This is a genomic window from Rouxiella aceris (genome assembly GCF_012933545.1).
Classification (GTDB): domain Bacteria; phylum Pseudomonadota; class Gammaproteobacteria; order Enterobacterales; family Enterobacteriaceae; genus Rouxiella; species Rouxiella aceris.
The window spans coordinates 57,672-115,110 of sequence record NZ_JAADJU010000003.1 but is presented as its reverse complement, the minus strand read 5'-3'; the positions used below and the strand labels follow the sequence as shown (position 1 = coordinate 115,110).

General features: G+C 52.7%; 56 protein-coding genes and 1 pseudogene (1 of these 57 running past the window's edge). 27 read left to right on the top strand and 30 right to left on the bottom strand.

Annotation, left to right across the window (positions count from 1 at the left end; genetic code table 11):
• Together GW590_RS06550 and GW590_RS06545 are read right to left on the bottom strand one after the other, a co-directional pair.
• Positions 1 to 863 carry the 5' portion of an urea ABC transporter substrate-binding protein gene (locus GW590_RS06550; protein WP_169402228.1) on the bottom strand. It extends 379 nt beyond the left edge of the window, so only the first 863 of its 1,242 coding nucleotides appear in the window; the start codon lies at positions 861 to 863; its stop codon lies beyond the left edge, outside the window.
• A 796-nt stretch (positions 864 to 1,659) separates the two neighbouring features.
• Entirely contained in the window at positions 1,660 to 3,447 is a 1,788-nt protein-coding gene (locus GW590_RS06545) for a methyl-accepting chemotaxis protein (protein ID WP_169402227.1), read from the bottom strand.
• Between the two features lie 376 nt (positions 3,448 to 3,823).
• On the opposite strand from GW590_RS06545, the gene GW590_RS06540 reads away from it, so the two are divergent.
• The 8 genes and pseudogenes from GW590_RS06540 to GW590_RS06505 form a co-directional block, all read left to right on the top strand.
• A complete protein-coding gene (locus tag GW590_RS06540; protein WP_169402226.1) occupies positions 3,824 to 4,852 on the top strand; it encodes a substrate-binding domain-containing protein in 1,029 nt (342 codons plus the stop codon).
• 10 nt (positions 4,853 to 4,862) lie between these two features.
• Positions 4,863 to 6,359: a sugar ABC transporter ATP-binding protein gene (locus GW590_RS06535; protein ID WP_169402225.1), complete on the top strand. Its 1,497-nt coding sequence runs from the start codon at positions 4,863 to 4,865 to the stop codon at positions 6,357 to 6,359.
• On the top strand, positions 6,316 to 7,368 hold the full coding sequence (locus GW590_RS06530; RefSeq protein ID WP_235955872.1) for an ABC transporter permease: 1,053 nt from the start codon (positions 6,316 to 6,318) through the stop codon (positions 7,366 to 7,368). The genes GW590_RS06535 and GW590_RS06530 overlap by 44 nt, the downstream gene beginning before the upstream one ends.
• Positions 7,369 to 7,384: 16 nt before the next feature.
• A complete protein-coding gene (locus GW590_RS06525) occupies positions 7,385 to 8,374 on the top strand; it encodes a sugar-binding transcriptional regulator (RefSeq protein ID WP_169402223.1) in 990 nt (329 codons plus the stop codon).
• Entirely contained in the window at positions 8,313 to 10,136 is a 1,824-nt protein-coding gene (locus GW590_RS06520; protein ID WP_169402222.1) for a glycerol-3-phosphate dehydrogenase/oxidase, read from the top strand. The genes GW590_RS06525 and GW590_RS06520 overlap by 62 nt, the downstream gene beginning before the upstream one ends.
• Positions 10,120 to 10,959 carry a class I fructose-bisphosphate aldolase gene (locus tag GW590_RS06515; RefSeq protein ID WP_169402221.1) on the top strand — a complete coding sequence of 280 codons (840 nt, stop codon included), beginning with the start codon at positions 10,120 to 10,122 and terminating at the stop codon, positions 10,957 to 10,959. The genes GW590_RS06520 and GW590_RS06515 overlap by 17 nt, the downstream gene beginning before the upstream one ends.
• Positions 10,960 to 10,994: 35 nt before the next feature.
• Complete coding sequence (locus GW590_RS06510) at positions 10,995 to 12,491, top strand: FGGY-family carbohydrate kinase (protein WP_169402220.1); 1,497 nt, start codon at positions 10,995 to 10,997, stop codon at positions 12,489 to 12,491.
• A gap of 469 nt (positions 12,492 to 12,960) precedes the next feature.
• Positions 12,961 to 15,027 (top strand): annotated as a pseudogene (locus GW590_RS06505) (putative bifunctional diguanylate cyclase/phosphodiesterase); the annotation flags it as partial.
• A 53-nt stretch (positions 15,028 to 15,080) separates the two neighbouring features.
• Here GW590_RS06505 and GW590_RS06500 read toward each other — a convergent pair.
• On the bottom strand, positions 15,081 to 15,863 hold the full coding sequence (locus GW590_RS06500; RefSeq protein ID WP_169402218.1) for a DUF3750 domain-containing protein: 783 nt from the start codon (positions 15,861 to 15,863) through the stop codon (positions 15,081 to 15,083).
• Between the two features lie 317 nt (positions 15,864 to 16,180).
• Between GW590_RS06500 and GW590_RS06495 the strand changes: the two genes are divergently transcribed.
• Both GW590_RS06495 and GW590_RS06490 read left to right on the top strand, forming a co-directional pair.
• On the top strand, positions 16,181 to 16,663 hold the full coding sequence (locus GW590_RS06495; protein WP_169402217.1) for a cucumopine synthase-related protein: 483 nt from the start codon (positions 16,181 to 16,183) through the stop codon (positions 16,661 to 16,663).
• 52 nt (positions 16,664 to 16,715) lie between these two features.
• Positions 16,716 to 17,141: a hypothetical protein gene (locus GW590_RS06490; RefSeq protein WP_169402216.1), complete on the top strand. Its 426-nt coding sequence runs from the start codon at positions 16,716 to 16,718 to the stop codon at positions 17,139 to 17,141.
• A gap of 28 nt (positions 17,142 to 17,169) precedes the next feature.
• On the opposite strand, the gene GW590_RS06485 is transcribed toward GW590_RS06490, so the two are convergent.
• Entirely contained in the window at positions 17,170 to 18,150 is a 981-nt protein-coding gene (locus tag GW590_RS06485) for an alpha/beta fold hydrolase (protein ID WP_169402215.1), read from the bottom strand.
• Positions 18,151 to 18,332: 182 nt separating this feature from the next.
• Here GW590_RS06485 and GW590_RS06480 point away from each other — a divergent pair, with 182 nt between their 5' ends.
• Positions 18,333 to 18,971, top strand: coding sequence for a TetR/AcrR family transcriptional regulator (locus tag GW590_RS06480; RefSeq protein WP_169402214.1), 639 nt, complete (start codon positions 18,333 to 18,335; stop codon positions 18,969 to 18,971).
• Positions 18,972 to 19,017: 46 nt separating this feature from the next.
• Here the strand turns inward: GW590_RS06480 and glnT are convergent, their stop codons facing one another.
• The 9 genes from glnT to GW590_RS06435 all read right to left on the bottom strand — a co-directional run bounded on the left by glnT (position 19,018) and on the right by GW590_RS06435 (position 29,026).
• Entirely contained in the window at positions 19,018 to 20,388 is a 1,371-nt protein-coding gene (glnT, locus tag GW590_RS06475; protein WP_169402213.1) for a type III glutamate--ammonia ligase, read from the bottom strand.
• A gap of 38 nt (positions 20,389 to 20,426) precedes the next feature.
• Complete coding sequence (locus tag GW590_RS06470; RefSeq protein ID WP_169402212.1) at positions 20,427 to 21,413, bottom strand: aldo/keto reductase; 987 nt, start codon at positions 21,411 to 21,413, stop codon at positions 20,427 to 20,429.
• 77 nt (positions 21,414 to 21,490) lie between these two features.
• On the bottom strand, positions 21,491 to 22,657 hold the full coding sequence (locus GW590_RS06465) for an aromatic ring-hydroxylating oxygenase subunit alpha (RefSeq protein ID WP_169402211.1): 1,167 nt from the start codon (positions 22,655 to 22,657) through the stop codon (positions 21,491 to 21,493).
• Positions 22,658 to 22,717: 60 nt separating this feature from the next.
• A complete protein-coding gene (locus GW590_RS06460) occupies positions 22,718 to 23,767 on the bottom strand; it encodes an LLM class flavin-dependent oxidoreductase (protein ID WP_169402210.1) in 1,050 nt (349 codons plus the stop codon).
• A 26-nt stretch (positions 23,768 to 23,793) separates the two neighbouring features.
• Entirely contained in the window at positions 23,794 to 24,711 is a 918-nt protein-coding gene (locus tag GW590_RS06455) for an amino acid ABC transporter permease (protein WP_235955871.1), read from the bottom strand.
• A gap of 170 nt (positions 24,712 to 24,881) precedes the next feature.
• On the bottom strand, positions 24,882 to 25,655 hold the full coding sequence (locus GW590_RS06450) for an amino acid ABC transporter ATP-binding protein (RefSeq protein ID WP_235955870.1): 774 nt from the start codon (positions 25,653 to 25,655) through the stop codon (positions 24,882 to 24,884).
• A 17-nt stretch (positions 25,656 to 25,672) separates the two neighbouring features.
• Positions 25,673 to 26,434: an SDR family NAD(P)-dependent oxidoreductase gene (locus tag GW590_RS06445; protein ID WP_169402209.1), complete on the bottom strand. Its 762-nt coding sequence runs from the start codon at positions 26,432 to 26,434 to the stop codon at positions 25,673 to 25,675.
• Positions 26,431 to 28,110: an FAD-dependent oxidoreductase gene (locus GW590_RS06440; RefSeq protein ID WP_169402208.1), complete on the bottom strand. Its 1,680-nt coding sequence runs from the start codon at positions 28,108 to 28,110 to the stop codon at positions 26,431 to 26,433. Before GW590_RS06440 ends, GW590_RS06445 begins: the two co-directional genes overlap by 4 nt.
• A 13-nt stretch (positions 28,111 to 28,123) precedes the next feature.
• Entirely contained in the window at positions 28,124 to 29,026 is a 903-nt protein-coding gene (locus GW590_RS06435; RefSeq protein WP_169402207.1) for an ABC transporter substrate-binding protein, read from the bottom strand.
• A gap of 575 nt (positions 29,027 to 29,601) precedes the next feature.
• On the opposite strand from GW590_RS06435, the gene GW590_RS06430 reads away from it, so the two are divergent.
• The 8 genes from GW590_RS06430 (at position 29,602) to GW590_RS06395 (ending at position 38,512) form a co-directional block, all read left to right on the top strand.
• Entirely contained in the window at positions 29,602 to 30,330 is a 729-nt protein-coding gene (locus GW590_RS06430) for a FadR/GntR family transcriptional regulator (protein WP_169402206.1), read from the top strand.
• The gene (locus GW590_RS06425) at positions 30,330 to 31,361 is read left to right on the top strand and encodes an ABC transporter ATP-binding protein (protein WP_169402205.1); all 1,032 of its coding nucleotides are present in this window, start codon (positions 30,330 to 30,332) and stop codon (positions 31,359 to 31,361) included. Before GW590_RS06430 ends, GW590_RS06425 begins: the two co-directional genes overlap by 1 nt.
• Entirely contained in the window at positions 31,358 to 32,476 is a 1,119-nt protein-coding gene (locus GW590_RS06420) for an ABC transporter ATP-binding protein (RefSeq protein WP_169402204.1), read from the top strand. The genes GW590_RS06425 and GW590_RS06420 overlap by 4 nt, the downstream gene beginning before the upstream one ends.
• A complete protein-coding gene (locus GW590_RS06415) occupies positions 32,473 to 33,990 on the top strand; it encodes an ABC transporter substrate-binding protein (RefSeq protein ID WP_169402203.1) in 1,518 nt (505 codons plus the stop codon). The genes GW590_RS06420 and GW590_RS06415 overlap by 4 nt, the downstream gene beginning before the upstream one ends.
• 26 nt (positions 33,991 to 34,016) lie before the next feature.
• Positions 34,017 to 34,961: an ABC transporter permease gene (locus tag GW590_RS06410; protein ID WP_169402202.1), complete on the top strand. Its 945-nt coding sequence runs from the start codon at positions 34,017 to 34,019 to the stop codon at positions 34,959 to 34,961.
• Between the two features lies 1 nt (position 34,962).
• Positions 34,963 to 35,841 carry an ABC transporter permease gene (locus GW590_RS06405; protein ID WP_169402201.1) on the top strand — a complete coding sequence of 293 codons (879 nt, stop codon included), beginning with the start codon at positions 34,963 to 34,965 and terminating at the stop codon, positions 35,839 to 35,841.
• Between the two features lie 35 nt (positions 35,842 to 35,876).
• A complete protein-coding gene (locus GW590_RS06400; protein ID WP_169402200.1) occupies positions 35,877 to 37,478 on the top strand; it encodes a gamma-glutamyltransferase family protein in 1,602 nt (533 codons plus the stop codon).
• A 122-nt stretch (positions 37,479 to 37,600) separates the two neighbouring features.
• Entirely contained in the window at positions 37,601 to 38,512 is a 912-nt protein-coding gene (locus GW590_RS06395; protein WP_169402199.1) for a dihydrodipicolinate synthase family protein, read from the top strand.
• Positions 38,513 to 38,529: 17 nt separating this feature from the next.
• On the opposite strand, the gene GW590_RS06390 is transcribed toward GW590_RS06395, so the two are convergent.
• The 17 genes from GW590_RS06390 to GW590_RS06310 all read right to left on the bottom strand — a co-directional run bounded on the left by GW590_RS06390 (position 38,530) and on the right by GW590_RS06310 (position 52,281).
• Positions 38,530 to 39,477 (bottom strand): lytic transglycosylase domain-containing protein, encoded by a 948-nt coding sequence (locus GW590_RS06390; protein ID WP_169402198.1) that lies wholly within the window; start codon positions 39,475 to 39,477, stop codon positions 38,530 to 38,532.
• Positions 39,452 to 40,510, bottom strand: a complete 1,059-nt coding sequence (locus GW590_RS06385; protein ID WP_169402197.1) for an EscU/YscU/HrcU family type III secretion system export apparatus switch protein — start codon at positions 40,508 to 40,510, stop codon at positions 39,452 to 39,454. Before GW590_RS06385 ends, GW590_RS06390 begins: the two co-directional genes overlap by 26 nt.
• The gene (gene sctT, locus GW590_RS06380; RefSeq protein WP_169402196.1) at positions 40,507 to 41,280 is read right to left on the bottom strand and encodes a type III secretion system export apparatus subunit SctT; all 774 of its coding nucleotides are present in this window, start codon (positions 41,278 to 41,280) and stop codon (positions 40,507 to 40,509) included. The genes GW590_RS06385 and sctT overlap by 4 nt, the downstream gene beginning before the upstream one ends.
• A gap of 1 nt (position 41,281) precedes the next feature.
• Positions 41,282 to 41,551, bottom strand: a complete 270-nt coding sequence (gene sctS / locus GW590_RS06375) for a type III secretion system export apparatus subunit SctS (RefSeq protein ID WP_169402195.1) — start codon at positions 41,549 to 41,551, stop codon at positions 41,282 to 41,284.
• Between the two features lie 14 nt (positions 41,552 to 41,565).
• On the bottom strand, positions 41,566 to 42,159 hold the full coding sequence (gene sctR, locus GW590_RS06370; protein ID WP_408014916.1) for a type III secretion system export apparatus subunit SctR: 594 nt from the start codon (positions 42,157 to 42,159) through the stop codon (positions 41,566 to 41,568).
• A 236-nt stretch (positions 42,160 to 42,395) separates the two neighbouring features.
• A complete protein-coding gene (locus tag GW590_RS06365) occupies positions 42,396 to 43,691 on the bottom strand; it encodes a hypothetical protein (protein WP_169402193.1) in 1,296 nt (431 codons plus the stop codon).
• A 113-nt stretch (positions 43,692 to 43,804) separates the two neighbouring features.
• Positions 43,805 to 44,224, bottom strand: a complete 420-nt coding sequence (sseE, locus tag GW590_RS06360; protein ID WP_169402192.1) for a type III secretion system effector protein SseE — start codon at positions 44,222 to 44,224, stop codon at positions 43,805 to 43,807.
• A 55-nt stretch (positions 44,225 to 44,279) separates the two neighbouring features.
• On the bottom strand, positions 44,280 to 44,867 hold the full coding sequence (locus tag GW590_RS06355) for a hypothetical protein (protein WP_169402191.1): 588 nt from the start codon (positions 44,865 to 44,867) through the stop codon (positions 44,280 to 44,282).
• Positions 44,868 to 44,940: 73 nt separating this feature from the next.
• Entirely contained in the window at positions 44,941 to 46,023 is a 1,083-nt protein-coding gene (locus GW590_RS06350; RefSeq protein WP_169402190.1) for a hypothetical protein, read from the bottom strand.
• 24 nt (positions 46,024 to 46,047) lie between these two features.
• Positions 46,048 to 47,481, bottom strand: coding sequence for a type III secretion system translocon subunit SctE (sctE, locus tag GW590_RS06345; RefSeq protein ID WP_169402189.1), 1,434 nt, complete (start codon positions 47,479 to 47,481; stop codon positions 46,048 to 46,050).
• Positions 47,481 to 47,963, bottom strand: a complete 483-nt coding sequence (locus GW590_RS06340; RefSeq protein WP_169402188.1) for a tetratricopeptide repeat protein — start codon at positions 47,961 to 47,963, stop codon at positions 47,481 to 47,483. The genes sctE and GW590_RS06340 overlap by 1 nt, the downstream gene beginning before the upstream one ends.
• Positions 47,964 to 48,042: 79 nt before the next feature.
• Entirely contained in the window at positions 48,043 to 48,417 is a 375-nt protein-coding gene (locus GW590_RS06335; protein ID WP_169402187.1) for a hypothetical protein, read from the bottom strand.
• A 71-nt stretch (positions 48,418 to 48,488) separates the two neighbouring features.
• Positions 48,489 to 49,364 (bottom strand): secretion protein EspA, encoded by an 876-nt coding sequence (locus GW590_RS06330; RefSeq protein WP_169402186.1) that lies wholly within the window; start codon positions 49,362 to 49,364, stop codon positions 48,489 to 48,491.
• A 99-nt stretch (positions 49,365 to 49,463) separates the two neighbouring features.
• Complete coding sequence (locus GW590_RS06325) at positions 49,464 to 50,267, bottom strand: secretion protein EspA (protein WP_169402185.1); 804 nt, start codon at positions 50,265 to 50,267, stop codon at positions 49,464 to 49,466.
• Between the two features lie 75 nt (positions 50,268 to 50,342).
• Entirely contained in the window at positions 50,343 to 50,984 is a 642-nt protein-coding gene (locus GW590_RS06320; RefSeq protein WP_169402184.1) for a secretion protein EspA, read from the bottom strand.
• 75 nt (positions 50,985 to 51,059) lie between these two features.
• On the bottom strand, positions 51,060 to 51,632 hold the full coding sequence (locus GW590_RS06315; RefSeq protein WP_169402183.1) for a hypothetical protein: 573 nt from the start codon (positions 51,630 to 51,632) through the stop codon (positions 51,060 to 51,062).
• Positions 51,633 to 51,708: 76 nt separating this feature from the next.
• Positions 51,709 to 52,281, bottom strand: coding sequence for a secretion protein EspA (locus tag GW590_RS06310; protein WP_169402182.1), 573 nt, complete (start codon positions 52,279 to 52,281; stop codon positions 51,709 to 51,711).
• Between the two features lie 425 nt (positions 52,282 to 52,706).
• Here GW590_RS06310 and GW590_RS06305 point away from each other — a divergent pair, with 425 nt between their 5' ends.
• Genes GW590_RS06305 through sctW form a run of 8 tightly spaced genes read left to right on the top strand, consistent with a single transcriptional unit; the run spans position 52,707 to position 57,234 of the window.
• Positions 52,707 to 53,282 (top strand): helix-turn-helix domain-containing protein, encoded by a 576-nt coding sequence (locus tag GW590_RS06305; protein ID WP_169402181.1) that lies wholly within the window; start codon positions 52,707 to 52,709, stop codon positions 53,280 to 53,282.
• A gap of 11 nt (positions 53,283 to 53,293) precedes the next feature.
• Positions 53,294 to 53,509: a type III secretion system needle filament subunit SctF gene (gene sctF, locus GW590_RS06300; protein WP_169402180.1), complete on the top strand. Its 216-nt coding sequence runs from the start codon at positions 53,294 to 53,296 to the stop codon at positions 53,507 to 53,509.
• Positions 53,506 to 53,766: an EscG/YscG/SsaH family type III secretion system needle protein co-chaperone gene (locus GW590_RS06295; protein WP_169402179.1), complete on the top strand. Its 261-nt coding sequence runs from the start codon at positions 53,506 to 53,508 to the stop codon at positions 53,764 to 53,766. Before sctF ends, GW590_RS06295 begins: the two co-directional genes overlap by 4 nt.
• Positions 53,767 to 53,816: 50 nt before the next feature.
• Positions 53,817 to 54,173: a type III secretion system inner rod subunit SctI gene (gene sctI, locus GW590_RS06290; protein ID WP_169402178.1), complete on the top strand. Its 357-nt coding sequence runs from the start codon at positions 53,817 to 53,819 to the stop codon at positions 54,171 to 54,173.
• Positions 54,170 to 54,886, top strand: coding sequence for a type III secretion system inner membrane ring lipoprotein SctJ (sctJ, locus tag GW590_RS06285; RefSeq protein WP_169402177.1), 717 nt, complete (start codon positions 54,170 to 54,172; stop codon positions 54,884 to 54,886). The genes sctI and sctJ overlap by 4 nt, the downstream gene beginning before the upstream one ends.
• Positions 54,883 to 55,470 (top strand): type III secretion system domain-containing protein, encoded by a 588-nt coding sequence (locus tag GW590_RS06280; protein WP_169402176.1) that lies wholly within the window; start codon positions 54,883 to 54,885, stop codon positions 55,468 to 55,470. Before sctJ ends, GW590_RS06280 begins: the two co-directional genes overlap by 4 nt.
• Positions 55,467 to 56,141 (top strand): hypothetical protein, encoded by a 675-nt coding sequence (locus GW590_RS06275; protein ID WP_169402175.1) that lies wholly within the window; start codon positions 55,467 to 55,469, stop codon positions 56,139 to 56,141. The genes GW590_RS06280 and GW590_RS06275 overlap by 4 nt, the downstream gene beginning before the upstream one ends.
• On the top strand, positions 56,122 to 57,234 hold the full coding sequence (gene sctW / locus GW590_RS06270; protein ID WP_169402174.1) for a type III secretion system gatekeeper subunit SctW: 1,113 nt from the start codon (positions 56,122 to 56,124) through the stop codon (positions 57,232 to 57,234). Before GW590_RS06275 ends, sctW begins: the two co-directional genes overlap by 20 nt.
• The last annotated feature ends 205 nt before the right edge of the window (positions 57,235 to 57,439 follow it).

Below are 57,439 nucleotides of genomic sequence, written 5' to 3'. Positions count from 1 at the left end.
GGGATCTCCTGCATATAGTTGGCACACACCAAAATGCCATTGCTCTCTTCCGGTGACAGAATAATATGTTCATTGCCGCTGCCAAATACCGTTGAGGCGATGGGGATTTTTCCGGTCATACCCGACGCATGCCACTGACGGTAGAAAGAGAGGTGCGCCCCGCCCACCAGCGCGGACCAGACGATATCGGGTTTCGCAGCCTGAACTTTGGAAATGGCGGCACCGAAATCGGTAACGTCCAGCGGGAAGAATTGAATATCCATCACCTCGCCCCCGTTATCCTGCACATATTTTTTCACCCAGGCCGAGACGATTTGCCCATAGTTATAATCTGCCGCCAGGATATAAACTTTTTTACCCCATTTTTTCATTGCATAGGGCACCATTTTTTCCACCGTTTGTGCCGGAGTCGAACCTGATGAGAAATAATTACGGTCACAAACGCCGCCTTCATATTGCGTAGGATAAAAATAGAGGGTACGAAAACGATCGAGCACCGGACGAATAACCTCACGGGATGCGGAAGTGATCCCGCCGTGCACCACCGCGACTTTATCTTTGAGCGCTGCCTGTTGTGCATATTGCGCGTACAATTGCATATTTGATTGCGCATCGTAATTAATCATTTGTACCGGGCGACCTAATAAGCCGCCCGCCGCATTGATTTCATCAGCGGCAAGATTGATGGCATCCGACATCGGTTTGCCATAAATATCCAGGCCACCGGATAGGTCGAGAATAGACGCCACCTTGATAGGTTCTTTACTGTCGGCCGAAAACCCCAGCCGAGGTATGCCGCCTGCTGCCAGGCCGAGTGCAGATAACAGAGAGTTATTAATAAATGAACGACGACTAATAGCCATAGTAACCTCAAGGATGTGTGGTTAAACATAATGGGAAAGAGGCTTCCGGGAAACCGGTGTGTCACAGCTGAATGGATACGCTTCAGACTTCATTGTCTGAGTTTCCGATTGGGTATTTGCCACGTCGTTGGGGCAATAAAAATAGTAAAGCAATAACCAGGCCAATTTTTGCGGATAACCATTAGCGATGATAAACACCGCTGCTGCGTGCTAAAAAAAACCTCGACTGACAAGTCGGCAATAAACACGCATTACTCACAGCCCATATATTTAACCGCCCTGCACTTTTTCATGGCAATAAAGCACCGCAACAGTGCATCGCAGTATAATTCTTTTTGTTACGCCTAATTACCTGCTGTCTCATTCAACACAGTGATTGTCCTTTTCAACACAGAATAGCTTTAGTTTATTTGCTATAAGCAAAATGGATTTTATATATTATGCCATGGCGTATTATTCAATATAATAATATAAGGCCGTGGCAATAATTTAATGCAATTCAATTTAGCCGTTAATATCCCCCTTACAGGCTGCATTAATATAATATGGCTCCCAGTGCACAGGTGATTATCCATGGGTAAATCTGCCAAAAAAAATCCACGCCGGAGCGTGGATTTGAGTTTGATGACAAAGTCGTGTTGATGATCGAGATACCCGGGCATAGCACACCTAGGGGCGCTCCGGCGGGCAAGCCCGCTACGACCCCAACGGTGCACTCTCCCTAATAACGGACTTTGTCAGCAGTAAAAAATCCACGCGGGCGTGGATTTTTTACTTAACTCAGACCAAGCGCAGATCAGGTTCTGAAATGGCCAACCGACACTGCCAGCCCGGTCGCCTGTTCCTGCAACGCCGTAGCAGCACTGGTTGACTCCTGGACCATAGCAGCGTTCTGCTGCACCATACCGTCAAGCTGGGTAATGGCGATATGGATCTCATTGATACTCAGCATCTGCTCTTCGGCAGCATGGGTGATTTCCAGCATTACACTGCTGACGTTGGCAACATTGCTGACAATCTCACTCATGCTATCACTGGCCAGTCGTACCTGGGCAGAACCTGAGGCCACGCTGGTGACGGTAGAGTCGATCAACACTTTGATCTCTTTCGCTGCCTGGGCACTGCGCTGCGCCAGACTGCGCACTTCGCTGGCGACCACCGCAAACCCACGGCCTTGTTCTCCGGCACGCGCAGCTTCAACGGCGGCGTTAAGCGCCAGGATATTGGTCTGGAAGGCAATGCCGTCGATAACGCTGGTAATATCACCAATCTTCGAGGAAGCCGTTTCAATGCTGTCCATGGTGTTGATCACCTTGGTCACCACTTCATCACCGCGAGTCGCTGCGTCAGAAGCGGTTCTCGCCGTAACACTGGCCTGCTTGGCAGAACTGGCGGATTGCGAAACCGTGGCGGTGATCTGCTCCAGAGAAGCTGCCGTCTGTTGCAAGTTGGCAGCGGCAGATTCTGTACGTCCTGCCAGATCATTGTTACCGGCGGCAATCTCATCGGCGGCAACTTTTACCGATTCGCTGGTGCTGCGGATCTCGACCATCACTCGGCTAAGCTTATCGACAAAGACATTGAAAGCATGCGCAATCTCGGTGACTTCATCATGGCCGTCAGACGGCAAGCGCTGACTGAGATCCCCTTCGCCGGAGCTGATGGCATTCAAAGTATCGCGAACCACCGAAAGGCGCTTAAAGGATTTACTGATGATTAAACCGATGATCCCGGCAGAAACCAGCACAATCACAATCAGGGTAATCAGTGACGAGGTCAGCAAAGAGCGCATCCCTGCCGTTGATTCTTTCTGATCCTGGATAACCAGTGTAAACCAGTTGGTGCCCTTGACCGGCATAGCGCGCAGCCGTTTTTCTGCACCGTTAAGCTGAATATCGACCACATCTTTGGCCGCCAATAACGCCGGCAGATCCAACTCATGAGCCATTGAGGCAAAAGGTTTTAAGGTCAGCGCCGCATCGGGATGCGCAATAATGGTCCCGGTGCTGTCTACCAACATACCGAAACTGGCTGGCGTCGGATGGATAGTATTGACGTTGTTGATCACGCTGGTCATTGACACGTCACCCGCAACAATGCCTTTCAGAGTGCCTTGTTCCATAATCGGCACGGCAAAAGTCACCACCAGCTTGCCGGTACCGGCGTCAATATAAGGCGGGGTAACCACGGCATGCCCGGCGCTTTCTGCCTGCTTATACCACGGACGACCGGTGGGGTTATAATCGGCAGGAACCCCGGTCGGATCGGAGAATTTCGCGGTTTTATTGGCATAACCGACATAAACGTTGGTGAAATCGCCTGCAGTGGCGATCAGCTTCATTACCGGGATAGGATCATCGGTCAGCGCCACAGCCTGCAACGACGCAATCATCTCGGTTTTTTGGCTGACCCAATCGCTGATCCCCTGCGAATGGCTGGCCGTTAGTGCATTCAGCGTGCTGTCCGTCGCTTGGCTATTATAATTATTGGCAACTGTATAACTCAGAAAAGTATTGATAGCTAATGCACACATAACAATTGCGATGCAAGCCACCATAATGCGCGAACGAATAGTCTTGAACATGAGCGTTTCCAAACAAGGATCCAGTACCTTTAATTAACGGCAGTAGCTAATAAAACTTGAGATCCGTCACAAAAAAAACGATAAAAAAACCCAGATATCTCAAGGGTTGCGGCGTAAGTGTCTGTTTACTGTCACCCGCAAAATCTCATAATTTGAGAAGACAATCACACTATTGGGTCAACCACTGCTCCTGATCACATTTAGATAACATTGTTTGAACATTTTTTTGCCCTTTCTCGATCTTTTCTCCTATACCTGTCACTGAAATATATTTCTTCTCTATGAAATTATTTTCACCCTTACTCGCGGCTCGTTTTTCCGTAGGTCTGCTGTCACGGCTGAGCCCTGTATTTCACCTGTTATACGGGGAATAAAAATGAAAAAAAGTTACGCGCTCTTCGCCTGCTTACTGGCTAGCCTAAGCCTGATGCCACTGGCGAAAGCGGCGCCCGAAACGCCACAGTTTCGCTGTAAACCCGGCGAAACCTACTATATGAATGTGATGGTTACCGGCGTCGAATACTGGTTTCCGGTGTATGAAATGTTCAAGCAGGCAGCCCATCAACTGGGATGTAAAACCGTCTATGGCGGTACTCCAGCCTATGATGTCAACCAGCAGCTGACCAGCTTTGAGCAGATGCTGGCGCAAAAACCTGCCGGTATTTTTCTGCACCCGATGAATCCCGATCCTTTTATTGAGCCAATTAATCGCGCCGCGGAAATGGGCATTCCGGTGGTGACTTTTGCCGCCGACTCGCCTAACAGCAAGCGCGTGGCCTACATCACCTCCGATAATTTTCGCGAGGGCAAAGCTGCCGCCGATGAAATGGGTAAAGCCATCGCCGGTAAAGGGGAATATGCCGTTCTGGAAAATCCGGGCCAGGATAATCATGACCGTCGGGTCAGCGCCTTTATCAATGAAATGAAAACCGCCTTCCCGCAGACCCAGTTGGTCGCCCGCGCCGCCACCAATCAGGATCCCTCAAAGGCCTACAACGCGGTGTTATCCATTTTGCAGGCACATCCAAATCTGGCGGTGCTGTTTATGCCGGAAGCCAGCTCGGCGATTGGCGCGGCGCAGGCGGTGGCAGAAAACGGTGGCAAAGTGAAAGTGATGACCGTCGACGTCAATGCCAAAGTGCTGGATATGATCAAGAGCGGTGAGGTCTATGCGGCAATCGATCCCAATCAGGGCGTGCAGGGTTATATGGGCTTTATGACCCTGTTTTTGGCTGCCCACCCCGAACTGATTGACCCGATGAATGACGCCAAACGCAGCGGCAGTAATCCCTTTGCCTTCCCGCTACTGGATAATGGCTACGCGGTGGTGACCAAAGATAATGCCGATGATTTCCGCTGGGACAGTTACCTGAAACGCCGCGGCAGCAAAGGCATCAATGAGTAAGGGGCACAGCATGACCACCTCCGCGATTTTGACCTTGCGCGCCATCAGTAAAGCTTTTGGCGCGGTAAAAGCCCTACAACAGGTCGATTTTCAACTGCGCGCCGGGGAGATCCACGCTCTGGCCGGGGAAAACGGCGCTGGCAAATCGACATTAATGAATATTATTGACGGCATTCTGCGCCCGGACAGCGGTGAGATATTGCTGGACGGTCAGCCGGTGATTCTGCACTCACCGGCCGATGCACAGCGTCTGGGGATCGGGCTGGTACACCAGGAGATCGCCCTCTGCCCGGATATCTCGATCTACGAAAATATCTGCATGGCGCAATCGAGTCAGGGACATGGGCTGATGGACCATCGAGGGCTGCGCAATAAGGCGCAGGCAGTAATGGACCAACTGGCCGCGATCCCGGTAACCCGTAAAGTCGCCACCCTGTCGCTGTCGCAGCAGCAGTTGGTAGAAATCGCCAAAGCCCTGACTCTCGACTGCCGCATTTTGATCCTCGATGAACCCACAGCCGCGCTGACCGAACCCGAGGCGCAGCGGTTGTTTGTAATTATTCGCCAGCTACAGGCGCGGGGTATGGCCATTGTTTATATCAGCCATCGAATGGCGGAAATTTTCTCGCTCTGTCAACACATTACCATTATGCGCGATGGTAAAACCGTCTCCAGTTCACCACTGAGTGAGTTAACGCCGGACCAGGTGATCACCCGTCTGGTTGGCCGAGAGTTGACGCAAATGTATCCGCCAAAACGACCGCCCCCCAGCGCACCCGCGCGGCTGGAGGTCAGCGGCCTGTGCGCCGCACGGCATTTTCAGGATATCAGCTTTAGCCTCTATCCCGGCGAGATCCTCGGTTTTGGCGGCCTGATGGGCGCAGGACGCAGCGAAATCGCTCAGGCGATATGTGGTTTGCTGCCCTGGCAACGCGGCGAAGTACGGATCAACGGCAAGAAAACCCTATTGACCCGCTACGCCGACAGCATTGCTCAAGGCATGGTCTATCTGTCGGAAGATCGCAAAGACGCCGGGCTGTTTCTGGATATGCCTATCGACTGGAATATCTCCGCACTCGACCTCAAACCGCTCTCCAGCCGCTGGGGGCTATTGAGCCACCGGCGTGAGCGACAGCAGGCGGAGCGGCTCGCCGCGCAGGTCAGGCTGAAAAAAGGTCAGTTTGGCGATGCGGTTTCTTCGCTGTCGGGCGGCAATCAGCAGAAAGTGGCATTGGCAAAAATCTTGTCGGTCAATCCGGCGATCGTCTTTTTCGATGAACCCACTCGCGGCGTGGACGTTAGCGCCAAGGCAGAAATCTATCAGATCCTCCACCAGCTGGCGCAAAGCGGCGTTGGCGTGGTGGTGATCTCGTCGGAATTACCGGAACTGATCGGCTTGTGCGATCGCGTTATCGTGATCCACGAAGGACGGATCGGCGGCGAAGTGTGCGCTGATGCGATGAATGAAGAGAATATCATGCGGCTGGCAGCCGGTGTTGCCGCCTGAAAGCGGAGGGATTATGACCATTAATACCACCTTGAATACCGCAACACCTGCAAAACCCCGGCTTTACTGGCTGGGCGGACTGCATAAGCAGCGCGAAGTGGGGCTGACGACCATTATCGTGCTGATTTTTATCGTGATGAGCTTTACTTCGCCCTACTTTCTGACCTGGGCAAATATGAAAGCCATGCTGCTGTCGTTCTCCATTGAAGGCATTGTGGTGGTCGGCATGACCATATTGCTGATTGTCGGCGGCATCGATCTGTCGGTGGGGGCAGTAGTTTGCCTGTCAATGGTGGTCGCCGGACAGCTGTTTCTTAGTGGCGTCGATCCCTGGCTGGCCAGTCTGGCGGGTATTGCTGCGGCAGCATTGGTGGGGTTTTTAATGGGGCTGACCGTCACCAAAATCGGGTTAAGTCACTTTATCGCCTCGCTGGCGGCAATGGTGATTGTGCGCGGTCTGTGCATGATCATTACCCAGGGCACCCCGTTGTCACTGTTTACCCTGCCGTTAAGTTTCAAATTTATCGGCCAGGGTACGCTGTACAGCATCCCCTTTGTGATCGTGCTATTTTTTATTCTGGTGGTGTTGTTTGATTTTCTGCTGCGTAAAGCCACCGCCTTTCGCAAAGTGTTTTACACCGGCAGCAACGAGCGCGCCGCCGCCTATTCCGGTATTAAAGTCAATAAGATCAAATTACTTGTGACGGTGCTCACATCCACCCTGGCCGGGGTTGCCGGTATTATCTATATGGCGCGTCTTGGCTCGGCCACCCCGACCTTTGGCGTCGGCATGGAGCTGAATGTGATTGCCGCTGCGGTAATTGGCGGCGCCAGTTTAAAAGGCGGCACGGGCTCGATCCTCGGCGCGGTGCTGGGGGTGGCGCTGCTGTCGATTGTTACCAGTTCACTGATCCTGATTAACGTTTCCGTCTATTGGCAGGATCTGATTAAGGGCCTGATTTTGCTGGCCGCCGTTTCTCTGGACCACCTTATGACCAAGTATCGTTAAAGCGGAGCCATTACTGATGGAATATGACAACGCGCTACAGCCGTTTAGTTCTGCTCGCCAGATCTATCGGGTGCTGGTGATGTATTACCAGGATGGAAAAAAACAGTCGGAAATCGCCACCGAAACCCGGTTATCGGTAGCCACCATTAACCGCATGATCCGTCAGGGACGCGACAGCGGGATGGTGGAAATCACCATAAAGTCCCCCTGGATGAGCGCCCATCAACTGGAGCAACGGTTGATACAGCTTGGTGGCCTCGAGCAGGTGGTGGTGGCACCCAATGCCGCCCGTCACGAAGAGGCCAGCCTGCAAGGAGTCGGTGCCGCCGCCGCCGAGTTTTTACTCAGCCAGCTTAAAGACGGTGATGTGATTGCCATTACCGGCGGCAAAGGGGTCAGCGCCATGGTCGAGGCGCTGACGGTAAACCGCAAATACGATGTGCAGGTCGTCCCCGCCCTCGGTTGCGTTCAGGGCAAACACTATACCGATGTCAATCACGTCGCGTCGGAAATGGCGGCCCGCCTCGGTGGCCATGCCTGGCAGATCCATGCCCCCTTATTTGCCGATACCGCCGAACAGCGCGATATGTTGATGGCCATCAGCGCGGTGGATCAGGTGCTGCAAAAAGCCCGTGAAGCGACGCTGGCCGTGGTCGGCCTTGGCTCTATCCATAGCGACAGCTCCAGCTACTATGATTTAAATCTGTTGGCTCGTCATGCCTCGGCGCAGATTGAAACCAGTGGCGCACGCAGTGAATTGTTGGCCTGGTTACTCAACGCCCAGGGGCAACCGGCACAATTTGCCGATAACAATTTGCTGGTCGGCCTGACGCTACAGGAACTGCAACGCATCCCCCGCTCCTTTGCGGTGGTGGCCGGCAGCAATAAAGTCGATCCTATTTACTGCGCCCTGCAGGGACATTATCTGAAAGGTCTGGTCACCGATGAAGCGACCGCCTCTGGCGTGGTGGAATTGGCGGCAGGCACAGGAGGTGATCGTGGTTAATCTGACCGAACCCGGCGCTACGCCGCGAGCAACAAAGATCGCCAAAATGCAGCAACTGAGTGCCACACCAGTGCTAATTGTCGGTGGCGGTATCAATGGCATCAGCACCTTCCGCGAACTGGCACTACAAGGTATCCCGGTGATTATGATTGAACAGGGTGACTGGTGTCAGGCTGCCAGCGGGGCCCTCTCGCGGATGATCCATGGTGGTTTGCGCTACCTGGAAACCGGCGAGTTTTCATTGGTGAAAGAGTCGGTGGAAGAGCGTGATCGCTTGCTGGCCAATGCTCCCCATTACGTGGCACCGCTGCGCACCACGGTGCCTATCGACAGTTGGAGCGGCGGTTTGATTAACGCCGGTAAACGTTTTTTCCGCCTGAGTGAACGCCCTTCGCGGCGCGGTGCATTAATCATCAAAACCGGGCTGGCCATGTACGATCTCTATACCCGACAATATGGCACCATGCCCCATCATCAGCTACACAGTCAGCGGGCAACCCAGGCGCGCTGGCCCGATTTTGCCGACTGGGTAAAATGCAGTGCCAGCTATTATGACGCCTGGATCAGTGCCCCTGAGCGACTGGGCGTGGAACTGATTAACGACGCTGAACAAGCCAATAGCCAGGCGCTGGCCCTCAACTATCTGCAACTGCTGTCCTGCGATGGCGAAAACGTCACCCTGCTCGATACCCTCAGCGGTCAGCGCGTTACTCTGCGCCCACATGTGGTGGTCAATGCCACTGGAGCCTGGATAGATCAGCTTAACCAGCGGCTGGCAGTAGACAAACCCGCTAAAAAACTGATCGGGGGCACCAAAGGTTCGCATCTGATCGTCAGGCATCCACAGTTGCTGGCAGCGCTAAATGGCGAGATGGTCTATTACGAAAATCAGGAAGGCCGCGTGTGCATTATGTTCCCCTGGTTTGGTCATGTGCTGGTCGGCTCCACCGACATTCGCGTTGATAATCCGGACGATGTGGTCTGTGACGCCGAAGAGCAGCGCTATATTCTTGAGTCGTTGCGCTTTGTCTTTCCGGGATTTGACGTCAAAGATGACGACGTGCTCTATACCTTTAGCGGTGTACGTCCGCTGCCCGCCAGCGATAGCACTCTCAATGGCCGCATCTCGCGCAACCACTCGCTGGTCCTGCTGCCACCGCAGGCAGGACGGGATTTCACCACCCTGTGTCTGGTGGGCGGCAAGTGGACCACCTTTCGCAAATTTGGCGAACAGGCCGCCGACAAGGTTCTCAATCTGTTGGGAGAAAGTCGTAAAGTCCGCACTGACCAGTTGGCCATCGGCGGCGGCAAAAACTACCCTGCGGCCGATCGGCGGGCCGCCTGGCTGGCTGACCTTGGCCAGCGTTATCCGCTGCCGCCTGCCCGCCTAGAACAATTGCTACAGCGCTATGGCACCCTCGCCGCAGAGATAGCCGCCTTTATCTGCCAGTCTGCCGATGCGCCACTTAGCGGGCTCGCCGATTACAGTTGCAATGAATTGCGCTATCTCATTCATCATGAACAGGTGCAAACCCTGGAGGATCTGCTGCTGCGCAGAACCTTACTGGCGATCAGCGGCCAGCTAACCCATCAACGAGTCAGCGAAATCAATATCCTGCTGGCCAGCGAACTGGGCTGGAGCGCAGATCAACGCGAGCAACACCTTGCTACCACCCTTGCCCACCTGGCCAGCCTGCACGGACTGACCGGGCTTTATCCGAGAGAACCCCGCGAAGGAGTCAGTTATGTCAGCAACGCCTAAAGTCAGACTTAATCGATTGTTTAATCATGGCAAGTGCCTGGATGTTGCCATCGATCATGGCATCGCTAACGAGCCAGATTTTCTGATTGGCCTGGAAGATATCGGCAGTGTGATGAACAGCCTGATCGCCGCGCAGCCGGACGCCATTCAGGTCAACTATGGTCAAGCGGATCTGCTGCAACAATATTCGGCCAAAAAACCGGCGCTGGTGATGCGCACCGATGTTGGCAATGCCTATAACGCTGCCCGCCACCGTGAAATGTGGGCGGTACTGCACAACCCGGAACAGCCGATCCTCGCGGCCCTGCAAATGGACGCCGCCGCAGTGGTCGTCAATCTCTATATGATCCCCGATGAACCGGCTATTTTCCGCCAGTGTGTGGAGAATATCGGTCGTCTGCGCCACGCCTGTGAACAGTACGGTATGCCGTTAATGATTGAGCCGCTGGTGATGGCCCCGGCTGGTCAGGGCGCGGCTTATGGCTCGCTGGGGGATGTCAGCAAAATTGTGCCGCTGGTGCGCCTGGCCCGTGAACTGGGGGCCGATATTATCAAAGCCGACCCTACCGATAATATTGAAGATTTTCACCGCGTGGTGGAAGCCGCCCGCTGTCCGACGCTGGTGCGCGGTGGCGGCAAAGGTGAACTGGCCACGGTGCTGGACAAAACTGCGGCGCTGATGGCGCAGGGTGCCTCAGGCATGGTATATGGCCGGAATGTCTATCAACACAGCAATCCTTCTCAGGTGGTTAAAGCCTTGATGGCCATTATTCATCAGGGTGCCAGCGGTAGTGAAGCGCTGGCGATTTACCAGCAATATTAATCGGCAACCACGGCAGGATCTGCGCAGGAGGCTTGATGAGCCAATGTCTGTTAGGAATTGACGCCGGAAATACCATGATCAAGGCGGTGCTGTTTGATTTGCAAGGTACGGTAGTCTCGGTAGCGGAATGCGCAGGCCAGACCCGGCAGCCGCAACCAGGGTTTGCCGAACGCCCAATTAAAGATATTTATCAGGGGGTTACCCAGGCCGTACGTCGATGTCTGGATCAGGTGGCAGACCAGGGGATACAGGTGATTGCCATAGGGGCTGCGGGTCATGGCAACGGCCTGTACGCGTTGGATAAACAGCAACAGCCGTTGCTCGGCATCCAGTCCATTGATCAGCGTGGTAGCCAATGCGTGGACCAGTTGCGACAAGCGGGCCGCGATGCGCCGATTTACCAACGGTCACTGCAACAGCCCTGGGCGGCAGCCACCCCGGTATTGCTGCGCTGGCTTAAACAGCAGCAACCAGAGACCTACGCGCGCATCGGCCATGTGTTGTTTGCCAAAGATGTGATCGCCCATTTTCTGAGCGGTTCACTAAGCGGCGATTATTCCGACGCCGCCGGTGCCGGGCTGCTCTATTACGGCAGCCGCGACTATGATCCCGAGCTTATGGCCTGGTATGACATTGCAGAGGCGCTCTCGCTGCTGCCACCACTGCGCGGATCCTGCGATATCGTCGGCGAAGTCACCGCATCGGCCGCCGCCCTTACCGGACTCACCGCCGGGACGCCGGTGGTGGCGGGCATTTTTGACGTCGTGGCCTGCGCCATTGGTTCCGGGGTGGTGCAGCCCGGCGAAGCGTCGATTGTCGCCGGCACCTGGAGCATTAATCAGGTGGTGGTCTCGCGACCGCATTATCTGCGCCCGGTCTTTATGAACTCGATTATTGATGCTGACCGTTATATGGCCATTGAGGCCAGTGCCACCTCGGCGGCGAATCTGGACTGGTTTCTACGTGAATTTGACGATGGCCGCGGCGGTCAGGGTGCCATACGCAGCAGTGAGCGCGTCGCCAGCGTCACCCCCAATGACCAGTTGCCGCTGTATCACCCTTATCTCTATTCCGGGCGCAAAGCCGGACCAGCCAAGGCGGGATTTTACGGGCTGGCCGGTTGGCACACCCGGGCCGATATGCTCTATGCGCTGTTTGAAGGGGTGACCTTTGCTCATCGTGCGCATATCGACCGATTACGTGCCGCCGGGATCCCGTTTGAACAAGCTACCCTGTCCGGCGGTGCGGCGCGCAGCGCTATCTGGCCGCAGATGTTTGCCGATGTATTAGGGATACCGATCCACGTCACTCAGTGTAAAGAGACCGGAGCCTTAGGTGCGGCGATTTGTGCCGGGGTGGGCGTAGGATTTTGGCGCGACCTCTCCGCCGGGGTAGCTCAGGCAGTTACCGTCACCGCGCAACCTTACCGGCCCGATGCCGTAGCGCAACGCTTTCACCAGCCTCGTTACCGACTGTTCAAGAAGCTGGAATTGCTGATGGCAGAAGTTTGGCTAGCTAAAGAAGAAGAGTAAGATCTGTCCCTCGCTAATCATAAGCTGCGCTAATGTGGCGTCCAGATTGAATTAGAGCCGCCGTAAGGCGGTTTTTTATTGCATATTTTTTGATCAGTGCCGATAACAAATATCTGTGATCGTATATACAGCTAGCAAAAATTGAGTTATTACTATTTTCGGATTCTGACGCATTGAAAAATAGCGTTTTATCGGCACCTAGACCGATATCAGACCAAAACTTCGTGCTATCGCGATAGCATCTATACCTGATTGAGCTCAGTTACCGCTTGCTGGTAAGCGATACCGTACCGATCGACAGTCGATGATTCGGGTCAAAAAGCAGGGTAACGGCATCAAGTACCATGGGTGTGGAATTTTATAATGCGTTTGGAATCAGCGTATATTGCAGCCGAACCTCAATCAAGGCGGAGCCTTGTGTGGTGGCCCTCAGGCAGACACAGAGATGAACGAAGATCCCGATGTAATGTACCGCTTGTTGGTACAAGGTGTAGCTGACTATGCCATCTATATGCTGACACCAGAAGGTATAGTGGCAAACTGGAATAACGGTGCTCGCCGAACCAAAGGCTACGAGCGCCATGAAATTGTCGGTAAGCACTTTTCCTGTTTTTATAGCGAAGCCGATCGGCTGCGCAATCTGCCGGAACACAACCTCGCTGCCGCACGCCGCAATGGCCGTTTTGAAGATCAGGGCTGGCGCTACCGTAAAGACGGTTCGGCCTTCTGGTCACATGTGGTGATCCATATCCTGCACGACGATCACGGCGAAGTGGTCGGTTTTGCCAAAATCACCCGCGATATTACCGAACGCCGGGAATATGAACAGCAGTTGCTCACCGCCAAAGAGCTGGCCGAAGATAACGGCGAGAAAATGTCCTCCCTGTCAAAATTCCTCGATACAGTGATTGCCAATATCCCCTCTTGCGTAGTGGTTGAAGACGCCGTGTCGCGGGAAATCTTGCTGGTTAATCGTCGAGCCGAAATGCTGCTCGGCACTCGTAGCGAGTCGATGCTCGGCAAAAAACCGCAAGAATGCATGTCGCCGGAGCTTAGCGAATATTTTAATAAACTGTCGGATGACGCGCTGCGTTCTGAAGGGGTGCATCGCTGCGAGATCCAGATCAAACTGGCAGACGGCAGTGAAAAAACCCTCAATACCAGCGCCTCGATTATTCCCGGCAGTGATGCCCGCAGTAACTATGTGCTCTTGATTGCCAATGATGTCACCGACCAGCATCTGGCCCATGCCCGTATTCATCATATGGCGCATCATGACAATCTCACCAGCCTGCCAAATCGTATTCTGTTCAGCCAGCGGCTAAGCGAAGCCTTGCAGGCCGCCCGCTACTCCTCACGTCTGACCGCCACACTGTGCCTTGACCTCGATAATTTCAAAAACGTCAACGATGCCCTTGGCCATCAGATTGGCGATGAACTGCTGCGCGGTATTGCCAAACGGTTACGCTTTGTATTGCGTGAACAGGATACCCTGGCACGCCTCGGCGGTGATGAATTCGCCATTGTGTTACCGGATTTACATCATAGCGTCGAGGCAGAGATTGTGGCCCAAAGGCTGATCGAAGCGGTGCGCCCGGCGATCGATGTCGAAGGCCACACCCTGTCGGTGGGGCTCAGCATTGGTATTGCCCTGGCGGACGACGAGCACGGTACACCGGAGCATTTGCTGCGCTGCGCCGATATGGCGTTGTACGAAGCCAAGCGCAATGGTCGCAACCGTTTTGAGAACTTCCGCCTGGAAATGGACGATACCGCCCGTAAACGACGGGTCATCGAAATGGATCTGCGCGATGCCATTACCGAACGCCAATTGCGCCTTTATTACCAACCGATCACCAATGGCCTGGGTACCGAGATTATGGGTTATGAAGCGCTGATGCGTTGGCAGCATCCGCTAAATGGCCTGATAATGCCGATGGACTTTATCCCCATTGCCGAAGAAACCGGTCTGATCCACAGCCTTGGCTCTTATGCGCTGCATGAAGCCTGCCGTGAAGCCGCCAGTTGGCCTGGCGATCAGATGGTGGCGGTCAATCTTTCACCGATCCAGTTTAAAAACAGTGCGCTCTATTCGGTGGTAGAGTCGGCGTTGGCCGAATCCGGTCTGGCACCGCATCGTCTGGAAGTGGAAATTACCGAATCGGTATTGCTCGATGATTCCCTCGGTAATATCAATACCCTGCAACGGCTGAAAAAACTGGGGATCCGCATTGCTCTCGATGACTTTGGTACCGGCTACTCGTCACTGAGTTATCTGCGCTCCTTCCCGTTCGATAAAATCAAGATTGATAAATCCTTTATCAATGATATGCACGACAGTCGCGAAGCACTGGCGATTATTCGGGCGATCACCGGCATGAGCCGCAGCCTGGATATTGAAACCACTGCCGAAGGGGTGGAAACCGATGAACAGTTCCAGCGCCTGAAAGAGGAAGGCTGTTCGCTGTTCCAGGGCTATCTGTTTGGTCGTCCGCAACCTTCCGAGTCAAGATTGATTAACAACGCCGTCGCCTGACGGTTATCCTCGCCGCGCAGTCTGTTCCAGGCTGCGCGTTTAATTCCTGCCGTCTAGCTCCCGCTTGCTTCCGCCTTGACCACTGGGTCAGGACCCAAACGTCCGATAAAGGGAAGACGCAGCGCCGGAGATTTAATATCAACCCCCAGATTTAATCCCAATACATTGACCTCGATCCCCTCTTCTACCCCCAGCGTCACCGCCAATACCCCAAGCAACGAGACTTGCAGACCGCGACCGGAAGGTGGCAAACCGACAGGATTGAGCAGGGAACGATAATCTTTGCCGATAGCATTGGCCGGGAGATCCAGCCCCAGTTGCGGCACTTCGCGGCCAATATGCGCCATAAAGGTATTGCTGTTGGGACCAGGCCAGGCGTGGTAGGTGTGCGGATAAGGATAACTTTTAATGGCCGCTTCAATCTGCGGGATCATCGCTTCGGCGGCAGTACCACGGTGATCCACCAGCAATTTGGGCCGCGAGCCAAACCAGTAACCATCAGGGACCGTCGAATTACGGCGTACCACATCATCACTGCCCCAGCTGATCACATCATAGCGGGTATATTCCGTCTCTCCTGCCCGTTTAAAGATGATCCACGGATGTACGGCCACCATGCCTCGCCAGCCATAGGTGGGGGCGGTATAGATTTCAACGATGGCGGTATCTTTCAGTTGCCGCGGATCCGGGGCAATACCGGCGGAATCGCGCCGGGCGGTCATCCAGCTTTGATCACTGTTTTTGTCTCGGTTCTGCGTGGTGCGGGCATAACTGTAGCCAAAGGACAACAGCAATACGCAGACAAAACCGAGCATTAGCCATTTATAAGAGAGCATAGACGCGCCACCTGGATCCTGGTCAAAAAAATCAGTATATCGCAATCCTCATCGCTGCATAGCGTCCCTTTCCTTCCCGCTATCTCCCTGATTTGTTCGACATCTTGTGGCTTTGAATTGGTGCATTTTTGCACTGTTATGGCCCGACAGGCCCTTAACTGAGGATCCCTGGGCTGGGTGAATTTTCATCATATTGATTTTTATTGATTAAATATCAACCGGCAATTGGCACAACTGTTGCATTTAATTAGTTGATTAATTAAATGCACTATTTAAATCCTTTTAATGACGAAAGTTTCACATCAGGAGAACAGACTATGACGGTTGATGAAGTGATCACACGTTTCGAGCTGGAACGTGAAAAAATCTGGTTTGCGCAGCCTGCTGAAATTGCCGATCTCGGCAATGGCATAGTGCCGCGTGGCACCGGCTCGCGCGGCCAATATCTCAGCACCATTATCTTTGCCGAAGGGGAAGCCCGCACGCTGGCCGATGAAATGCTCTGGGGGTTGATCCGCGTGGCAGAAGACAGCCCGCAGGCCGATCTCGCCACCTTGCAGTTGCTGATTAAAGAGATCATCGGCTACAAGGCAGATTTTTTTGATTTTGTCAGTTTGCCGGAGGCGGCCAAATTGGTGCACTTATACGTCGCCACCGCCGAGCGCTGTACCACCCTCGCTGAACTGGCGCGTTTATCCCACGCGGCTCTGTCGTGGGCAAACCGCCTGCATATGTGGGTAGATTTTATTCTTCCCTGGGGCCTCGGCGACGGCTTTCGCCGCGTTAAAACCCCGGCCTAGACCGGGCTTGGCCACTTCGTCTTACTCACTTTTAACCGAATCAGAGGAAAGCATGAAATTACAAATGTCTGTCGCCGGGGAAGCTGTCTGTGTGATTGAAGTCTGGGAAGACAAGGTGCCCAATCTGGCCAAAGAGCTGCGGGCCAAACTGCCAATGACCAGCGTGTTACAGCACGGGAAACTGATTGGCGATATGGTGTTCTTTACCATGCCAATCGTTGCCCCCTGGGAAAACAAATATAAAACCGAAGAAGTGGGCAGAATGCGCCGTGAAAAATACGGCTACTGCACCGGTTCGGTCTGTTTTTATAGTCCACGCCAGCAATTTTGCGTGGTCTATGGCGATGATACCGCCGAAGAGCCGCTGCCCATCTCTTATATTGGTGAAGTAATTTCCGGTGAGTTACAGCTGCGGGTCACCGGTCTGGAAACCTGGTTCGATCAGGGGCGTACCGTCGAACTGGCGGTGATCGACTAAGCCGCTGGCAGGGCTTAGTCCCCGGCCATCAGGCCAGCAGCTGTCTGATGGCCGCCTCGATTTGGGCTGTCTCCTGCACAAAGCGATCCGGCGCACCGGCACAGTGACCATAAGGTGATTGCAACGGCTGCCACCGCGCCCGCTCGCAGCGCAGTTGCTCAAACTCCAGCCGGGCTTCCTGTTCGGTGAAATAGCTGTCACTACTGCCCGGCATCACCAGGGTAGATGCGCTAATCTGGCCCAGGGCGGTAAAATCAATCGCGCCGCTTTGCCAGGTTGCCAGCATCGCCAATAAATCATTGGCATCCCACTGTTGATGATCCTGCTCCCACGCCAGCAATAGCGCCTGCAGCGAAGCAAAACCCAGATTACGATAGAGGGCATCACGAAAAAACTCGGCGCTATAAGCCCAACCCGCATAGTTGCGACCAAAAGCCGCCAGACCCGCCAATGGTGCGGTGCGATAACGTCCGGCCGCAAACAGCGGGTCGGCGTGTAACGCGGCTTTCACCCCTTCCAGAAAGACAAAATTCAGCGGCCAACAGCGAGCAGTGCCGCAAATCGGCAATAGCGCCTTGACCCGCTGCGGATAGCTTACCGCCCATTGCCAGGCCTGCATCGCGCCCATCGACCAGCCGGAAACCAGCGCAAAACACTGCACACCCAATGCATCGGCCAGTCGCGCCTGGGCGTCAACATTATCGGCAATACTGATAGTCGGGAAATCGGCCCCCTGCTGCGGCCCGGCATGACTGGGTGAGCTGGACAGTCCATTGCCAAACAGATTGGTCAGCACAATAAAGTAGTGCGTGGGATCCAGCGCCCGTCCGGGAGCGATCAGCGAACGATAACTGCGGTGCGTACCGGTGTAATAGCCGGGAATTAAAATGGCGTTGTCTGCCGCAGCATTGAGTGTGCCATAGGTGGTATACGCCAGTTCGCCCTGCTGTAAAACGCCGCCGCTTTGCAGCGGAAAATCCCCCAACGGATAGCGTTGATAGTCTTGCATAAGACTCCTCTCCCGGCGGTCATTAGCGCCAGTGAAATCGAAAATAATTAATTAACTAGTTAACTTGTTGAGATGATGAGGATTTTAAAAATAGCCCATAAAATGTCTATAAATCATTTCATTAAGCGCTTTGCTCATGCCAGAATATCTCTTCAACCTCACGGAACACCCATAGGACGCTAATGAAGGAACCCAGGGTCAAGGCCCCCGCCAGCGAAGACAAACCCGGCAAAAAAAATCACAGTGACGTGGCCGCCATTTTATTGGATTCCGCTTTCGACCTGTTTGCCAATCAAAATTACTCCTCGGTGCGCATCAAAGATATTGCCAAGGCCACCGGACTCAATTCTGCCTTGATTTATTATTACTTTGGCTCCAAGGAAGATCTGTTTCTAAAGGTTATTGAAGCCGCAGTAGAAAAAGCCTTTCTGCAGTTTGATACCATTGCGGCAAATTCTGCCAGCCCGAAACAGATCCTGTTTTCGTGGATAGAAATTCATATTCTGCAATTTACCCTGATGCAGAAACTGGCAAAAATCAGCCTGGATTACGCCAACACTCATGAACATATGACCAATATCGATAAAGCGATTAAAAAGTTTTACGAGAAAGAGTCGGTGGTACTGAAGAACACCCTGAAGGAAGGCATTGCCGCCGGTCAATTCCGCGAAGTTAATCCGGCAGATATGTCGATGTTTATTTCCACCTTTCTTGACGGCGTGCTGTTTCGCAGCGTGATGTTTCCCAGTTTTAAATACAAACATGCCATTAACTGCATGCGTGAATTTGTCCTCGAACATTTAGAGCCGGTTCCCGCGTGATGGACGCCCTTCCTGGCAACAGATCAGGAGGGGCGTCCGTCCAGCCCTAGAAAATTGTGCTGTATTTTTCTATTTCCCACTGACTGATACTCAGGTGATATTGATTCCACTCCTGGGTTTTATATTTCACAAACTCGTCTTTTAGCGCCTTGCCCAGGGTGGCTTCCACAAAAGGATCGCTGTCAAAAGCCTCCACCGCTTCAAGCAGGTTTTGCGGCAAGAAATCAATACCCCGCGCGCGCCGCTCCGCTTCACTGATGGCATAGAGATTGTCTTCGTTGGGTTGACGCGGGTCGATTTTCTCGCGGATCCCCTCCAGCCCGGCGGCCAGCGCCAGCGTCGCCGCCAGATAAGGATTGACCGCACCGTCGGCGTTACGTGACTCGCAGCGACCGCCGCCCGCCGGGACGCGAACCGAGTTGGTGCGGTTGTTGGATCCATAGGAGTTAAACACCGGTGCCCAGGAGAAATAACTCATCGCCCCTTGACGCACCAGACGTTTATAGCTGTTGACCGTCGGCGCAAAGGCGGCGCAGAGCGCACGGCCATGACGCAGCAGGCCGCCAATAAAGTAGTAGCCGATTTCAGTCAAACCGAGGCCATAGGGATCTTCATCCCCGGCATCCTGGGTTTTGAACAGATTGGCACCGCTATGCAGATCGTAGAGCGACATATTGAAATGCGCGCCGGTTCCGGTTTTATCGGAGAAAGGTTTCGGCATCATGGTCGCCACCAGCCCCAACTCTTTGGCATAGTGTTTGGCCATAAAACGGAAGAAGATCATACGATCGCAGGTGGTCAACGCATCGGCATAATTAAAATCAAATTCATACTGGGAGTTGCCGTCCTCATGGTCGAGGGAATAGAGATCCCAGCCCAACTCGTTAATGCAACTGGACACCTGGTCAAGCCAGGCAAACTGCTCCACAAAGCCTTGCAGGTCATAACAGGGCTTATTCAGCTTATTGTCTTTTTCCGGTACCGACAGCGAACCGTCAGCTTCACGTTTGAGCAGGTAGATCTCGCACTCAATGCCCAGATTAAAACCAAAACCCATATCATTGGCCTGCTTGATGACATTTTGCAGCGCTACCCGGGTATTCAGGGCATAGGGTTGCCCCTGAAAGGCATTATCCGCGGGCATCCAGGCAATTTTCGGTTGCCACGGCAGTTGAATAATATGGTCGAGGTCCGGCACCGAGGTCAGCTCGTCTTCGTGCGGGGATTGGCCCAGGCCGTCTAACGCATAGCCAGTGTAACGCTCAGAGCCTTGCGCCATCTGCGAAAAGTGATTAATGGGCACCACCTTGCCTTTGGGAATGCCATGAATATCGACATAAGCTCCCATGCAATACTCTACGCCCTTGTCTCTGAGTGACTGCTCAATGGCTGCGATCTGTTCTGCTGTTTTTTTCATTACGGGTTCCGCCTGCTAGACAATCGGTAGCGTGAGCATTACTCATGCTCAACAACATTATGTGGAATATAGGGGGCTTCCAACGCCTGGATCTCCTCGCGCTCCAGCACCAGCTCAGTGGCCGCCAGCGCATCCTCGAGATGGGAGAATCGGGTCGCACCCACCACCGGCGCCACCACCGAGGGATGGCGATAGAGCCAGGCCAGGGCAATTTGCGCTTGCGGCACGCCGCGCTGTCGGGCGACGGTGGTGACGGCATCAATGACTTTGCGATCGGCCTCCTCGCTGGCGGCATAGAGTTTATTGCTGTAAGCATCGTTACCGCTGCGCCCCGAAGCGCTTGGTTGCTGCCAGGGACGGGTCAGTAACCCGCGCGCCAGCGGGCTCCAGGGTGTCACTCCAACGCCTTCACTGGCACATAATCCCAGCATTTCACGCTCTTCCTCGCGGTAGAGCAGGTTCAGATGGTTTTGCATGCAAATAAAACGCGTCCAGCCATGGTATTTGGCGACCTGTAGCGCCTTGGAAAATTGCCAGGCAAACATTGAGGACGCGCCGAGATAGCGGACTTTACCGGCTTTAACCAGGTCATGCAGCGCTTCGAGCGTCTCTTCCAGCGGGGTGTCATAATCCCAACGGTGGATCTGGTAGAGATCGATATAGTCGGTACCCAGCCGCCGCAGACTGGCCTCACACTCGCTGATAATCGCCTTGCGTGACAGTCCCTTGCTGTTTGGCCCGCTGCGCATCGGATTATAGAGTTTGGTGGCGATCACCACGTTATCGCGATTGGCATAATCCTTGAGCGCTCGCCCGAGGATCTCTTCGCTCACCCCTTTGGAATAGGCGTTGGCGGTATCGAAAAAATTAATGCCCAATTCCAGCGCCTTACGGATAAAGGGACGACTCTCCGCCTCGTCCAGCGACCAGCTATAACCGCTGGCCTCCTTGGGGGCATAGGTCAGACACCCCAGACAGACAGCGGAAACCTCCAGCCCCGAGTGGCCTAATTTTAACGTTCTCATACGGTGTCTCTTTCTCTGATTAATAAAGTGCCAGCAGCAAATAGCGGCATGATCAACCGGTGCAGGTTGCCGTCGTCCTAACGTAATTTACTTTTGATATAGTTGGCCAAATGCCACACGGTTTTCTCCAGATGCCCCAACCGACCGGGCCGGGCGAGCTGTGAACGGCTGCCGCGCCGTTGCAGGCTGTTGATTTCCAGATCTTCGGCAATGATCGCGGTACTGCTGTTTTTCATCATTTCCGCGGTGTCGGCAAACCCCTCCTGCTGCATCGACTCACGGGAGACCAGCACCAGGCGATGCCATTGAGTCATCGCGCTATTGAGTGGGAGTAGCGTACTGATGCTGATTCGATCGGGATTTAGGCCAATCAGGCAGAAGGGATAGATCAGCATCAGATCGATACGGCGCAGATCCTCCTCGCTCATACCGGCAAACGGCAACAACCCGGCGGTCAACACTTCACTGATATCGCCGTTTTTACGCAGAGGTTGGTGACAAAAGGTCCAGCCGGGGCCGTCCTCGCCGATATAACTGAGACGCCCGGGAAAACTGTCCTCCAGCGTGGTGCGGTGAACTGCCGAATGGTGGTAGCACTCCATAAAAGTCTCCACCGCCATTTTCCAGTTAAAGGGACAGTCGTAGTCCAGGGGATAGGCGGTTTGCAGCTCGGCAAAATGGTATTTTTCAAACAGCGGCAGCACCGGTGCCAAACGGGTTGCCAGGGGTTCTACTTCGGCGGAAAAGGTAATAAAAATCATCCCGGCGACGATTTCACTGCGGATTTGCGGCAGTTGGCAGGATTTACGATCAAAATCCTCGGCCTGATTCATTTGCGGTGCACCCACCAACTGGCCCTGAATGTTGTAGCTCCAGTTATGAAACGGGCAGACCAGCACCTTGGCATTACCGCTGCCCTCGACAATCGGTACCCAACGATGCAGGCACACCCGCGACATCACGCGGATCCCCTCTTCGCTGCGGGTACACAGCAAGGGTTCATCGATAATATCGATACTGAAATAATCCCCCACCTGCGGGATCTGCGAGATATGGCCAATAAACAGCCAGTCCTGGCGAAAAATTTTCTCTTTTTCCAACTGAAAAAAAGACTCACTGTGATACGCCTGCGGCGGCAGCGTGGTTGCCTGGCCAGCATGAGTGCTCTGTTGAGCGATAATGCTCTCGGCAATGGCCTGACCTTCGTCGACCACACAGTCAATCTTTCGGGACACGTCGAGCATGGTAAACACCTCCCTCAAAAGGTTTTCTACAAGACAAAGCAGCGTAACGGCGACATCCCCTTAGCAGCGGACAGGGCCGAGAGCGTCTTCGAGCAGCGGGATCACCTCGTTGCCAAAGCGCGTTAATGAACGCAATGCGTCATCGATCGGCATATCGCCAAACTGGAAAAAGCAGTTGTAGTGGCTGGCACCGGTCTCCAGCACCTCGGCAATAATGCGTTCGGCGACGTTGTGCGGATCGCCAATCATCAGGTTGCGGCAGATTTCGTCGGCATCCGGCTCATTGGCAAACGGCGGTGCACTGATAAAGGCACCGTCAGTGGCGGTTTTTTTCTCATGCAAGGCAGCGATCATGCGAGCAACAAACATCGCCCGCTCCGCCGCCTGATGAGCCGCAAGCCGACTGTCGGTAATATGGATATATTGCTGTACTGCGATCGGCCGCTCGCCATCCGCCCCCGCCTGCCGCCAGCTCTGCCGCGCATCCTGCACCATCTGACGCAGACGCGGCGATCCACGATAACCGGCAGTCATAAAAGGCGTGGGCTGCCAGGGTTCAAAGGCGCGTAAAATCTCCGCATTGCTGGAGGTAACAAACAACGGCGGCAAAGGTTGTTGCAGCGTATTGAGCAAAAAATCGGTGTGCAGTGACTCGCCCTGAAAGCCTGACGACTGAGTGTTGCCTGCCGTCAAGGCCCGACAGATCAGTGCCCAGCCCTCAAGCAGCGCCTGATTGCGCTGTTCCACATCCAGTCCGTAACGCGCAAACTCATAGGCCTGATAACCACTGCCAATACCCAGCACCAGCCGTCCGTCGGTCAGTCGATCGACCAGGGCGATCTCCTGCGCCAGGCGCATGGGATGATAAAGCGGTAGCACAATAACCGCGGTGCCCAGCTTGATACGCCGGGTATAACCGGCCATATGCGCCGCCATAATTAACGGTGAAACGCTTAGCGAATAATTGGTAAAATGATGCTCCGCAAACCAGGCGGTCTCAAAGCCGATCTCTTCGGCCAGCGCTACCATTTTGCGAGTATCCTTAATGACCCCCTGGATCCCCCCAGGATTGTCTTTAAATGACATTAAATTAAACAGTCCAAGTTTCATTCTACCCCCGGCGAAAACTGCATTAATTAACGGCGTTTGCCTTTCTGGAAATATCGTTCAACTTTGCTTTGGATAACGCTTAATACCGTGGTGGCGACCAGATACCAAATACAGGCCACAATTAATAACGGGATATTTTCATAAGTCCGCGAATAGATGGCCTGCGCGGAATACAATAAGTCTGACAGCGAAATTACACTAACCAGCGAAGTGCTTTTCAGCATGCCAATCACCTGGTTGCCGGTGGGTGGAATAATAAAAGGCACCGCCTGCGGCAAAATAATGCGTCTTAGCCATTGCGTCTTTTGCATACCGAGCGCCCGCGCTGCCTCCTGCTGGCCATCATCTACCGAGGCAATACCGGCGCGAATAATTTCCGCCATATAAGCGGCTTCATTTAACCCCAGTCCCAATATCGCAGCAGTCCAGGGAGTAATTAAGTCATTCATGCTGCTGGTATAAATCACTGGCATAAATGGCAAGCTGATACTGAACGTGGGATATAACGCGGCCAGGTTGTACCAGAAAATTAATTGCACCAGCACCGGCGTTCCGCGAAAGAACCAGATATATCCGCGACTAAAGCCGCTAAATAACGGATTGGGGGAGAGACGCATCACCGCCAAAATCACGCTTAATACAATCGCCAGTGCCATAATAACCAGCGTCAGCCACACCGTGACCCATAGCCCCTGTAGAATGGTCAGCGAGAACAAATATTTCCCCACCGTGGCCCAGGCAAAATTGGGATTGGTGATCATCGAGTGTGCCACCATCACCACCAGTGCCAGGGCGACCAGCAGCGATATCCAGCGTCCGTAATAGCGCGGCGACACTACGGTCAATGGCTGAGTGGCGACGCTGTTCCCCGCCGCCTTTGGGGGCGAGATGGCGTTTTTGTGTGCCAACCCAAGGCGTTGTGGATGCTGATTATCTGTCATCATTTCTCTCATTCACTCAATCTGAAGGAAGGACAGCCGGTGTGGGATCAGGGCGATGAAAGCCACCAATTCAGCACCGATTTAATTAATCAGTTAATTAAATTTATAATTTAACTGAACACAAATCAACCTGCTTTACGCATTTTTTTATCGCGATTTTCATGGCAAGTTCCTTAAAGCACACGCGTGAGAAAATCGCGGGTCCTGGCATGCGCTGGCGCGCTAAACAGACGCTGCGGCGTGTCCGTTTCAATAATCGCGCCGTTATCCATAAAGGCCACCTTGCTACAGACTTCACGGGCAAAGGCCATTTCATGGGTCACCACCACCATGGTCATTCCTTCTTCTGCCAGACTGCGCATCACATCCAGCACTTCCCCCACCAGTTCAGGATCCAGTGCGCTGGTCGGCTCGTCGAACAACATGATCTGCGGCTTCATGGCCAGCGCACGGGCAATCGCCACCCGCTGCTGCTGCCCCCCGGACAATTCGCTCGGATAGGCGTGATAACGGTGGCTGAGGCCAACGCGATCGAGCAGTTGTTGCGCCTCGGCTATCGCCTGGGGGCGAGGGACTTTTTTCACCTGCATCGGCGCTTCGATAACATTCTCCAGAGCCGTCATATGGCCAAACAGATTAAAGCGCTGAAAAACCATGCCGATGCGCGCCCGTTGACGCACGATCTCCGACTCTTTCAAACTATGCAGCCGGTCCCCCACTTGCCGATAACCGATCCATTCACCAAAAACCTGCAAGGAGCCGCCATCAATTTTTTCCAGATGGTTAAGGCAGCGTAAAAAGGTCGATTTTCCCGAACCGGAGGGGCCAATGAGACACACCACTTCTCCGCTGGCAATGGTCAGATCGACCCCTTTGAGAATTTCGATACCGTTAAACAATTTAATGACCTGCCGTGCTTCGACGGCCGGAATAGTGCCTGCTGTCATAGGGGTGCCTCTTGAAGTCAAGGTGCCAGATACCAGGTGCAAAAACCGCCACCGTCAACAATCAGCATCTGGCCGGTGGTATAACCGGCATCGGCGGCAAGATAACGCACGGCTTTGGCGACTTCCTGTGGCGTGCCCGCGCGTTTTAGTGGCAAGGTCGCCACCTCTCTGGCAAGCAGCGGCTCCTGCGCTTGCCAACCACTGTCCGCTTCGCGGATCGGACCGGGGCTAACGCCGTTGACGCGAATACCGTAGCGGGCCCACTCCATTGCCATCTGGGTGGTTAGATTGACGATCGCCGCCTTGCTGGGACCAAAAGCCCCAGCTCCGGGATAACAACGGTGTGCCGAGGCCCCGGCAATGCTGATAATGCTGCCGCCGCGATTGAGCATCACCTTGGCGACTTCACTGCTGGTGATAAAACAGCTGGTGAGATTGGACTGCAATACCTGCTGCCAACGATCGTCACTCAACGCCAGCAGACTGCCTCCGGCGCTGGCTCCGGCGTTATTAACCAGAATATCAATCGCCCCCCAGTCTGCGATCAGGGTGGCCACCAACTGGCTGACGCTACTGCGATCGGTAAGTTCGGCCTGATAGAGGCGTACTTCACCTCCCGCCGCGATAATTTCCTGCGCCGTGTTTTCGGCACTCAACCGATCGCTTCGATAAACCAATGCAATTTTGACGCCATTGGCCGCCAGCTCAAGGCAGACAGCCCGGCCAATACCTTTGCCGCCGCCGGTGACCAGCGCGACGTTGTGTTGCAGATCGCTCATGATGCGGGCTCCTTATGACATCGCGACGGCATTTTCCCGGCCTGTTCAGCCAGGGTGCGGCCGCAGATATAACCCCAGGTCAGATTGGGTCCAAGGGTCGTCCCGGCCCCCACAGCCCGACTGCCAATGGGATTGGCCATGGCGACACCGGCGCAAAACAGGCCGTGGATAATCTCGCCGTCACGGTGGCGTACGCGACCATACTCATCGGTGCGCGGACCGCCCTTGGTGGCCAGAAACGAACGATTAAAAGGCACCGCCAAATAAGGTGGCCGGTTAATGGCCAGCAGGCCGCCGTGAAAACGGCTATCGCCTTTACCATGAGCAGTGGCGCGCTCACGGTGAAAATCTTCATCAATTCCCTGGGCGCAAAAACCGTTAAAGCGCGCAATAGTGTCGGACAGACTGTCAGTGGGTAGCGACAACTCGGCCGCCAGGGCCTCCAGCGTATCGGCTTTGATCATCCAGTCGCGATGGCGCAGGACAATCAGACGCAATATCGGCGAGCGTTGTAGCAAGCGGCTATCCGCCACCAGCCAGGCGGGCAGATGTTGTGGCATTCCCTGCTTATCGCGGCTATCGAGAACTTCGCCCAGATTGAAAATAAACTCGTTGGTAAAGCGTTTCCCCAGGCGATTAACCAAAATCACATTAGGTTCGTAATGAAAATAGACCGATAAACCATAAGGTTGCCCCTGATAACGCCAGGGTACTGCGCCGCCCATATTGGCCTGATCCATATGCGCCATTTGCGCGCCTATCGCCTCGGCCATTCGCTGACCATCACCGGTATTGGTTGGCGGGCTACAGATATAATCCACCGGCCCCGGGAAATGCCGCCCAAGACGGTCGCTATCCCCTTCAAAACCGCCGCTGGCGATCACCACGCCGCAACGTGCATTAACCTCCACCCACTGCTGCCGATGGCGATAACGCGCGCCGATCACCCGATGGCTGTCCGCCACTCGCAGGCTGTCGACCTGCGCCTCAGTGACAATACGGCAACCCCGCGCCAGGCAACCGGCCAGCAGACCGGTGATCAGCGCCCCGCCCTTGGTACGCAAACGGCGGGCAAAGCGCCAAAACAAACTCGGCGACAAGCGCCAGGCAACGGCGATCGGGTGGTGCCAGATATCCTCGGTAATGGTCTCGTGGTAGGTATAAAACTGGGGTAAAGGCGATGGCCGCAGCTTCAGGCCGCGCTGACCCAGCCAGCTTGCCGCCAGGGGTAAAGGGGCCAGCATGCGACCGCAGGTTTTTGCCCCGGGAAAGGCCGCCAGCGGATCGCCCTCGTCGGTCAAGGCAAAGCGCAACGGCGAATATTGTTCGACAAAAGCCAGCATCTCGCCGGCGGCATAGGCAAAGGCGCGCCACAGCGGCTCTTCGGTCGCGGCCCAGCCTGGCGGTGCGCTGGCGCGCAAATAGCACAACGCCTCCTCCGGCGAGTCAGCTATCCCCGCCTGGCGCGCATAGTGATTGGCCGGCACCCAGGTGGCGCCACCCGACATGGCGGTCGTACCGCCCAGCAGCGGACTTTTCTCGACGATCAAGACCGATAAACCTGCCGCCGCCGCGCGAAGTGCCGCGCTAAGCGCGGCGCCCCCCGAACCGATAATCAATACATCGCAGCTTTCTGAACGATCTGCGCACTGCCCTTTATCTGCAACGTGGAACATAAATGTGCCTCGATCAGATTGGGTTGGTTTTCATCAGATTGATGCCGGGTTTGTCGAGCCGGACGTCAGACAGCTGCCATTTGGCCATAATCTTGTCGTAGGTACCGTTTGCGTGCAGCACCTCCAGCGCTTTTAACAAGGTCTGTGCCAGAGCATCATTTTCATGGGCCACGACAATGCCCAGATAGTATTTCGGCATCAGAGGCATCTGCAGAGTGCGAATAGGATGAGGTGCCTTTTTCTTGATTTCACCCGCCGCCGCTGCGTCATTTAGCACAAAATCGACGCGTCCGGCATACAGCGCCAGCAGCACCGCATCCGCCGATGGCAACGTGACCGTTTTTATCGCTGCTTTGCCCTGCTTGACGCAGTTCGGGGTATAGATCTCATTAATGGCATGTTCAAAGTCGGTGCCGGTTTGCACCCCGGCACTCAGGCCGCAAAGGGTCAAGGGATCGCCTTGCACGCTATTATTGCTGGCCAGGGTATAAACCTCGTTGGTCGCATAGGCATAGTCAACAAAGGTGACCTGTTTTTCGCGCTCCAGACTGTCAGAGATACATTCCACCGCAATATCATAACGACCGCTTTTTACTCCGGGGATCAGCCCGGCAAAATCAATGGAGACCGGCTTGATTTTGACCCCCAGCACTTGTCCCATGGCATCCCACAGATCAGGCTCAAAACCGACCATAGTCTTATTGTCTTCAGCAAAAGATTCGCAAGGGGGATAGTGCGCATCCGTCACCAGGTTGATCACTTTGCTGGCGCGGATCTTGGCCGGTAGCTGCGCATGCAGCTCGGCGTTGGTTTCCAGAGGGGCTTCAGCGGCCAACGCCGGAGAGATGGCCGAAACACTGCTGAAGATGAGACAGAGATACGACAAGGCAGACACTGCAATAGATTTCATTCTCATGCTTTTAGACTCCGGTAGTAAAGGTTGCCATTGCTAAAAAACCTGGTGTGTGTAAAAAGCAGTATGTAAATCAACGTCCTGACGAATTTCTTACCGAACTGGCACCGACGGCGCGGCTTATGGACTTTGCAACCATCATGCCAAATTTAACTAACCGATTAATTAACAGTCTGTATGCGCCTTGACCGTTTTGTATATTTACTCGCCACTCAAGCACAAATGAGAACAATCCCCAACAAGGTGCAAAACAGGATCAAAATCTGACCAATTTGGGGCAAAGCACGGTGCTGCCAGAGTGCGAACCTTATTTTTAATGATTCACCCCAGGTGCTGGCTTGATAACTAAAAATAGCCGGTGTGATTTATATCCAGCCGCTGTTATCACGACAAATACTCATCTATCACCATGATTAATATTATTTAATTTTTTATTTAATCAAAAATGACAGTCTCCCGAACCGCCACGACCCGGTTTTTTTTATCTGCTAACGGCAACTTTTTTTGAACCAAATAAAAATTGGTTCGATTTATGCAATCCACTATTTATCCTTCACCTTGTCTGTCAGGAAACTGTCATGTCAGAGATCGTTGACCATCTGGACCCACCTCGCGGAAATTCTCATTCCGCACTGGAGCAACTGCGCCAGTTGCTGGAACAGCATCCCGACGAGGGGCAACCGCTGCCACCGGAACGGGATCTGGTATTGCGTTTTGGCGTCGGTCGCCGGGAGATCCGTCGTGCCCTCGACGTACTGGCAGAAGAAGGTCGTATCTGGCGTAAACAGGGGAAAGGGACCTTTATCGGCCCGAAAGCCCCGGCGCAGCCGCTGAGTTTGCAAACGCTGCCGCGCCAGTCAAATTTGCTGGAGGTCATGGAAGCCCGTCTGCAAATTGAGCCGGGGTTGGCAAAATATGCCGCACTGCGCGCCACCCCGGAACAGATCCAACTGATGTGGCGCTTGCTGGAACGGATCCATAGTCAGCATGCGGACGATGCCGATCAGATCGAGCTATGGGACAGCGCCTTTCACCGCGCCATTGCCGATGCCGCCGGTAACCGACTGTTGCTGGGGCTGTTCGATGCCGTTGACGCCATTCGCCGCGATGCCAGCTGGCAGGCGGTACGCGATAAGGCCCGTAATCAAGAGCGGCTGGATATTTACGACCAGCATCATCGCCGCATTGTTGAACACATCGCGGCACGCCAGCCGTTGGAAGCAGCCAGCGTGATGCGTGAACACCTGCTGTTTTTGCAGCATGCCTTTATGTCCACGCTCAATAATGATGATGAAGGAGCCGCCTGATGGATCGACCCGCGACCCGCGCCACACCTTTACTGACCATTGAAACTCTTCAGGTGCAATTTCGCGGCAGCCCCAGCCGCGTACTCGACGGCATCTCATTCTCGCTGGCCGCCGGGGAAACGCTGGCACTGGTGGGTGAGTCCGGCTGTGGCAAAAGCGTCACCTCACTGGCGCTGATGGGCTTGTTACCCTCTGCTGCCCAGGTGTTACAGGGCAATATTCAGTTTGACGGCCATGCTCTGCTGCAACTAAGCGAGCGGCAATATGCCGATCTGCGCGGCCAGGATATTGCCATGATTTTTCAGGAGCCGATGACCTCGCTGAATCCGGCATTGACTCTGGGTGAACAGATTGCCGAAGCAGTAATGCGTCATCAGCGGGTGGATAAAAACCAGGCGCTGGCACAAGCACTGGCCATATTGCAGCAAGTCCAGATCCCGGCACCGGAACTGCGTATCAACGCCTATCCGCACCAACTTTCCGGCGGTATGCGTCAGCGGGTGATGATTGCCATGGCGCTGGTTAACCAGCCGAAACTGCTGATAGCCGACGAGCCGACCACCGCGCTGGATGTCACCATTCAGGCACAGATCCTGGCATTGCTTAGTCGCATGCAACAGCACAGCGGCACCGCCATGCTGCTGATCACCCACGACCTTGGCGTGGTGGCCGAAGTGGCCGATCGCGTGGCCGTGATGTACGCCGGACAGATCGTTGAACAGGGAACGGTCAGTGAACTGTTTAACGATCCGCAACACCCTTATACCATCGGCCTGATGGGTTCAATGCCCTCGCTGGCATCACGTCAGGGCAAACTGGCCACCATTCCCGGCGCGTTGCCATTGCCCGCCGATATGCCGGCAGGCTGTCGCTTTGCCACCCGTTGTCCCTTTGCCGATCATCGCTGTGATCAGCAGCGTCCGCCACTCACCGCCCTCGGCGTATTGCCCGGCAGCCATCAGGTGGCCTGTTTCAATGCCCCCCTGGAACAGAACTTTACCTTGCACCCTACCGTGGAGACGATGCCATGAATGTTCCCCCGCGCCCGATCCTCGAAGCCGTCGGGCTCAGTAAAGTGTTTAAAGGGCCGCGCTCGCTGTTTCATAAAGCGTCCGAGGTGCTGGCCGTCGATCGGGTTTCACTGCGTATTTTCCACGGCGAAACCCTGGCAATTGTCGGCGAGTCAGGCTCGGGGAAATCGACACTGGGCCGCCTGCTGCTGCAACTGCTGCGCGCCTCGGAAGGTGACGTATTCTATCAGGGCGAAAATATCAGTCGCCTGTCGAACGCCCAAATGAAGCCGCTGCGCCGCGAGCTGCAAATTATTTTTCAGGATCCTTTTGCCTCGCTTAATCCGCGAATGACGGTGGAACAGATCGTCGCTGAACCGCTATGGCTGCACAATATCCTGCCGAATGCCCAGGACCGACAGGCAAGAGTGAAAGAGTTATTGACCACCGTCGGGCTTCCCGCGGCGTTTAGCCACCGCTATCCCCACGAGTTTTCCGGCGGTCAGCGGCAGCGAATTGGCATTGCCCGTGCGCTGGCATCGCAGCCAACACTGTTGCTCGGTGACGAGCCGGTATCGGCGCTGGATGTCTCGGTGCAGGCCCAGGTCGTCAATCTGCTGGAGAGCCTGAAACAGCAATTTGGCCTGACGATGATTATCGTCGCCCACGGTCTGGCGGTGATCCGTCATATGAGCGATCGCGTGGCGGTGATGTATCTCGGGCAAATCGTTGAGCTGGCCAGTGTCGACGATATTTTTGATGCGCCGCTGCATCCCTACACCCAAGCGCTGATCGCCTCGGCCCCCCTGCTGTCGCCGGGGGTTAAACGTCCGGTAGATCTGTTGCCGGGTGATATGCCCAATCCGAGCAATATGCCGAGCGGCTGCCGTTTTCACACCCGCTGCGCCCATGCCAACGAGCAGTGCCGTCAGGTGGAACCGCCGCTGGAAAATGTGGGTGATTCTCGGCAAGTAGCCTGTCATCGCTGGACTGAGCTGCAACGCTCAAGGACCGCCGTGCTGGTTCCGCCACCGTCGGCGGCGTTTATCCTGCGACGCGCTCTGTTTGAACAAGCCAGCCAGCAGCTGGTTCCCTCTCCCTTGATCTCCACTCTCCCTGAAGGAAGCACACCATGAAATTTCGCCCAAGGTTGTCCGCGTCGTTAAGCGCGCTGATATTGCTGACCAGCAGCGGTTTTGCACAGGCTGAAAGCGTATTGCGCATTGGACTCGGCAGCGATCCCGATCAGCTCGATCCCGCCACGGCGCGCACCTATTATGGCCGCTTTGTCTTCGGTGCCCTGTGCGACCGCCTGGTGGATGTCGACCAGCATCTGGCCATTGTTCCCGGGCTGGCCACCGACTGGTCATCCAGTGCTGATGGCAAGACCCTGAGCATGAATCTGCGGCAAGGCGTGGTGTTTCACGACGGCGAGAAATTTGATGCCAACGCGGTGAAATATAATCTTGAGCGTTATCTGACGCAGAGCGGTTCGCTGCGTAAAAGCGAAATCTCCTCCATTGAGTCGGTGGAAGTGACCGGGCCTTACAGCGTTAAACTGCATCTGAAAAATGCCGATGCGGCGCTGTTGATGCAGTTGACCGACCGCGCCGGTGCCATGATGGCCCCGGAGGCTACCGCCAAAGGCAACGTTGCCGCCCATCCGGTGTGCTCCGGCCCTTACGAATTTGTCAGCCGCGTGCAGCAAGACCGCATCGTACTGAAACGCTTTGATCAGTACTGGAACAAAGACGCCTACCATTTTGACAAAATCATCTTTTTACCGATCCCCGATGCCTCGGTGCGCCTGGCCAACCTGCAGGCGGGAGATCTGGATATTACCGAAGGTATTGCTGCCACCGATGTTAAAACCGTTAAAAGCGATAACAAGCTGACGCTGGCCTCAGTAACCGGTCTGGGTTATATGGGCTTGACGGTCAATATGGCCAACGGCAGCACTAATACCGCCACACCGCTGGCCAAAGAAATAAAAGTCCGCCAGGCGCTGTCATTGGCTATCGATCGCGATGCCATTAATCAGGTGGTATTCCTCGGGCAATATACGCCTGCCAACCAGCCCTTCTCCCCGGTCAGCCCTTATCATGCCGATGTGCCCATTAGCGCGCGCAATATTGACAAGGCCAAAGCTCTGCTGGCCGAAGCCGGGGTCAAAACACCGCTGACTATCACCATGCTAGTGCCCAATAATCCGACCGCGCAGCAGGTAGCCCAGGTGATCCAGGCGATGGTCAGCGAGGCAGGCATCAACCTTAATCTGCAAATGACCGAGTTTGCTACCTTGTTGGATAAACAACAGCACGGTGATTTTCAGTTGAGTATGTCTGGCTGGTCTGGCCGCCCGGATCCCGACGGCAGTATCTACTCTTTCCTGTCGAGCAAAGGCGGGCTAAACGACGGCAGATACAGCAACCCACAGGTCGATCAATGGCTACTGGACGCACGCCAGACCAGCGATGTCGCGCAGCGTAAAGCGCTATACAAAAACGTGGTCGAGCAAGAGAACATCGATTTGCCGCTGCTGTATCTCTATTTTGAACCGCGCATCTTCGGTATGAGTAAAAAAGTGGCGGGCTTTACCCCCTATCCTGACGGCCTGATCCGCTTACAGGGTATGACGCTGACCCAGTAATCGCCTGCCGGAAATAAGGGGATCCTATGCTAGAGCTTATGATTAAACGCCTGCTGTCTGCGGTGCCGACGCTGTTCCTGGTGACGCTGATGGTGTTCTCACTGCAAAAACTGTTGCCGGGAGACCCGATAACCGCCATGGCGGGTGAAGAGCGCGACCCGGCGGTGATTGCCCAGCTGCGCGCGGAATATCATCTTGATGATCCTATTCCCAGCCAATATTTTCACTGGGTAGGCAATGCGCTGCATGGCGACTTTGGCATTTCGCTGCGCACCCAGGAACCGGTTTGGCAGTTGATTGCCAGCAAGCTGCCGGTAACGCTGGAGCTGTCGATGTGGGCCATGCTGATCGCTTTAGTGCTGGGTATTGGTATGGGGGTCATCGCCGCGGTCCATAAAGGCAGCTGGATCGACAACAGTACCAATTTTGTGGCGCTGTCGGGCATTTCTATCCCGCATTTCTGGCTAGGGGTGTTGCTGATTATGCTGTTCTCGGTGAAGTTGCAGTGGCTACCGGCTTCCGGCTATGTGCCCTTTGCCGAAAACCCGTGGCAGAACCTGCGCACCATGATCCTGCCAGCCGCCGTGCTGGGCACCGGCTTGTCGGCCACTTTGATGCGCCATACTCGCGCGGCAATGATTGCGGTGCTGAAAGCCGATTATATTCGCACTGCGCGGGCCAAGGGACTGTTAGCCACTACGGTGATTTTTAAACATGCGCTGCGTAATGCCCTGGTGCCGATTATCACCTTGACCACCCTGCTATTTGGCGAGCTGTTGGGCGGTGCGGTGCTGTGCGAACAGGTGTTTACCGTCCCCGGATTCGGCAAAATGATTGTCGATTCGGTGTTCAACCGCGACTACGCGGTGGTTCAGGGGGTGGTCATGGTGGTCGCTGTCGGTTTTCTGCTAATGAATCTGTTGGCCGATATGTTGTATGTGTTGGTCAATCCACGTATGCGAAAGGGATAATATGAGCCAGGCTATCCTTGCTGTGACCTCGTCTTTAGTCACCCGGCGGCCAGCCAGTCGGGTGCTGGACAAGTTTCTGCGTAACAAGAGCGCTGTAATTGGCGCCGCAATTGTCATCGCCTTTGCCTTGCTGGCGCTGCTGGCACCGTGGATCGCCCCCTTTGATCCGATCAAGGCCGATTTTATGGCAGTGCGCAAAGCCCCTTCGGCATTGCACTGGCTGGGTACCGACGAACTGGGACGAGATATCCTCTCGCGACTGTTCTGGGGGGCGAGAACCTCACTGATGGCCGGTTGTCTGTCGGTGGCCATTGCCATTGTTCTCGGTGTCCCTTTAGGGCTGCTGGCGGGTTACTGGCAGGGGTGGATTGACAGTGTTATCTCGCGGGTGATTGAAGCGATGCTCTCCTGTCCGTTTCTGGTGCTGGCCATTGCCCTCGGCGCGTTTCTCGGCCCCAGTCTGGGCAATGCCATGATTGCCATTGGCCTGTCGGCCATGCCGATCTTTGCGCGCCTGACCCGCGCCCAGGTGATGAACATCCGCAATGAAGAATATATTGAAGGCGCGCGGGCGATCGGCTTGCCCGACCGCTGGATTATGCTGAAATATATTTTGCCCAATGTTATGTCACCCATTTTGGTTCAGGCCACGTTGGCGATTGCCTCGGCGATTATCACCGAAGCCAGCTTGTCGTTTTTAGGTCTTGGCCAGCAGCCGCCCTATGCCTCCTGGGGGGCGATGCTCAATACCGCCCGCAGTTTTCTGGCCCAGTCCCCCTGGATGTCAATCTTTCCCGGTTTAGCTATCTTTTTGGCCGTACAGGGATTTAATTTATTGGGCGACGGGCTGCGCGATGCCCTCGACCCTCGCGCGGATTAACCGCTTGCTTATCGGCTCTATTTTCAGGAGTAGCTATGTCTCAGCCTTATGATTTCAACGTCGCCTATCCGACGCTGCGCCCGACCATGATGGGTGCCAATGCCGTCTCCGCGTCACAACCGCTGGCCGCGCAGGCGGGAATGCGCATGCTGATGCTGGGAGGCAATGCCGTCGATGCGGCGGTCGCCACCGCCATGGCGCTGACCGTGGTCGAACCCAGCGGCTGCGGGGTGGGCAGCGACGCCTTCGCCATTGTCTGGGACGGTGAAAAAACCCACGCCCTCAATGCCTCGGGTCGTTCACCGGCGGCGTGGAACGCCGACTATTTTGCCGGTCAGACGGCGATGCCGACCTATGGCTGGAACGCGGTCAGCGTACCCGGTGCCGTGTCCGCCTGGGTGGAACTGGCGAAAAAGTTTGGCACTCTGCCGCTGACTACCCTGGCGCAACCCGCTATCGACTATGCACGTCAGGGATTTCCGGTATCGCCGCTTATCGCCCGCCTGTGGAAAAATGCCGTAAGCAAGCTGCACGATCAGCCCGGCTTTAGCGCCTGCTTTGCGCCACAAGGCGTAGCGCCGGAGATTGGCGAGATTTTCCGCAATCCGGCACTGGCCAATACCCTGGAATTGATCGCCAAAACGCAAGGGGAAGCTTTTTATCGCGGCGAGCTGGCAGAAAAAATGATCGCTCATTGTCAGCAGTTTGGCGGTGCCATGACCCTTGCGGATCTGGACAATCACCGGGCTGACTGGGTTGAAACGCTAACGCAATCCTTTGCCGGCGGCACGGTGCACGAACTGCCGCCAAACGGCCAGGGGATCGCCACCCTGATGGCACTGGGCATGCTGGAAAAACTGGATTTTGGCCATCAACCGGTGGATTCGGTGCAAACGCTGCATCTGTCCATTGAAGCCATGAAACTGGCGCTGGCCGACCTCGATCAGCATATTGCCGATAGCGATCATATGCCGCTCACCCCACAGCAGCTGCTTAGCGATGAATATCTGACACAGCGTGCCAGCCTGATCGATCCGCTGCGCGCCAGTGACGTAAGCTACGGGTCGCCGAAGCCCGGCGGAACTGTCTATCTGACCACTGCCGATGCCAGCGGCATGATGGTGTCGTTTATTCAGTCTAACTATATGGGCTTTGGTTCAGGGGTGGTGGTACCGGACACCGGAATTAGCCTGCAAAACCGCGGCTGTGGTTTTGTGCTCGATCCGACCCATGCCAACTGCGTGGCCCCCAACAAACGCCCGCTGCATACCATTATTCCTGCCTTTGCCACCGATGCAGCAGGCAAGCCGTTGATGTCCTTTGGTCTGATGGGCGGTCCAATGCAGGCGCAGGGTCATTTACAGTTGGCCATTCGTATTATGCGCTACGGGCAAAACCCGCAGGCGGCCATTGATGCGCCACGCTGGCGGGTGATAGCCGGTCGCCAGGTGGCCATTGAATCAACCCTCGACACCAATACGCTGGCCGCGCTGCGCGCCATGGGTCATGAACTGCTGGTCGAGGACCCGCTGCAAGGCCACAGTTTTGGCGGTGCCCAGGTGATATTGCGTCATCCGCAGGGACATTATCTGGCGGGTAGCGAATCGCGCAAAGACGGTCAGGCGCTGGTCATGTAACAGCAAAGATGTGACAGCGCTTCAACTTCTCCGGTTAAAGCGCTGTAATTGTTACCCGGCTATTTATAAAAATGAAACATCGTTCTATAAATGATAATACCGTTCATTTATGGAGAAGCCCGATGTCCACACCTCTGTTTCACGGCGTGATCCCGCCGGTTGCCACACTGCTTGATGCCAACGCCCGGCTCGATCGCCAGGCTATGCAACGTCTGATTGATTTCACCCTCGCCGGGGGGGTTAACGGCTTGTTCTTTCTCGGTAGCGCCGGGGAGTTTGCCCATATGTCCGACGAACTGCGGCTGGAAGTGGCGGAATTCTGCACTCAGTATGTCAATAAACGCGTGCCGGTGTTGATTGGTGCCGCCCATCCTGGGAGCGATGCCACCCTGCGTTTTGCCCGTCACGCCAAAAGTGTCGGTGCCGACGGCGTGGTGGTGGTCAATCCCTACTACAACCCGCTAAGTGAAGAGAATCTCTATTTGCATTACCGTTATCTGGCGGAAAACCTCGATCTACCGATAATTATTTATAACTTTCCGGCGCTCAGCGGCCAGTCTATCCCGGTGGCGGTGATCAAACGGCTGGCAGAAAATTATCCTAATATCGTCGGGCTAAAAGACACGGTAGACAGCCTCAATCATATCCGCGAAACCCTGCATGCCGTCAAACCCGTGCGCCCCGATTTTGCCGTATTCGCCGGTTATGATGAATATCTGTTTGGCACGCTGATCCTCGGTGGCGCCGGGGCGATCCCGGCCAGCGCCAATTTTGCTCCGCAACTGACCTGCGGCATTTATCAGGCCTGGCAGGATAATGACCTCGCCAAAGCCGTGGCGCTACAACAGCAACTCTCCTGGTTACCCCCTCTCTACGCGTTGGATACGCCATTTTACAATGTGATCAAATACGCTATCCAACGGGTTGGCCTTGATGTACCGGTTTATTCTCTGCGCCCGGCACAACCACTCAGTGAGAGCAAAAAAGCGCAGGTCGATATTATTTTGCAGCAGGCCGGGTTATTGCCCGCCTAGATAAAAATTTGCCGCGATCACAGTACCGCATGTTCACCCGTCAGTCCGGTATGGGAGCTCTGCGCCGAGTTATTCGGACGGGAAATCAGTAAACCAAGCAGCTTACTGGTCAGGTCTTTGGTGCTCATTTCCGCAGTCTCTACCGTAGCGGTGATACTTTCCTGCGCCTGCATGGGCGGTTTTGGCAATACTCTAGCCACTTTTTTATCCTCGGCCATTGGTTGTTGATAATGCCCCAGTACTTTTTTTACATAGTTACGGGTCTCTTTATAAGGCGGTACCTTTCTGCCGTACTTGCGTACCGCCCCTTCCCCGGCGTTATACCCCGCCAGCGCCAGGGTTAAATCATTATCAAAATGCTCAATCAACCACTTCATATAAGTGGCACCGGCACGCAGGTTTTCTTCCGGATCCATCAAGTTGCTATAACCAAAACGCTTGCCGGTGGCAGGCATCACCTGCAACAACCCGCGCGCGCCCTTGTGCGATACCGCATGCGACTGATAGTTGGATTCCACTTTGATCATTGCATGCAACAAATCCTCATCCACCCCTACTTCGTCGGAAATTTTCGCAATCATCGGATGGAACTGACTTGTATTTTTCCCGCGCAACGCAGACGACGTTCGCCGCGGCGGGGCAATAGCCTGCGGCTTGCCGCTGGCGGCATTTTTGGCCGCCAGCGCTTTCTCAGACAGCGAACCTTCCGCCGTTGTCCAGTTCAGAGGGACTGCCGGGAAGCTATTCATTGCCTCAACGCTGGCAGGGACGGCAGGAAAAGCATTTAATGCCGCCACTGATGCCACCGCCGGATCGGTGGCGTTCCACACCACTGCCGGACGGGGCTTTTTCTCCGGCGGGCTATCGCCGAACCAGGGAAAAGGCTGGGCACACCCGTTGAGCAGTATACAAAAAAACAAAATAATCATAGGGTTGAAGTTAGTTTTCATCATCATCATCGTCATAATCAATTTTCATTGCCAGTCGTAGCACTTGCGCAACGGGTTCGAATAACTCGGCAGGGATATAGCCTCCGACTTTGGTTCCTGCCGCCAGGCCACGAGCAACCTGGATGTTCTCCACAATGGGTACCCCGGCTTTCTCCGCCAGGCGCACAATATGCAGGGCACGTTTATCGCGTCCCATCTCAATCACCTGCGGCAACGGCGTGGTTTCCGGGTGGTAGTACAAACACACAGCGATATGGGTCGGGTTACGTACTACGGCCGTCGATTTGGCCACATTGGACGCCAGACTCCCGCTCTGAATTTCACGGTGAATTTCTTTACGCTTTTGTTTGATTTCCGGATTGCCTTCGGAGTTTTTGTTCTCTTGCTTGATATCCTCAAGGGACATCATCATCTTCTTGGTGTTGTCATATTTCTGGAAGGCGATATCGGCGATACCGATGACCACATAAAAACCAATCAGCGTCAGGCACATCCAAAACAGCAGTTTTACGCATACCTCTAATCCGGTAGTGATAGGATGCAGCGGCAAAAACTGAATCGACGGTGTGTTTTGTCGCAGCAGATAGTAAAAAATCAGCGACAGCATCGAGACCTTCAACACCGACTTAGTGAACTCAAACAGGTTTTTCATTGAAAACATATTTTTGAGATTGGCGACGACATTCAGTTTCTTAAACGATGGCTTTAGGGCTTCTGTTGCCAGCAGTGGACCTATCTGCGCAGTAATGGTCAGAATTGCGCTAAATATCAGTAACACGGCGATACCACCGACAAAACGGATCATCAGGTCACGAAAGGCAGCCATAAACAGGCTCAGCCCAAAGGAGAGATCCTGATTGACGGCGCTAATCGCCAGTTCCTGCAGATTTTGCAACGCTCGCCACAGTGCCGGTCCTTCGAGACAGAAATATCCCAGCACCATCACCAACTGCATGCCGCTGGTGATCTCGGCGCTTTTCGCCACCTGGCCTTTTTTGCGCGAATCGCGGATTTTTTTCTGTGTCGGCTTTTCCGTTTTTTCACTCATCGGAACACCTCCAGCAGGCTGTGGCTTAAATGGCTAAAATTGGCGCTATATTCACGAAAACCATTGAAGGCAAAATTAAAACTGATTATCAGCATCAGCAGGGCAAAGGCGCTTTTAATCGGCATAGCCAGAAAGAACACATTAAGCTGTTGCGCCGAGCGGTTGATCAGCCCCATCGCCATATCCACCAGCATGATCACCACAATGGCCGGCATGGAGAAGCGCAGGCACAGCTCATACATCAACTGCCATTGGCGGCTAAGAAATGCCAGCGCATCGTGGCTGTAATTCAGCGCCCCACCTGGCGGCAGCGTGACATAGGACTGGTAGATGGCGCTGATCAGTTCGTTAAAACATCCGCTCATCAAAAACAGCACGCTAAACACCTGGGTAAACAACATGCCAAACAGCGACGATTGCTGCCCTAACATTGGGTTAAGCACGCTGGCCATAGAAGAACCACGCATGGTATCAATCAGAAACCCGGCCATATCCAGCGCCCAGAAAGGGATGGCGGCGCAAAAGCCAATCACCAGGCCGATGCACAGTTCACCAATGGCCAGCATCACATAACCCCAGGCCCCGCCAGCGGGTAATTGCCAGTGGGCATAAACCGGTAGTAACGGCAGCGCGATCACCAGCAACAAACTGTTGCGGATCAGCATGCCGCCAAGATTGGAGGCGCTAAATAACGGCATAAGCAGGAACACACCGAGTGGGCGTAACATGCACAGGCCAAGGATCGGCATCCATTGAGTCCACTGCATCATGTTATTCACGCATCAGGGTAATTTGGTCAAACGCCAGACCGGCGTAGTTGAGCAATACATCGCCCATCCAGTGATAGGTCACCGCCAGGGTGATACAGACGGCCACCAGCTTGACCAAAAACTGAATCGTCTGCTCCTGAACCTGGGTTAATGCCTGCAGCAGGCTGATCATCACCCCCACCATTGAAGCCACCACCACCACAGGCAGAGACAGCATCAGCACCAGCCACATCATTTGACTGGCCAACTGGGTTATCATCGCTTCGCTCATTATTAATCCCGTGGTTACGAAAAGGAGAGGACCAGCTGGCTCAACAACTTCTCCCAGCCGCCCATTAGCACAAACACCAATAATTTAAGTGGCATGGATATGGTCATTGGCGACACCATCATCATGCCCATCGCCAACAGCACGTTGGATACCACCAGATCGATGGCAATAAAAGGCAGGAACAGCAGCAAACCAATCTTAAAGGCTTCAATCAGTTGGCTAACGGTAAAGGCGGGCATCATCACCAATAAGGAATTATCAGGTATGCGCTGCTGATACTTTTCTGGCCAGATTTGGTGGCCAATATCGGCAAAAAAATGCACCTGTTCCGGAGCGGTATTACGCTCAAGAAATTCGCGATAAGGGGCAAAAATGCCAGACTCAACCTGCTGAATAAACGCCGGGGATTCAATCTTTACCGGGTTGCTGCCCAGGTTGTCCTGGATCTCCATGCCCACCGGCGCCATGATAAATAGCGTGAGCACCATGGCCAGGCCATATAACGCGATATTTGGCGGGATCTGTTGAATACCCAATGCGTTACGCAACAGGGCAAAAACCACCGAAAGCTTAAGAAAAGAGGTGCCTAAGACAATGAGCAGCGGCATGATCGATAGCGCAAACAGCAGTACGATCATCTGTAATGGTTGGTCAAATATCGCCATTATTAGGGTCCGGGGATAAGGAAGTTGCCCACATTATCCGCGACCGCCAATGCCGGGAGTATCAGGTGCAGACCCTAATTTTTAGATTAAGACTTTTGTTATTTTTACTGAAAGCCCCCCGGTGAGAGCCGCTGACTTTCACGGGGGGTACTTTTTTAATTCATCTTACCATGATGAATTTATTGTTTCTGTTGCTGCAACGTCGTCCTGATAGCCTTTAATCTGGTTATTTCCTGTCTGCTCTCGGTCATTATTTCATTTAATCTCTTCACCTGGGCGTTATTAAGTGGTTCATCCTTGTACACACCTTTACTTTTAAGTGCCGCACAATATTGATACCTTTTTTGTTGTATCAGGATTTTCTCACTTAGCTCAGCCGCCTTGCTCTTTAAAAGCGAATTATTACCTGCTACAGCTTCTAAATTTGCCAGGGCTGCTATTCTTTCCTCGTTTTCTTTTATGGCTTTTAATAGATCGGTGGCTGTTTTATTGATTTTTTTACTCTCCACACCTGGAGATGCAAAGTTACCGTTACCCGTTGATGGATCGATTTTAACTTTCTGCCGGGAGGCTATATTGCTTGCCAAGTCAGCCGGTTTATTATTTTTATCTGCGTCATTCTTTACTGACTTTATATTATCTGGTGCTTTTGGCGCCTGGCGCTTAGTCCTTTTAACAGGCAGATCAAACCTGACACTCTTTTTTGCTGATGCTGTATTTAAGCTTACCTTGTCTGCGTTTGTTATCTCGCTACCCGCCTGATTCGGCGTTTGATTCACAGGCCTACTTTTAAGTATCCCCTTGGGTTTGTTTGCCAAACCTCTATCCGTCTGACTCTGTATTTTATTGGCATCATCTTTCAATGGCTTAATTTCATCAGTAGCTCGCAGAGGCTGGTTATTATTTTTAGCAGGCAGTTCAAACCTGCTTTTACTCTTCGTTCTGGCATGTAATACTATTAGCGGCGCGGGTATATTCTGGCTGTGATCTGAACTGGATTTAGGCTGCGCTTCGTCTTCGTCTGGATTTATCGGTTTATGGTCTGAAAGCAGATGTTTGAGATCATTCATTTGATCTGCCGTTGTGCAATACATTATGCTGGCTTTCGCCAATTTATCGTCACTGCTTTCAAGTTTGATACCACGGTGTTCATCATCGAGTGTAATAGTCCGCACTGCCGAGATACAACCATTAATATCGGCCTGGGCAAAGGACAGCGATTTAAGACCGTTATCTGCCATATACTTTTTTATTTCCTCAGCTAATGCCTCGGGTGCTGCAGATAATACTTGTTTAAATGCCTCAGGCATTTCGGTTATTTTTGGAGGTTGCGCATTTTTGAGCGTATCAACCGTTTGACCAATCATTCCTTCGGCGGCTTTATTATGCGCCTGGCTGATTTTTGGCTCCGCGACCTCCTCTGCTTTACTGTTACTTCTAAACATTGCTGAAATTGCACTGGTAATTTTAGACACAATAAACCACCTTTAATTTAATAAATTAAATATTACTGGTTTTACCAGTACATGTTAACTATCGCGACTATTAAGCGATAAAAGCACCATTTGCCAGCAGATCGGCAAAATGGTTATTTATGGTATTTATTCGGATATACCAGCCAGGATCCCCCGTCAATATCCTGCCAGCTTGCCCCTTGGGCGATGAGTGCCTTAGCCAGGCGCTGGCGTACCACATTGATTTCCGGCTGTAAACTTTCTGGCTGCAGGCCGCGTACCAGTCGCATCTGCGGTACTGCACGTTCGATTTGATGAATAAGTTTTATAAACGCAATCACCGCGCGATTTGACTGGCCGCCTTCACGGCAGGCAATAAAATCACAAATAATCAGTTGCCCGTCCTCCATACGATAGACCAGTTCAAAATCCGGGGTTTTTATGCGTGAGCCAATAATATAATCAGTTTTGCCAAAGGTTTCGATATGTGGCTGGTAGCCATGAGCAAGAAGATATTGGCTGACGACGTCAGGTTTAAGACTCGATGCGGTCATTTTCATTTCCTTATGTAGGTGGTAAGGCTGAGCCATTACCACCTTGAATGATCAATTAGATTTTCACTACCGACATAATTCGTTCCTGGAGACTCATTAACTCACGAGTCATATCCAGCATCTGGCGAGATGCCTCAGAGGCTTTATCTTCGGCATTTTCAAGATACTTATTAAACTTATCTGAGGCGTTGCTCTGGTATTCACCCAGTAGATCCAACTTTTGCGCATCGCGGGTGATATCGGCGGCATCCAGGCCCTGGCCAGCTTCTACCATCTTGCCAATACCACCGGCTCCATTGCTGATTGCTTCGCTTTTAAACGCTGCGCCCATTGATGAACCCACCACCGAGAAAACACCGGCAACCATTTTACCTACCGCTTGTTGACGTGCAGCCTGATGATTTTGCTCAATGGCATCCCTTTTGGTCGTCATAAAGATCGATATTTTCTCACCGGCAACATCCTGGCTTGAAATAACAAAGTTACGCTGTAAATCGCGGATCTCTTTGTTCATGGTTTGCAGCATGGCGATCATGCTTTCCAGTGTGGCAATCGCCCCTCTGCCCGCCGTCGCCGAGCTGCTGGCAGCGGCAGATTCAGTGGCAGTGACGGGTGTATGAGTGATTTGATTAATTGTGGTCATTTTATTTCTCCATTAAGTGTATTTATGCCCGCTGTCCTGCGGACGTTATCTAATTATTTACAAGCGAGAAGCGTTATCTCGGCCCGTTATATACGGTATGCGCCACGTCTAATGTCATGGCTAGTCTAGCCAACAGCTTCACCAGCATTTGCATTGTTTCTGCATCCTGGCGATCCTGCAATTTTTCCTGCTGTAGCATTTTATCCACTGCAGCTTGAATGCCATTCATCCATACGTCGCTTAATTCAGCCAGCGTTTCACACAACTGGCTATCAATTTGCTTATCTGCGACGAATACGCCAATTATATCATTCACCTGTTGCGTGAACTCATGGGGAATATGCCCCAAATTGATCGTATCCTTTGCCTTCTGCGCTACCATAAACAATCCGTTACTGCCCGCAACAGGAGCAGCGGCATTATTGCCAGCCGGATTAAGCTGTTTTGCCACTCCTTTATCTTTACTGGCAGGGACAATAAAAGCCATACCGGATAAGGCAGCGGGTGAAGCGGCAGCCGTTTTATTCGCCGTCGGTATTTGTATTGCCCGGTTATTTACTGGCGCATTCAGCTTATCGTCTTGTTTGCTATTTTTATCCGCAACACTAATATCATTTTGCAGCAAGATACTGCCCAGGGTACCAATCCCTTGCACCAGTTCGTTAACGGCCTGCGCTTTATTGGCCATCCAGTCGTGGTCTGCAGCTTGACTTCGCGTATTATAAATCACCACCATCAGTGTATATAGCAGCGGGACTACCTGCAAATCCCGCTGTATTTCCAGATTACGACGGTCGCTTAAATACTTAAACATCAAGTTCAGAAATTCACTGGGCGTTAGCTCTCCTTCTGTCGTGGCAAAATGATCGGCCATCGCCGTTTGTAATTTATTTGCCAGCTGATTACCTTCATTTTCAGTTAGCGCCAGGGCCGGAAACATTGAATTAAGGCAATGAGTAATCGATTTTATAGACTCAGGCTCTGCCAGCGACCCCATTAGTTCTACGGCCATTTCGCGGTTAATTGTTTTAATTCCGCTATCAAGCATCCGGTTATTCAACTTCTGCTGATAATTATCCGCAGATTGAACGTTAACACTCGAGTCTGTTGCTGGTGAATAAGCAATTCGATAACAACTAACGGTATTGTTACTCATTCCGTCCCTGGCTCCTTTTTCCCGTTACACCATGGACGACGCCATCTGTGCCTGATTAGAGGCAATCTGGCTCAGAACCTGGATACCGCCCTCCATGACCTGCGCCTGATCCGACTGCAGCTCACGAACTTTTTTGACGATCTCTTTTTTACGGTCCTCATAGTATTGGAAAAACATCTGCTGCCATTGTTGATCCAAAATCAGGAGATCAATCTCTTTTCTGAGGTCCGCTTTCTGTTTTTCGATAGCGGCACTGGTCAACGCTTGCGCGCCCGACACTATCTGACGGGTGTTGGTCATTATTTTAGTCGCACTAAAGGAAGATTTGGCAAAGGCGGTGATCACCTGCCATCTTACTTCAGCGACAACTTTATCCGTGATCTCCTTCACCGCTTTTTCAGAACCTTTTTTCAGGGCTTTCGACGTTTTCTTGGCCGCAGTCTCTACCGCCTCAATAACCATTTTTTCAATGGCTTCCTTACAGAATTTGTCGCCTAATTTTTTACCAATATGTTGCGTCGCCTCGGCGGCCACTTTTTTACCAATCTGCTGTGCAGTCGCAGTAACCACCGCCTTGGAGCCACTCTTGATACCAGCGCTCAGTGCCTGTTCGGCCCCTTCCTGCAACACTTTTTTGGCCACGTTGGGGATCACTTTAGACACAATGGCATTACGTGCCGCACTGGTGACATCAACCAGCGCACCGGCAATTTCAAAGCCCAACTGGACGTAACCTGCCTTTTCGGCAATGTCTTGATACTTTTCGGCATTATCCGGGTCGACTAACGCCAAGGTATTGGCGACGGCTTTAACAATGCCCGCAGAGCCGGCTAAAACATCCATGGCCCCGCCGGCAACCATCATCGGGTTGCAACTCATAATGCCGCCAACCACTTTGGCGATCCCCGTCACCACTTCTACCGCTGCGATAACCCAATCAAACACCACGCCCAAGATGCCGGCTTTTTTGGCTTTTTCCTGCTGTTCGGCTTCGGCTGCCAGTTGCGCTTTATAATCTGCAAGTTCCTGCTGACGAATATCATTCTGTTTTTCCGTCAATTTCTCCAGCACGGCACCTTTTGACTTCGCCGTCTGACCGAGAATTTCATTGGTCATCAAGGTTGCCGCAAGAAACATATGCTCAACGGCAACGCCTTCCAGCTGTTTTAACCCCATATTTTTTAATGGATTACCTTCTGCTCCCTCAATAGTGGCCGGCAGGGTCTGCATTATCCTCCCCAGGGCTGCCTCTGCCTGAGCGCGTAAAACCGGGCTATCGCTGGCGCGAGGAACCGCCAAGGCGGCAATGCTGGCGGTTTGCACTGCGGTCCAGGCTGCAGAGGAGATGGCGGCGCTCTGGGGGTGTCGTTCAGCCTGCGGCCGGGCTGATACCGAAAATTCGCCTGATTCTGCAACGGGCAGAATGGCTGCCAGAGAACGATCTAAAGTAATGGTCATTATGCTGCTTCCTTGTTATTGCCAAGCATCCGCCTGGCGCTTTCCTTGATTTCTTGAAACTCGGTTTGTTGACCGCTGGTCATCACGGCTGCCTTAAAGGCCTTATGCGCCTGCGATTCGCAACCCAGCAAACGCAGACTAAGTCCGGCAAAAAATGCCGCGCGAGGATCCGCCACCCGATTGACTCCGGCACGAGTAAAGCAATCCAGGGCATCGTGATGAGCATTCAGCCGTTGATGACACAGCCCCAGCCCGAGTAAATACTCATGATTGCGGTGATCCAGCGTGGTCAGTAACACGTAGATATTGCGTGCGGCGGCATAATCACCGGCGGCAAAAAGCTGACTGGCATAACTTGCCAATTGCGCCAAATCCTCGGCTGAGGTGGCGGACAACATGCGCAGTGCCCCACCTTGGGCAAAGAATTGCTCCAGTTGGTCATTATTTGCTACTGGATGCGGTTGCTGCTGACTTGAAGTCATAAATCCTCCTTGATACGGTAAGCCAATCCACGCCCTCCAAGCCGTGGTTAATAAGGTATTGGTTTACCGGTTATCGTTATTAAACAAATGAACGGCGATGTTTTTTGGCAATAGGTGCACGGGTCGGGGCCACCGTCTCAGGCGCAGGGGCGACGTCGTTACTTTCCTGCTGCTCGGGAAGCAGTTGTTTAATCTGCCGCCCCAACTGGGTAAACACTTTTTTCGCCTCTGCCACTTTCTCAATTACCGGCTGATGGAGTTTGCGCTCACCGCCATTCATAACGGCATCCAGCTTTTGCAATTTACTCAGCGCCAGCGGATCGCTTTCTGCTCTGGCATATAATCCGGCAATTTCCCCCTGAAGAACCTTAAACTCGGCAATCTGCTTTTGCACACCAAGGCGGCGTCTTTGCATATTATCGAGCATCTCTTTCAGCTGGTTTAATTCTTTCATTGCTTGTTTCCTGTCTTGGTTTTCTGGATTATTTCGCACACCGCTGGCGTCTTTTTTACTAAACCTGGCGATTAGCGAATTGACTGTGCAATGGACTTGGTCGATTCACCGTTCATACTCTGAATACTGTTGGCCATGGTCACTGCGGTATTGAAGTTTTGCATCAATTGCTGCAATTTCAGCTGGCTCTGCTGCACAAAGTCAGAGGCGGTACCGGAAGTATGTTCCAGCGCTTTCTGCACAGAGAGCAGCTCGGTTTTCTTGAATTGCACAGAACCTGCCAGCTCTTTCTTCAGCTCGCCTTTAACCACGTCCTTCAGTTTTTCAAAAGATTCGACCGGAATATCAATACCCTTACCGGATCCTTGATACTTGCCGTCTTGAATTAAAAACGACCAAGGGGATTTTCCATCAATTTTAATCCCTTTCGCTACCAAGTCGTTCATAATGTCTTCCAGTTGCTTGACCTTTTCGGCAAGTGGAATATTTACGACGCCATCTTTCGACAAGGCAATAAGCACGGATAAATAGTCAAGCTGACGAGTATCCACATCCCCTGAAGCAATAAGCTCCTCGAGTTTTCCGTCAAGCATCTCGTCAATGGTATTGCCATCCACCAGAATATTATTGTCACGCATATACTGGAGGACATCGGCAGGTAATTCCGCCGTATCACCATCTTTGGCGATCTTGGCAATGGCGATTTCAACTTTATTGGCCATATTCTGCGCATCGCGCGATACCGCCATTTTATTCGACATCTGCTGGAACTTGGCATTAGCCAGTTCGGTAAACAGCAGCATCATATCGCCCATGGTGCACATGCCCTGGCCCATCAGCGAGTGATTCTTCATTGCCACCAGATATTTTTCTTTTTCTGAAACTACATTATTTTCCGACGTATTACGGGTGACATCATTTACAGTCTGTACATTAAGATGACTCATGATTTTAAATTCCTTTTTAAATGAACATCTTGATTAAAACTGGCCAGCGGAGGGTTAGCGCTGGCCGCTACTGTGACTAGCGATTAACTCGCTTGCTTATTAACGAATTGACTGGGCAATAGACTTGGTGGATTCGCCATTCATACTTTGAATACTGTTGGCCATGGTCACCGCGGTGTTAAAGTTCTGCATCAGCTGCTGCAACTTCAACTGGCTCTGCTGCACAAAGTCGGAAGCCGTACCTGAGGTATGCTCTAGCGCTTTTTGGATGGAAAGCAGCGAAGTTTTAGGTAACGATACCGTCGGCGGCGTTTTCATTGCTTCAAGCAGTTTCTTGCCCGTGTCCTGACTAATACTTTTGCCTGTATCTTCAAAAGAGTTTGCCTCTAAAAATTCGCTGGCTTTCATACCATCAATGGTAATGCCCTTCTCATCGAGATCTTTAACGATATCTTGATAATAATGGGTCCAATGCGTACCACTCTTGCCTTCAAAATAGTCCAGCTTGGCTTCTAAAAATTTAATGTTATCTTGATTAATGCCGATAAATTCATCAATAGTCTTGCCATCAACCAGGATATTGTTATCGCGCATATACTGGAGAACATCTGGTGGCAAATCTGCTTGATCGCCATCTTTGGCGATCTTGGCAATGGCGATTTCGACTTTATTGGCCATATTCTGTGCATCGCGCGATACCGCCATTTTATTCGACATCTGCTGGAACTTGGCGTTGGCCAGTTCGGTAAACAGCAGCATCATATCGCCCATGGTGCACATGCCCTGGCCCATCAGCGAGTGGTTCTTCATTGCCACCAAATATTTGTCTTTTGCCGATGCAACGTTGCTTGCGCCAGTGGTTTGCGCGACATCATTGCCAGCCTGGATAGAGATATTGCTCATAATTGAAAATTCCTTTTAAATTAAAACGCTTGCTTAGCGTGCCGGCAATAGACCAGCCCCTATGATTACTTGTTATTAACGGATTGACTGCGCAATAGATTTGGTGGATTCGCCATTCATACTCTGAATACTGTTGGCCATGGTCACCGCGGTATTAAAGTTCTGCATCAGTTGCTGCAATTTCAGCTGGCTCTGTTGCACAAAGTCAGAGGCCGTGCCAGAAGTATGCTCCAACGCTTTTTGCACGGAGAGCAGCGCAGTTTTTGGCAGCAGATAATCCACAGCCCACAAAGAATTCTTATCGCCACCGCGTTCTTCGGCCTTTTTTAACGCCTCAGAGGTATTACCATTTTCCCGAATAAATTCATCGATGGTCATGTTATCCACCAGAATGTTATTGGCGCGCATATAATCGATAACGTCTGCAGGCAGCTCGGTCATATCGCCATCTTTGGCAATTTTGGCAATAGCAATTTCAACTTTATTGGCCATATTCTGCGCATCGCGCGATACCGCCATTTTATTCGACATCTGCTGGAACTTGGCATTGGCCAGTTCGGTAAACAGCAGCATCATATCGCCCATGGTGCACATGCCCTGGCCCATCAGCGAGTGGTTCTTCATCGCTACCAGATATTTATCTTTTTCTGAAACCGCATTGCTTGCGGTAGTGGCTGCGGCAACATCATTGCCCGCTTGAATAGTGATAGTGTTCATAATTGAAACTCCTTGTAGATAACAGATTCCTGTCAAGCGGGTAACTGAAATAAAGCCCGCCTGATTACTTACTTATTAACGAATTGACTGAGCAATAGACTTGGTGGATTCGCCGTTCATACTTTGAATACTGTTGGCCATGGTCACCGCGGTATTAAAGTTCTGCATCAATTGCTGCAATTTCAGCTGGCTCTGCTGCACAAAGTCAGAAGCGGTACCTGAGGTATGCTCCAGCGCTTTCTGGATAGAGAGCAAACTGGTTTTTGGCATATTGGTGCCATGCTTGGCGACATACTCATCAATAGTCATATCCTCAACCAGGATATTGTTTTGCCTCATATAGTCGATAACATCGGCAGGCAGTTCGGCTTTGTCACCGTCTTTGGCAATTTTGGCAATGGCGATTTCGACTTTATTGGCCATATTCTGTGCATCGCGAGATACCGCCATTTTATTCGACATTTGCTGGAACTTGGCGTTAGCCAGTTCGGTAAACAGCAGCATCATATCGCCCATGGTGCACATGCCCTGGCCCATCAGCGAGTGGTTCTTCATTGCCACCAGATATTTGTCTTTTGCCGATGCAACGTTGCCTGCGTCAGAGGTTTGCGCGACATCATTGCCAGCCTGGATAGAGATATTGCTCATAATTTGTAACTCCTTTAATTAAGACTTCCTTTATAAGCGGGCCAGCAGTGGGCCAGCCCGCCCGATTACTTACTTATTAGCGAATTGACTGGGCAATAGACTTCGTCGATTCTGCATTCATACTCTGAATACTGTTGGCCATGGTCACGGCGGTGTTAAAGTTCTGCATCAGTTGCTGCAATTTCAGCTGGCTCTGCTGTACAAAGTCAGACGCGGTACCTGAAGTGTGCTCCAGTGACTTCTGAATAGATAACAAACAGCTTTTTGGCATGCTGGTGCCATGTTTGGCAACATACTCATCAATGGTCATATCTTCGACCAGGATATTGTTTTGCTTCAGATACTCGATAACATCTGCAGGGACTTCTGCGGTATCGCCATCTTTTGCCAGTTTGGTCAGGGCAATCTCAACTTTGTTAGCCATGTTTTGCGCATCGCGGGCTACGGCCATTTTGTTCGACATCTGCTGGAATTTGGCATTGGCCAGTTCGGTAAACAGCAGCATCATATCGCCCATGGTGCACATTGCCTGTCCCATCAGCGAGTGGTTCTTCATTGCCACCAGATATTTTTCTTTCTCTGAAGGAACAACTGCGGTACCACCGACTTGAGCTACATTGTTTACGTTTTGCACATTGATGTTATTCATAAAATTTTCCTAATTGCGTAGATTTGTGTGATATTCCTGTTAACAACCCGGCGTTCTTTATTGACGACCTTCGTAGTTGGTGAGGCCATATTAGCTAATTGCTGAAATGCATATTTTCGAATTACTGCAAAATATTCTGTTTTTTTACACATGTTTTTTATTCACCTAACGCCCCGAAATGACACAATTTTCATCAATGTCAGGTGATCACCCGATATGCTTTAAACGGGTAATAGAAGAAGATAAATCACAGTTAGGAATATATTTGTGAGAAAAATATGCCAGCCATCAGATTTATGATAACCAAATGCAGTGTCCCCGTGCAAAACCGGGGTGAACATTATTCTTTAGCCGCCAATGCACTCATTGTCACTGACAATCACACCCTGTTGGTAAACCCACAAGATAAAATAAATGTGGTTACCATGGATTTTTATAATGCCGACCTGCAACAGCTCTATGCAGAAGTCGTTGAATTACTGGATCCAGAAAGTAAACCATTGCTACATAAAGAAACGGTCAAACAGGTTAATGTCGAGAAAGAAGTGGTCGAAGTATTATCTTCATTGTCGAAATTATCTGCACCCAGCTTTCTTCAGTTTTGTTATGTCTATTGTTTAAGCCTGGATAGACACTATTTTTCCTCGTTACTTCGTCTGAGGATCTCCAGCAACAAGTCATTCTGCGACTTTATTGAAGAAAACTTTTTACAACCCTGGTCAATCACCGAACTGGCGGAAGAGTTTGATTTGCCTGTCCGTAAATTCAACCAGTTATTTCAAGATTGCTATGGTAAATCGGCCAAACGCTGGTTGCTGGAACGTCGCCTTAAGCATGCAAGAAAATTATTAATCACCACTCCCATGCGGGTACTGGATATTGCCCTTGAATGTGGTTTTTCTAATCATGCCCATTTTACTGACAGTTTTCGCCGCCATTTTTGCTGTAACCCCAAACAAATACGGCAATCAGTACTTACCCAATCCGACAATATCGTTTAAGAGAAAGTAATATGGATATCGAAGCAGTTACTAATCAGCTTTCACAACTGGTAGAAAAGGCGGGCAATGATGTGCAATCAAAAGTCACTGCCGCCGATATGAACGATCCTGCACAAATGTTGCAGGCTCAGTTTGCCATTCAACAATATTCAGTCTTTGTCAGCTATGAAAGTGCCATTATGCGTGCCGTCAAAGATATGTTAACAGGGATTATTCAAAAAATATGATCTCTCTCGATGCTTCATTGCGCCGCTTAATTGTTGAAACCGGCCTGGTGGCGGTTAACCATGGGTTTATTACCCAGACACAAACGATTCTTGCCGCGTTACCCCATCTTAGCGACAACCTGCAGGCACGGACTATTATTGAAGCCACAATGCTTATTGGTCTCGGTAATAACAATGCCGCCTCGGTGCTGCTGCAAGGCAATGTTTCTTCTGAGGCGCAGTTATTGCGCCAGTTAATTAGCCAAAGCGCCAATTAACCCGCAATCGTGCCCTTATTTTATTTGTTTTTAATCAGGAGTTATTCGTTATGGAAATCAATGCTACCAGTCAGTTGGATATGTTAGCGAACCAACTGGACAACAACGCGGTAGAAGCCCCCGCCGCTGTGCCCGAAGCCGCCGATATTGCCGCCTTTACTCGTGCCATGTTTGGCAAAGAAAATAAAACCCCTGAAGAAGTGGCTGTCACTGGTTTACAAAGCAAATCCCTGGCCGTAGGTGATGCCGTTGAAGGTGCCCGCGCTACTGCGGAGATCATCAATAACCCAGAGACGATGATGAAGGCCAAATCAGCCCTGTCAAAAGCCACGCTGGAAGTGGAACTGATCGCCAAAATATCTGGCTCACTTTCCCAGGGCATCAACAAGTTGACGAGTATGCAATGATCGGGTCAATCAAGCGTTATAGCCTGTTGCTGTTGATGGCGTTCTGTCTGACCGGCTGTAAGGTCGAACTTTACAGTGGGCTGTCGGAAGGTGAAGCCAACCAAATGTTGGCTTTGTTGATGTTACGTAATATCGACAGCGAGAAAGAGGTCGTCAAAGACGGTAATGTCGCCATCAAAGTAGAGAAGGCGCAGTTTATCGATGCGGTGGAAGTGCTGCGTCAACATGGGCTGCCGACGCGCAAAACAGAAGGCATGAATGACCTCTTTCCCTCCGGACAGTTGGTCACCTCACCCGTGCAAGAACAGGCAAAAATCAATTACCTGAAAGAACAACTGCTGGAAAAAATGTTGCGCACCATGGACGGTGTTGTCAGCGCGCAGGTATCTATCGCGGAAAGTGCCAGTAACAATCGGCGAGAAGCACCGATCCCTTCGGCAGCGGTGTTTATCAAGTTTACGCCGGGTATCAACCTGCACAGCCGCGAAGCGGATATCAGGAATCTGATCCATAAAGGGGTGCCCAATTTGCGCGCCGAAAATATGACGGTGGTGCTGCAGTCCACCGACTACCGTTTTCAGCCGACGGCGAAATCTACCGCGTCTTCACGCTGGCAGGTACTGGCCCCGTGGATTGGCGTTGCCGTGACCCTGGCAGTTGCCGTGCTTGCCTTGGGTGTTCTCGCCTGGCGTCGTCGAGCGAAATCATCATGACCGCCACCCTCTGTGCATCGCTACAGCGGCTACATCAGTTGACCTGGCAGGCGGGCGAATGGATGGATGAAGGGTGGTGGTCGGCATTATCGCTACAGCCCTGGCAACTCAGCTACCAGCAGTATCCTGCCACCCGTCCGGCGCTGAACAGGCTGATCGCCGGGCGACTTGGCATTGCGCAGGCCCCCTTGCCTGGCCAGTTGACAGCGCAACAGCAGCAACTTATGGCTCTGGAACCTCGCCTGCAACACCTCTGCACCGCCCTGGGCCTGTTAGCCATTGCCTGTCCGGACTATCTGTTGCTCGGACGCTATCGCCGACAACTTGGCCTCCAGCTTGGCGACCGCGCCTGCGACCAGTTACTGGCGCTGGGGGTGTTTGATTCCACCCAGCCAGCAATATTACCCGCCGAGCAACTGCTTGCCGGTGCCAGCGAGAAAGGAATTGCCTGGTTGCGCGCCAGCGCAGAGAACTGCCTGGTTTGTCGCGCATTACAGATTATTTTACCGCCAGGATCCCCCGCGGCCGTACCGGCTTTAGGTTCAGCGGTTCCCTGGTTATTACGCATAGGCCGTTTTTTATGACAAAACTGACTATTCCCGTGAGAAAACTCGCGGTTACTGCCCCGTGCGAGGGGCTGATCCCGGCCAGTGAGCTGGCTGATTACCTTAAGGCCGGGGATATTATCGCCAAAGCCCAGGGTAGAGCCGCGCAGTTGCGACGCAGCGCGCAAAAGCATTTATCCTCTGTCGTCCAGCAATGTGCCGACGCCCGGGAAAAAGCCAGACAAGAAGCGCTGGCGAAAGTTGAGCAGGAGACCCCTGCCTTGCGCCAGCAGGCTGTCGCTAACACTATTCAATGGCTGGTTGCGGAACATGAGCTGGAAAGCAATATTGTGCAACGGCTGGAACCTCGCCTGCGTAGCCTGATGGCACAGGTCACCGAGGAGTTTTTTCGCCAGCAGGATAGCACCCGACTGCTGATGGACCGCTTGCGCCCTGCCCTCGATCGACTGCTGAATGAAGATGCCGGTACCTTGCAGGTTAATCCGCAACAATGGGAAGCGTTGCACCAATCCTTTGCCGCTTATCCCTCACTGCGCGTACAAAGCTGCGACCACATTGCCGAGGGCCAGGCAATCCTGATCACCCCACTGATTTATATGAGTCTGGATCTGGAAGAGCAGCTCGATTCGATACTCAGCCGTTTAAAACACGTCAGCGAAGAGGCCGCCGATGATTATTCCCAAGATTGACAGTAGCAACCATCATAAAAATATGGCCCTGGCGCAAACCCACCTTAGCGCCCAGAAACCCGTTGATAAAAAAGCAACAAGCCAGATAACGCCGGCACAATCGGCAATGGAGCTGGCGAAGGCGGAGCTGGGGGCAGATATTATCGATCTGGACAATTTGTTTCCCAGTGACGAAGCCCTGTATGAAGCCCAGGAAAATATTGGCATTGCCATGGGATCACAACTTAATAGCGGCCGCAGTGGCCAGGGAAGCGGTGCCGACCGCTCGCGGCCGCGCAGTATGGTCCAACGCCTGGCAAGACAGGTGGCCAGCGCCGCCCCCGACCAATTAGAAAGTTTGCGCGAACGCATAGCGGCCGTTGTTGAGGTTGATGAGGTCGACGATCTGCTTAACTCAATGAAGCGCCATAAATTCGACCTGGGTGAAATGGCCCTGCTGCTGGGCAGTATGCTCAACGAGAAAGGGTTGACCACCAAAAGACGCAACCAGCTCGAGCAGGCATTAAATGACATCATGGATGACGAAGACTGGGTGCTGCAATTATTTGGCAAACTGGAGTTCGGTGCCATCAATCACAGCGGTCTGGCGGAACTGCGTCGTTTATATCAACGTGCAGCCAGCCGTAAATCGGGACTGACTTACTGGTTTTCTCAATTTCGACAACTTAAGGATCGGCAACGCAAGTTAAAAACGCTGATCCGCGCGTTAGCCTTTGAACTCTCGGCAGAACAGAATATCAGTGATATTCATCTGGCGGCAGTGATCACCGACCTTAAGCGGATCTTGCAGTTTATGGCCATTGAAGATCACAGCCAGCGTGTGGCCAATGAGCTGCAATTACCCGAGGTGGACGGCGATCGCATTACCGAAGAGTTGCTGGAAATTGCACAACAGGCGTGGGTTTACAGCGATTGGCTGTATGACCGCGCCAGTCAATTGTTGCCCGAGGGCCACAGTCAACATGGTTATGCGCGCCGCATGTCAGAATTGGTTAAATTGCTGTCTGACGAATGCTTTGAAGATATTGAGCAGCGTGAAACGGTTATGCAGGCATTTTTAGAATATCAGGAACGACTGGCGGATGAGGATTAGCGCCGTTGTTTCGCAAGTAAAATAGCGACCCGCTGCGTGGTATCTGCCATAGCGGGTCAGTAAAGTCACCGCCCCTCACCCGCCCACCATCATCCCTTTCCCCTCTTTTTTCTGGCCATAGATAGCCGTTGTCGGCGCGATATCCTCCGGTAAATTTCACTATCGGGCCGGTACTGTCATTTACGCCGGGTAAGCTTGCCAGACG

Excerpts from the sequence above, each read along its gene's own strand:
- GW590_RS06545 (WP_169402227.1), bottom strand. The coding sequence starts at position 3,447 with ATGTTCAAGACTATTCGTTCGCGCATTATGGTGGCTTGCATCGCAATT.
- GW590_RS06540 (WP_169402226.1), top strand. The coding sequence starts at position 3,824 with ATGAAAAAAAGTTACGCGCTCTTCGCCTGCTTACTGGCTAGCCTAAGC.
- GW590_RS06535 (WP_169402225.1), top strand. The coding sequence starts at position 4,863 with ATGACCACCTCCGCGATTTTGACCTTGCGCGCCATCAGTAAAGCTTTT.
- GW590_RS06530 (WP_235955872.1), top strand. The coding sequence starts at position 6,316 with ATGAAGAGAATATCATGCGGCTGGCAGCCGGTGTTGCCGCCTGAAAGC.
- GW590_RS06525 (WP_169402223.1), top strand. The coding sequence starts at position 7,385 with ATGGAATATGACAACGCGCTACAGCCGTTTAGTTCTGCTCGCCAGATC.
- GW590_RS06520 (WP_169402222.1), top strand. The coding sequence starts at position 8,313 with ATGAAGCGACCGCCTCTGGCGTGGTGGAATTGGCGGCAGGCACAGGAG.
- GW590_RS06515 (WP_169402221.1), top strand. The coding sequence starts at position 10,120 with ATGTCAGCAACGCCTAAAGTCAGACTTAATCGATTGTTTAATCATGGC.
- GW590_RS06510 (WP_169402220.1), top strand. The coding sequence starts at position 10,995 with ATGAGCCAATGTCTGTTAGGAATTGACGCCGGAAATACCATGATCAAG.
- GW590_RS06500 (WP_169402218.1), bottom strand. The coding sequence starts at position 15,863 with ATGCTCTCTTATAAATGGCTAATGCTCGGTTTTGTCTGCGTATTGCTG.
- GW590_RS06495 (WP_169402217.1), top strand. The coding sequence starts at position 16,181 with ATGACGGTTGATGAAGTGATCACACGTTTCGAGCTGGAACGTGAAAAA.
- GW590_RS06490 (WP_169402216.1), top strand. The coding sequence starts at position 16,716 with ATGAAATTACAAATGTCTGTCGCCGGGGAAGCTGTCTGTGTGATTGAA.
- GW590_RS06485 (WP_169402215.1), bottom strand. The coding sequence starts at position 18,150 with ATGCAAGACTATCAACGCTATCCGTTGGGGGATTTTCCGCTGCAAAGC.
- GW590_RS06480 (WP_169402214.1), top strand. The coding sequence starts at position 18,333 with ATGAAGGAACCCAGGGTCAAGGCCCCCGCCAGCGAAGACAAACCCGGC.
- glnT (WP_169402213.1), bottom strand. The coding sequence starts at position 20,388 with ATGAAAAAAACAGCAGAACAGATCGCAGCCATTGAGCAGTCACTCAGA.
- GW590_RS06470 (WP_169402212.1), bottom strand. The coding sequence starts at position 21,413 with ATGAGAACGTTAAAATTAGGCCACTCGGGGCTGGAGGTTTCCGCTGTC.
- GW590_RS06465 (WP_169402211.1), bottom strand. The coding sequence starts at position 22,657 with ATGCTCGACGTGTCCCGAAAGATTGACTGTGTGGTCGACGAAGGTCAG.
- GW590_RS06460 (WP_169402210.1), bottom strand. The coding sequence starts at position 23,767 with ATGAAACTTGGACTGTTTAATTTAATGTCATTTAAAGACAATCCTGGG.
- GW590_RS06455 (WP_235955871.1), bottom strand. The coding sequence starts at position 24,711 with ATGATGACAGATAATCAGCATCCACAACGCCTTGGGTTGGCACACAAA.
- GW590_RS06450 (WP_235955870.1), bottom strand. The coding sequence starts at position 25,655 with ATGACAGCAGGCACTATTCCGGCCGTCGAAGCACGGCAGGTCATTAAA.
- GW590_RS06445 (WP_169402209.1), bottom strand. The coding sequence starts at position 26,434 with ATGAGCGATCTGCAACACAACGTCGCGCTGGTCACCGGCGGCGGCAAA.
- GW590_RS06440 (WP_169402208.1), bottom strand. The coding sequence starts at position 28,110 with ATGTTCCACGTTGCAGATAAAGGGCAGTGCGCAGATCGTTCAGAAAGC.
- GW590_RS06435 (WP_169402207.1), bottom strand. The coding sequence starts at position 29,026 with ATGAGAATGAAATCTATTGCAGTGTCTGCCTTGTCGTATCTCTGTCTC.
- GW590_RS06430 (WP_169402206.1), top strand. The coding sequence starts at position 29,602 with ATGTCAGAGATCGTTGACCATCTGGACCCACCTCGCGGAAATTCTCAT.
- GW590_RS06425 (WP_169402205.1), top strand. The coding sequence starts at position 30,330 with ATGGATCGACCCGCGACCCGCGCCACACCTTTACTGACCATTGAAACT.
- GW590_RS06420 (WP_169402204.1), top strand. The coding sequence starts at position 31,358 with ATGAATGTTCCCCCGCGCCCGATCCTCGAAGCCGTCGGGCTCAGTAAA.
- GW590_RS06415 (WP_169402203.1), top strand. The coding sequence starts at position 32,473 with ATGAAATTTCGCCCAAGGTTGTCCGCGTCGTTAAGCGCGCTGATATTG.
- GW590_RS06410 (WP_169402202.1), top strand. The coding sequence starts at position 34,017 with ATGCTAGAGCTTATGATTAAACGCCTGCTGTCTGCGGTGCCGACGCTG.
- GW590_RS06405 (WP_169402201.1), top strand. The coding sequence starts at position 34,963 with ATGAGCCAGGCTATCCTTGCTGTGACCTCGTCTTTAGTCACCCGGCGG.
- GW590_RS06400 (WP_169402200.1), top strand. The coding sequence starts at position 35,877 with ATGTCTCAGCCTTATGATTTCAACGTCGCCTATCCGACGCTGCGCCCG.
- GW590_RS06395 (WP_169402199.1), top strand. The coding sequence starts at position 37,601 with ATGTCCACACCTCTGTTTCACGGCGTGATCCCGCCGGTTGCCACACTG.
- GW590_RS06390 (WP_169402198.1), bottom strand. The coding sequence starts at position 39,477 with ATGACGATGATGATGATGAAAACTAACTTCAACCCTATGATTATTTTG.
- GW590_RS06385 (WP_169402197.1), bottom strand. The coding sequence starts at position 40,510 with ATGAGTGAAAAAACGGAAAAGCCGACACAGAAAAAAATCCGCGATTCG.
- sctT (WP_169402196.1), bottom strand. The coding sequence starts at position 41,280 with ATGATGCAGTGGACTCAATGGATGCCGATCCTTGGCCTGTGCATGTTA.
- sctS (WP_169402195.1), bottom strand. The coding sequence starts at position 41,551 with ATGAGCGAAGCGATGATAACCCAGTTGGCCAGTCAAATGATGTGGCTG.
- sctR (WP_408014916.1), bottom strand. The coding sequence starts at position 42,159 with ATGCCGCTGCTCATTGTCTTAGGCACCTCTTTTCTTAAGCTTTCGGTG.
- sseE (WP_169402192.1), bottom strand. The coding sequence starts at position 44,224 with ATGACCGCATCGAGTCTTAAACCTGACGTCGTCAGCCAATATCTTCTT.
- GW590_RS06355 (WP_169402191.1), bottom strand. The coding sequence starts at position 44,867 with ATGACCACAATTAATCAAATCACTCATACACCCGTCACTGCCACTGAA.
- GW590_RS06350 (WP_169402190.1), bottom strand. The coding sequence starts at position 46,023 with ATGAGTAACAATACCGTTAGTTGTTATCGAATTGCTTATTCACCAGCA.
- sctE (WP_169402189.1), bottom strand. The coding sequence starts at position 47,481 with ATGACCATTACTTTAGATCGTTCTCTGGCAGCCATTCTGCCCGTTGCA.
- GW590_RS06340 (WP_169402188.1), bottom strand. The coding sequence starts at position 47,963 with ATGACTTCAAGTCAGCAGCAACCGCATCCAGTAGCAAATAATGACCAA.
- GW590_RS06335 (WP_169402187.1), bottom strand. The coding sequence starts at position 48,417 with ATGAAAGAATTAAACCAGCTGAAAGAGATGCTCGATAATATGCAAAGA.
- GW590_RS06330 (WP_169402186.1), bottom strand. The coding sequence starts at position 49,364 with ATGAGTCATCTTAATGTACAGACTGTAAATGATGTCACCCGTAATACG.
- GW590_RS06325 (WP_169402185.1), bottom strand. The coding sequence starts at position 50,267 with ATGAGCAATATCTCTATCCAGGCTGGCAATGATGTCGCGCAAACCACT.
- GW590_RS06320 (WP_169402184.1), bottom strand. The coding sequence starts at position 50,984 with ATGAACACTATCACTATTCAAGCGGGCAATGATGTTGCCGCAGCCACT.
- GW590_RS06315 (WP_169402183.1), bottom strand. The coding sequence starts at position 51,632 with ATGAGCAATATCTCTATCCAGGCTGGCAATGATGTCGCGCAAACCTCT.
- GW590_RS06310 (WP_169402182.1), bottom strand. The coding sequence starts at position 52,281 with ATGAATAACATCAATGTGCAAAACGTAAACAATGTAGCTCAAGTCGGT.
- GW590_RS06305 (WP_169402181.1), top strand. The coding sequence starts at position 52,707 with ATGGATTTTTATAATGCCGACCTGCAACAGCTCTATGCAGAAGTCGTT.
- sctF (WP_169402180.1), top strand. The coding sequence starts at position 53,294 with ATGGATATCGAAGCAGTTACTAATCAGCTTTCACAACTGGTAGAAAAG.
- GW590_RS06295 (WP_169402179.1), top strand. The coding sequence starts at position 53,506 with ATGATCTCTCTCGATGCTTCATTGCGCCGCTTAATTGTTGAAACCGGC.
- sctI (WP_169402178.1), top strand. The coding sequence starts at position 53,817 with ATGGAAATCAATGCTACCAGTCAGTTGGATATGTTAGCGAACCAACTG.
- sctJ (WP_169402177.1), top strand. The coding sequence starts at position 54,170 with ATGATCGGGTCAATCAAGCGTTATAGCCTGTTGCTGTTGATGGCGTTC.
- GW590_RS06280 (WP_169402176.1), top strand. The coding sequence starts at position 54,883 with ATGACCGCCACCCTCTGTGCATCGCTACAGCGGCTACATCAGTTGACC.
- GW590_RS06275 (WP_169402175.1), top strand. The coding sequence starts at position 55,467 with ATGACAAAACTGACTATTCCCGTGAGAAAACTCGCGGTTACTGCCCCG.
- sctW (WP_169402174.1), top strand. The coding sequence starts at position 56,122 with ATGATTATTCCCAAGATTGACAGTAGCAACCATCATAAAAATATGGCC.